The sequence below is a fragment of the Alkalibacterium sp. MB6 genome, assembly GCF_009935905.1.
In the GTDB taxonomy this organism is placed as follows: domain Bacteria; phylum Bacillota; class Bacilli; order Lactobacillales; family Carnobacteriaceae_A; genus Alkalibacterium.
In genome coordinates this window covers 1-57,671 of record NZ_PREX01000006.1, presented here as the reverse complement: position 1 = coordinate 57,671, position 57,671 = coordinate 1, and the positions used below count along the sequence as shown (strand labels likewise).

The following is a 57,671-nucleotide window of genomic DNA, read 5'->3' as shown; positions in this document are numbered from 1 at the left end:
TTGAGAACGGCCAGCTTGACTGGAAGCGACCAATCCTGTTTCTTTGTGAGTAATACGGACAGCTGAGTCTGTTTTGTTGACATGCTGACCTCCCGCTCCACTGGCACGGTAGGTATCGACTCTAATCTCATCAGGGTTAATCTCAATATTAATAGCGTCAGTCATCTCTGGAGTCACATCAATGGATACAAAGGATGTATGTCGTCTACCACTGGAGTCAAAAGGTGAAATACGTACCAATCGATGGACCCCTTTTTCAGCTTTCAATAAGCCGTACGCATTTGTACCTTTGACAAGTAAGGTGACACTTTTTATTCCGGCTTCATCGCCGCTTTGATAATCTAGCACTTCGTAAGAAAAGCCTCTTTTATCAATCCACCTCGTATACATGCGATAAAGCATGTCTCCCCAATCTTGGGATTCAGTACCTCCTGCTCCAGGATGAAGTTCAATAATCGCATTGTTTTTGTCATACGGATCACTTAAAAGCATGTCCAACTCAAACTGGTCACTGGCTGTTTCTAGTTCCGTTAAAGTCGTTTCCATCTCTTTTTTTATGTCTTCATCTTCGTCATCTTTGTACATTTCAAGTAGTAATTCAATCTCTTCTACAGTGTTTTCAAGAAACTTGAATGACTGATAGGTGCTTTTAATATCATTGGATTCTTTGATGACCTTTTGAGCTTCTTCTTGATTATCCCAAAAAGTAGGGTTTGCCATCTTATGATCAAACTCCGCAATGTCTGCTTCCAAGGCCTCTAAGTCAAAGAGACCCCCTATAATCTTCGACTTTTTGTTTCAATTGACTCAATTTATTCGTTATTTCACTGATTTCCATATTTATCCTCCTAGAGTAGTAAAAGAGAAAAGGAACAGATAAAATTATCCGCTCCTCGCTTCTTTTATTTCTTTAATTAACCCATACGCGTGTGTGTTTCGTCATCATGTGAGAAGGTTGGTTTATCTGGTCGACGAACCGGTTTTCTTCCCCCACTTGGAGCTGCTTGTTCTCTTTGTAGGTTCTGTCTAATTTGAGATTTCATCAGCAGTCTCGTAATGTCATGCTCCATCTCACCAATCATTTCCTCAAACAAAGTGAATCCTTCTTGCTGGTATTCGGTTAGTGGATTGAACTGACCATAAGAACGCAGGCCAATCCCTTGTCTTAGTTGATCCATTTGATCAATATGATCTGTCCATTTTCTATCGACTACACGCAAGATAACCACTTTTTCAAATTCAAGAACTTGCTCTTTTCCGTTAAGTTGAGCTGTCTTTTCTTCATAAGTTGAACGTGCTAAATCAACCAATAGGTTCTCAATTTCTTTAGCGGATTTCCCTTGGATATCTTCTAAAGTCAGTTGCTCAGGTGCTACTAAAGTCGTGTGAGCAAAGTCAACGATACGATCTAATTTCCAATTAGACTTGTCTTCACTTTGAGTATAAAGTTGGACATGTCGTTCAATCGTTTTTCTAATCATCGGGATAGTTACGTAACTTAAAGATTCTTCTTCCATAATCACTTCTTGGCGCTGAGAATAAATGACTTCTCTTTGCTCTCTCATGACATCGTCATATTTTAATACGTTACGTCTAGTATCGTAGTTATTTCCTTCTACTCGTTTTTGAGCAGACTCAACTTGACGACTAATCATTTTACTTTGAATAACAGCATCGTCTTCTGCAATTTTCAACTGCTCTAGAACCATGCGGATACGGTCAGATCCAAATCGTTTCATCAAATCATCTTCAAGAGACAGGTAAAATTGAGAAACCCCAGGGTCTCCTTGACGACCAGAACGTCCTCTTAACTGATTATCGATACGTCTTGACTCATGACGTTCTGTACCAATAACAGCCAGGCCGCCTAGCTCTTTTACACCAGGTCCCAATTTAATATCTGTACCACGTCCGGCCATGTTGGTCGCAATAGTTACTGCACCCATTTGCCCTGCGTTTACAACAATTTCCGCCTCACGGAAGTGGTTTTTGGCATTCAATACCTCATGAGGAATGCCTGCTTTTTTCAATAGACTACTAATCAATTCAGAAGTCTCAACTGCCACTGTACCGACAAGAATAGGCTGGCCTTTTTCATGGCGTTCTCTAATGTCTTCTACAACTGCATTGAATTTGCTCTCCAATGTTGGGTAAAGCAAATCGTCACGGTCGTCACGAATAAGCGGACGGTTAGTAGGGATAGCGATAACGTTCATGTTATAAATTTCTCTAAACTCTTCTTCCTCTGTTTTAGCTGTACCAGTCATCCCAGATAACTTTTGGTACATACGGAAGTAGTTTTGGAAGGTAATAGTAGCCATTGTTTTGGATTCTTTTTGAATCTCAACATTTTCTTTTGCTTCAATCGCTTGATGTAAGCCATCAGAGTAACGACGGCCTTCCATGATACGCCCAGTAAACTGGTCAACAATTTTAACAGCACCGTCATCTACAACGTAATCCACATCTAAGATCATGATGTAATTGGCTCGTAAGGATTGGTCCAAGTGATGCACGAGCGCTTGGTTCTCAATGTCATATAGATTATTAACATGGAAGGTTTTTTCTGCTCTTTCGATACCCTCTTCAGTTAAAGAAACAGACTTAGACTGTAAATCAATTGTGTAATCAACATCTTCTTTTAAGCCTTTAATAAAGAAGTCACAGCGGGTATAAAACGAAGTCGAACGGTTCGCTTGACCTGAAATAATTAAAGGTGTTCTCGCTTCGTCAATTAAAATTGAGTCAACTTCATCTAGAATAGCAAAGTTGAGTGGACGCTGAACCATTTGTTCTTTGTAAACCACCATATTGTCTCTTAAATAGTCAAAACCGAGCTCATTATTAGTTGAATAGGTTATATCGCAGTTGTAAGCATCGCGTTTTTCAGTTGACGTTTTTGAATTGAGGTTAAGTCCAACCGATAAGCCCATCCATCTATATAACTCACCCATCTCTTCTGCGTCACGAGTAGCCAAGTAATCATTGACTGTTACGACGTGTACGCCTTTTCCAGCAATCGCATTTAAATAAACAGGCAGTGTTGCTGTTAACGTTTTACCTTCACCGGTTCTCATTTCAGAGATGTTACCTTCATGTAGCGCAATGCCACCCATTAATTGAACACGGAATGGGAATAAACCAAGAACGCGTTTAGCCGCTTCTCTAATAGCAGCGAATGCTTCAACAAGTAAATCATCCAAGGTTTCTCCTGCTTCATAACGCTTTTTAAATTCTTCTGTTTTAGCAATTAACGCTTCGTCTGATAAAGCCGCCATATCATCAGATAACGCTTCAATTTGGTCAGCGATTTTGCCGTACTGACGCAAGGCCTTTTTATCATTTTCAAATATCCTTTTTAGTAAGTGAGCCATGGATACAAATCTCCTCTATTGTTTCATTCTTTTATTTATCTAGTCTTCTTAAATCATGCCATCTGCTTGATTTTTAATTGATACACTTCTGGATTTTTTCATACTGTTCTATCATACCACTATTGGCTTTTAAAAAAAAGTCCTCTACTCATATCCATTCTCAACTGTTTAATTTTGTTCATAAAAAGAGGACGGGCATTCTGCCCGTCCTTCCAGTAGTAATTAATCTGTTTCAATTAAACCATATTTACCGTCTTTGCGTTTGTAAACAATGCTAGAACCATTAGTTTCTGCGTCTTCAAATATAAAGAAGTTGTGACCAAGCATATCCATTTGCAATACTGCTTCTTCTGCATCCATTGGTTTCAAGCTTAGTCGTTTTGTACGAACGATAGATGAGCCTAACTCTTCTGTATCATCTAAATTGTCTTCGTCATTTTCAACCCATAAATCAGGATTGACAGGTTTTACACCTTGGGAACGACGATTTTTTCTATTAATTTTGGTTTTGTATTTTCTCATTTGGCGTTCTAATTTGTCAACAACAAGATCGACACTTCCGTATAAATCTGGGGAAGTTTCTTCGGCACGCAATACCACATAGGGGAGTGGAATAGTAACCTCAACTTTAGCTGTTTTATCGGAATAAGTTTTTAGATTGACATGTGCACTTGCTTCCGGTGCATCATTGAAGTACTTCTCAATCTTCCCTACTTTCTTCTCTACGTATTCCCTAATAGCCTGGGTCACTTCGATATTTTCTCCTCGAATATTGTATTTCAGCATATTACTTCACCCTTCCAAATCTAGTATAGTTTCTATTCTAACAAATATAGAAGCTATCTATAAGCAAAACGATTATTTGCTTAATTCAATTATAACTGATAGCGGTTTCTTTCTCAACAGAATTAATCTTTAGTGCTTATCTAAATAAAGTGATTGTTTTAATACTGGTGGGGCCACATTGACTTACCGCATCTGCTGCATGAAATAGGGTTCTACCCGTTGTATACACATCGTCTACAATAACTACTTTCTTTTGCTTTAGTAGCCCGACTTCGCTGTCGATGACGTGAAAGGGTTGGGGGGATAACATGCGGTTTCTCCTGTCTTTTTTTGATTGATTTTCCGGATTATCTATATGTTCAAGACAATTCTGATAGATTATTCCGGCCTGCTTCAACACTATCTCTGTTTGATTAAATCCCCTAATCTCTTTGCTTCTTTGGCTAATGGGTATGGGAACAATGACTGTATGTTTATCTTCCTTTTGTAGCATAGCCTTTACTTCTTTGGAGAATACCTGTCCTAGTTCAGCATCTCCATTAAATTTAAAGGCTTCCATAAACTCTTTTGCAAACACATTATAAGCAAACAGTGATTGATTAGAAAACGAATAATTGGGATATAGCTTTTGCCACTTGATGCAATCTTGACAGTAAGTGTCTTCATGACGTCTTCCACACCCTCTGCACAGGGGACATTCTCTAAGGAGTATGAACTCGGATTGACATGCTCCACATAACCTTTCTTTTTTTAACGGTCTAAATAATAATTCTGTAAACGAATAAGTAGAATCAAAATGAGTGCCACACCACATACACCCGTTCATACTAGATAACCACTTCTAGCAGCAACTGCATTCATGTTTTTGATTTGCTTTATGGCATTTTTCATAGCACGTGTCCAGACTTCATGATAATATGTTACCTCTCCACTGGGGTAATCTGGAGCCCTCCCTACACGTCCTGCGATTTGAACTAAGGCTGCTTCCGTAAAGACTCTATGGTCAGCATTCATAACGATCACGTCTATATTAGGAAAGGTTACTCCACGTTCTAATATTGTGGTGGTCATTAAAAACTGAAGGCCACCTTCTCTCATCTTTTTAACTTTTTCTTTACGATGTGGATCCTGTGAATGAACCCATTCAAAAGTTGACTGCTTAAAACTATGCTCAAAAATAGGCATCAACTGTTCCATTAAAGAGATAGTCGGTATGAAGAGTAAAAATTGTTTTCCTTCTTCAATCAGTCGTTTCATGTGGCGAATAATGATGTGAGTGTCATTTTGCTTTGTTTTAAGAATACTTTTCTTTACCCATATCCCTACTGGTACAGGAAGTGGCCTACCATGGTACCTAGCAGGTAAGATGGATGCCTCAATCTCTCTTCTTTTTATCCGTTTTTGCATACTCTTATCTGGTGTGGCCGTAAGGTAGATAACAGAAGACACTATCTTTCTTGCTTTTTCAGATGCAAAATACAAAGCATCATTTAAATAGTATGGAAAAGCATCAACTTCATCTATAATCAATACATCAAAAGCCTCTTTAAATCGATAAAGCTGATGTGTAGTGGAAATAACAAGTTGAGTATACTGATAAGGAACCTCAGTCCCACCATATAAAACAGCGAGCGAGACCTCAGGGAAAGCTTTTATAAGACGAGGGGCCAGTTCAAGAGCCACATCGACTCGTGGAGTAGCTAGACAGACTCTCTTTCCTTCTTCAAGCGCCTGACCAACACCTTCAAACAGCATTTCTGTTTTACCTGCTCCCGCTACAGCCCAAATCATTCGATCACTGTTATGATCTATTGATTCTCGTATATCTTTTGAAGCTTGAGCTTGCTGCTTCGACAAAGTTCCCGTCCACTTCAAATAAGGATACGCATACTTTGGAAACTGATTGGGCTCCTCTAAAGAATACAAGTGACTGCATTCTGTTATTTTACCAAGCTTTATGCATTGCCGGCAATATTTACAACGGTTCTGACAAACACAAGGGTAAGATACCGTCATCGTGCAAAGAGTGCCACACCTATTACATGTTAATTGGCTATTTTCTTTATTAAATCCTTCCGTGACAATCAAACGCATCGCTTCTTCTTCTTCGTCCCACTCTCCTGTATATTCAGATCGTAACAGGTGCCGCCCATAAAATATTGTCTCGTCCATTTTCTCACTCCTATAAAAAAGTCACTACTATATATATATTGTCTTTTTGTTACCGAAAAGAACTTTTTTCCTAGGAATTAGTTGGCATTATTTAATTTTAAGGACAACATAAGCGTATATGGAAGAAGGATGTGCTATTTTGTTTTAGTCTGTTTTTATATAAAGTTGACCTCTTATCTTATAGGTTGCTATTGAATACTGTTAGTATGTGATAGTATTTATATAGTGGTCAAACAATTAAAAACACCTACACAGGCTCCCTCTCATCACATATACTGTAGGAGGATAATCTATGTAGGTGTTCTTATAATGGTGTATTGTTATATATGATCAGTATCTTTTGTCCAAGATAAACCGACGGCTCCTTTACCGGTGTGGACACCGACCACTGGACCGACATGGCTAATTCCAAAAGGTATATCAGGAAATGCTTCTTCCAGTTGTTCTTTAAAAATCAACGCTTCGTTCTCGCAATAAGCATGAAGCACAGTCGCCTTGATAGGGTAATTTGCTTCTTTAATCGCTTGTTTTAACAGTAATGCTATTTTTTTCAATGCTTTTTTTTTCGTTCTTATTTTATCATAAGCTATGATTTCTCCAGCTTGAAGTGTCAAAACCGGCTTGATACTCAGTAATGTAGCGACTCCTCCAGCTGCTTTTGATAACCGTCCACCTTTAATTAAGTTTGTGACGTCATCGACGACGAAAAATAACCGAGTCACTTTTTTCAGTTCTTCCAACTGTTCTAAAATCTCAGAGACCGATTTATTCTCTTCTGCCATCTTTGAAGCACTGCGGACTAAAAAGGCTTGTCCTGCAGCTGTTAATTCTGAGTCAAACGGATGAACAGAGATACCCTCAATCGACTGAGCGACGTTAAAAGCATTTTGAAATGTTCCAGAGATTCGGCTCGATAGATGGATACTAATGATGGCATCATAATCTTCCCTCAAGGATTCGTACAAGCCTGTAAAGTCTCCAATCGTAGGTTGTGAGCTTGTTGGCAATTGAGGTGATTGTTCTACTTTTTCAAAAAATTCTTTAGTAGTAATATCGACTTCTTCTTTAAACGCTTCATTTTTAAATATACAGGATAAGGGCACAAAATATATATTGCTATTTTCATAGTCTTCTTTATTCAAGTAAGCTGTACTGTCAGTTACAATTGCTATACGCATAATTTCACCTCACTGTCTCATTAAGTTAATCTGATAAGCAGTATTGTAAATAAACCCAATTAAGTCTATAGACAACCTATTTTCTATTATACAACACCATACCCTAGGTTAACACTAAAACTTAAATAGAAGGGATCCATATATGAAAAATTATCGCACAATTAAACAAGATGGGCAACTGGAAATAAACATAAAAAAATCTCGTTTTATTTGTTATTTAAAACGTACAGAGACAGAAGAACAAGCTCAACTCTTTATTGACTCATTGAAAAAAGAACATTGGAAAGCGAATCATAATTGTTCAGCTTACGTCATCGGTGAGAATAATGAGATTCAGCGCATGTCAGATGATGGCGAACCTTCTGGTACTGCCGGCTTGCCTATGTTGGATGTTTTAAAAAAGAAGGATTTAAGGAACGTGACAGCTGTAGTAACGCGTTACTTTGGAGGTGTCAAGCTCGGTGCGAGCGGTCTTATTCGTGCTTACGGTAACACGACCAAAGAGGCTATTGATTCGGTTGAAGTCGTGGAGAGGCAACTGCAGCAATATATTGATTTAAACGTCTCTTACCCAATGAGCGGTAAAATTCAAAATCAGTTGTATCAAACCTCATACAGATTGGAAGACACTCTCTACACTGACACGGTTACCTTTAAGTGCTTGGTTCCAGTTGAACACGTTCCATTGTTTTACGAAGAGACTACGGAATGGACGAGCGGTCAAGGTAAGTATTCAAAAGGTCCTCAAGCATGGATAGAAGTCGATGTTGCTGACTAAATAAAACTAAGTGTTTTTACCTGCTGACAAATGAACAAATGTTGACGTTTAAATGATTTTAAAAGATACTTCTGTTATTTATATTGACACACTGTCTAAATCAGACAATAATAGAACACAGATGATTTTTTAAAGATGCCATTAGAAACCTAACCAATGGTAAATGAAGGAGACACCCATTTTGTCTAAACACTACACACAATCACGCTTACAACAGAAAAACCGAAAGAAAAAAAGAAAACAAACCTTGCTATTAAGCATCCTTATTCCTTTATTTACTGTTATTTTAATTGGTACAGTCTACTTTGCTCGTTTACTTGCTACCGTTGAAAATGAGATTGATTCCTCTTTTGTTGAAATTGATCGACCTGAACCTGTCAAAGCAGTTAATCCAATAGAAGAACCTGTTTCATTTTTAATTCTTGGCATCGACAGTGATGAGACGAGACAACTCGATTCCACTCGTGCCGATTCAATTATATACGCTACTTTAAATCCACTAACGCATGAAATGAATATGGTCTCTATTCCCCGAGACACTTATGTGCCTATCATGAGAAATGGATCTGTCGTCAGATGGGACCGTATCAATGCAGCTTACGCTGTAGGCGAAGAAAGTGTCATGGTTCAAACAGTCGAAGAATGGCTAGATGTTCCCATTCATTACTATGCGACGTTTAACTTTACAGCCTTTATAGATATTATCGATGAGCTTGGTGGTATTGAAATGGAAGTACCTGTTACTATTCGTGAAATGGATTCAAATGATCAAATGGGGTCCATTTATTTAGAAGAAGGCTTCCAGACGTTAGATGGCCAACAAGCTTTGGCTTTAGCTCGTACTCGTAAAATCGATGATGATGTAGCGAGAGGTCATCGCCAACAACTGATTATTCAAGCTATTATCAGTAAGGCATTGAACTTTCAATCCATAAGCAAGTACAGCTCAATAGCCGAGACAGTCGGAAGCAACATGCGTACCAATATGCGTATGAATGATATGACTGCGATAGCTCAGACCGGTTTAAATCAATCATTCACGATGCACTCTCATGTGTTTGAATGGTCCAGCTTCACGGAAAGACAAATGGATCTTGTGCGCATTGAACCAAATAGTTTTACAAGGATACAGCAAGAATTACAAGACTCACTGATACGAACAACGAAAACAGAAGATTCTTCCATTACAGAGGATGAAAACAATACAGATACAAGCACCTCTTCTAAGACAGATGATCAGTCATTCGCTAACTAACTAATCATAGAGAACATAAACCCCCGCAACCCATCTACATAACTGATGAGGTAACGGGGTTTTTTATAGTTTTTTTATCCGCCATTTAACTTTCTTCCGAAGGCTTGTACTAACTTGAGTAGAGGGCGTTTTGTTTCACTGACCAACCCTATAATTTCTACAAAGAGTTCCACTCCAATAAGGACAAATATAGTAAGTAATATGGAGCCAATCAAAGTAGAAAACGTGTATAATAAAGCTATTACTGAAAAAATAGCAGAAACACAATAGATAGCCAGAACTGTTTGCCTATGTGACAGTCCTAAACTCATTAAACGGTGGTGGATATGGTTCTTATCAGCTGTCGATATCGATTGCTTTCTTAGTTTACGCCTAATCATAGCAAATAACGTGTCTGTAACAGGGATGCCTAAAATAACGATAGGCAAGATTAAGGAGATTAACGTAGCGTTTTTTAGACCTTGAAGTGAGAAGACGCCTATCATAAAGCCTAAAAACAAAGCGCCTGTATCCCCCAAAAAAATACTGGCCGGTTGGAAGTTATAGGGCCAAAAACCTGCAATCGCTGAAACTAATACAAAAATCATAATTGACGTGGATACTTCTGATATAGTTAAAAAGAAAAATCCTATAATACCCATAGTGGTCAGTGCAATCATCGAAACCCCACTAGCTAAGCCATCCAGACCATCGATCAAGTTGATAGCATTGGTTAAACCGACAATCCACAAAATAGTAAAAGGCATTTCCCATACTCCAAAATTAATCGTTCCAAAATAAGGAATAGTCATCGTCTCAAGGGAGACATTACCCATAGCGTATATAACGACTGCTCCGATAATAATACCCGTTAATTTGACAAGCGGTTTTAAATTATATAGATCATCTATTATTCCAGTTACTACAACGATAATCGATCCCAAAAATAAGGGGAGTATTTGACTAAGTGGGATTGGAAGCAATAAAAAGGAAGAGAGATAGAAAGATATGACTATCGTAATGCCTCCCATTGTCGGCATTTCTTTTTCATGCACTCTTCTAGCTTCTGGCTTATCAGTAATATTCACTTTTTTTGCTAGCCATTTAAATAATGGTGTGAGTACTAGCGTGGTAATCATGGTAAATATACAAACCAATAGCACGACAAACATATTATACATATCTAATCTCATTTCTACTTTAAGTATTGAAATCATTATAGCATCGTTTTCAGACAAAACACAATTGCAATTAAAGGGTAACTGGATTAAACTATTTAAAAGAGTTCCTTCATACTCCTTTAAGAAAAGAGGCCACCATGCGATCCGATAAACACGTGAAACAACATAAGAGAAACAGAACAATTAAAAGAGTCGCATTAGGTGTTGGTCTTTTACTGGCCATTATCATTGGCACGATTGTTGGGTATTATGGCAATCAAATCAGTGAGTTCCTTGCCGATGTCAGTAATGAGACACCTGATGATATGCAAAGTACTGATGAACAAGAAGAAATACTAAGAGATTTGCATCCTATATCTATTTTACTTTTGGGAATCGATGCAACGGAAGAGCCTCGTCGATCGGATACCATGATCGTTGCTACAATTAATCCTGAAGATGAATCAGTTAAATTGGTGTCCATTCCAAGAGATACGTTAATTACCCTTCCTGATTCTGATCGATTGGAAAAAGTGAACGCCGTTTACCCTATTTATGGTATTTCTGGTGTCGTTGATTTTGTATCAGAGTACTTGCAAATTCCTATTTCTTTTTATGCCACATTAAATTTTCAAGGCTTGGTTGATTTAGTCGATGCTGTTGGAGGTATCTCTGTCGATTCTCCATTGTCATTTACCGTACAAGACAGCGAAGAAAACTCTGAAGCTATCGTTATTGAGGAAGGGGTTCAACAATTGGACGGTGAACATGCACTTGGTTATGCCCGAATGAGAAAACAAGATCCTCGTGGCGATTTCGGTCGTCAGGAAAGACAACGTGAAGTGATTCAATCTTTAGCGAATGAGCTGTTATCATTTAGTTCTCTAACTAATGTCACTCCCATATTGAATGCCATTCGTCCAAATTTACAAACCAATATGACCCCTCAACAAATCTTGTTCGTCAGCTCTAACTATAGCTCCTCTGCCAGGAATATCGAATCTCTTGAAATGGCGGGCCAAGCTGATTACGTTTATGTTCCTAGTTACGGCCAAGAGTTATATGTCTGGCTTCCTTATGAAAATACACTTCGTGACATTCAAGAATCCTTGCAAGAGCATATGGAGCTTGATGAGATAATGACAGACGATAGTGTAGACTATCACACCATTGAAGGCGGACCAGACGAGGAAGAAGAAAATGTTATGCCCACAGAAGAAGATGAAGTTATTCAATAACAATCCCTTGACGCACGTTAAAGAACGCCTCGCCACAAGCATAGCTGCTTATAGAGAGGCGTTCTTTTTATTGTATTAGTTTCATTAATTGACTGCATCGATTACGAATTCATATCGAGACCCGACATACTGGGCACGGACATATTCAATCGGTCGTCCGTCTTGAGTGTAACTGACTTGACGAACCCTTAATATAGGTGATTCCCGTTTTACATCCAGTAGATCAGCTGTTTTTTCTGATGCCCATGTGGCCGATATCGTCTGTTCGGCGCGAGCTATCTTATAACCTTTCTCTGATAAAGAACGGTACAAGTGGCGTGTCACATCTTCTTTACTCAATTCTTCGATGACAAAACCAGGTAAAGTTGCTACTTCATAGCAAATCGGCACATTATCAGCATAACGAATTCTTTCCATTACTAATACGGATTCAGTTCGGCCAATGTGTAACTTAGCAGCTTCACTCTCACTTGCTTGTTTCGTATAGAAAGACACCAACTTACTAGAAGGAGTCTTTCCATAACTCTCGATCGTTTCAGTAAAACTAGGTATACCACTTGATTTTTCTTGAACCTTATCGGCTGCAACAAAGGTCCCTGCTCCACGCCGTCTTTCCAATAACCCTTCTTCAACTAAGGAACTCACTGCTTGTCTGGCCGTCATTCGACTGACGTTGAAGGTTTCTGCCAAGGTGCGTTCAGAGGGGATCTTTTCATCTTTTTTCCATTCTTTAGAAAGGATAGCCTGTCTCATTTCATTATGCATTTGGATATAAACTGGAATTTTCTTGGTCATGACTTAAGCCTTTCTGAATCTTCATTTAAACAAAGTAAGGAAAAGATAGTGGGAATTATAGGTTGCTGGCCGCGGCTTCATCCACGATAACAATAACATCCGGATGATTCTGTAATACACTAGCTGGGACCTCTTCTGTTACCGGACCATTCACCGTGTTAGCAACTGCTTCTGCTTTGTTTTCCCCATACGCTAACAAAATGATTTTCTTAGCTCCCATGATGGAATCAATACCCATGGAATAAGCATGTTTAGGAACATCATCTTCCGAGTCAAAGAAACGCTTATTAGATTCAATGGTTTCTTGAGTTAGAAATACTTTTTGTGTTTTAGAATCAAACGAGGTACCTGGTTCGTTGAAGCCAATATGGGCATTCGTTCCGATACCTAAAATTTGAATATCAATGGGATTATCTTCAAGAACTTGATCGTAACGAGCAAGTTCTTCTTCGCCAGCCATTCCGTTTGGTATATGTGTTTCTTTAAAAGGTTTCTGATTAAACAGCTTGTCGTTCATAAAATAATGATAGCTTTGAGGGTGACTCTGCTCTAAACCAATATACTCATCCAGGTTAATAGCTATCTTGTCAGAAAAATCTAAATCACTTTCAGTTAATGCTTCATATAAGGTCTCCGGTGTGCTCCCTGTGGCTAAGCCAAATACTTTCGCCCCCTGCTCGAGACCTTCCTTAATAATGTCGAAAGCTTTTTGACCGCCTTCTACTTTATCCTTTACTTTAATTACCTTCATATTATTTTTTGAACTCATGTATCGTTCCTCCTGAAATAGTTTTTAAAATAGTATAGTCCTCATCCATCACAAGCATATCAGCATCGAAACTTGGATTTAAATGGCCTTTTTTAGACAAACCAAATTCTTTAGCCTGATTAACTGAACTCATCTTCACTGCGTCGGATACGCTACAACCAGTGAACTCTATCATATTTTTAAAGGCATCTACAAAGGTCAACACACTTCCAGCTAAGGACCCATTTTCTAAGCGAGCCTGTTTGTCTTTTACAATCACGGTCTGACCACCCAGTTCACTCTGGCCTTCTTCCATACCTTTTGCACGCATGGAATCTGTAATCAACACGATCCCATCGGAACCTTTAGCTTTATAAGCCAGTTTTACCATCTCTTTGGAAATGTGGAACCCGTCAACGATCATTTCCACCATCACATCGTCTTCCAGCAATCCGTAGCCTGTCACACCAATCTCTCGGTGATGCAAACCCCGTTGGCCATTGAACAAGTGAGTGATGTGAGTCGCTTTTGAAGCGAGTAACTCTTCATATGTGGCACCGGAATGTCCAGCTGATAAAATGATTCCTTGATCTCCACAGTACTCTTCAAAATCAGAGACATCTCCTGTTTCTGGAGCATACGTGATTAAACGAATGCGTTCACCACTTAACTCTTGCCATCTTTTTAGGGTTTCTTTTTGAGCGGGTCGAATATACTCTTCCGGTTGAGCACCTTTATATTCTTTTGCGATAAAAGGACCTTCAATGTGAATACCTTGAATCATCGGATTGGCCTCTGCTGCCTGTTTAATTCCATTCAAAGCTGCTTCTATTTGCTCATCTGACTGAGTCATCGTTGTTGGGAAATAAGACGTAATGCCTTCTTCAAGCATCCGACTAATCATCGTATTAATTTTATCGGCGTCTCCATCCATATTGTCAACACCGTAACCTCCATGGCTGTGAACATCAATAAATCCCGGAATAACTAGTTTGCCTTCAAGGTCTTTAACATCATCACCATCTTCTTCTTTAAAAGCTTCCATTTTTCCGACTCCCAGAATACTACTGGTGAAGCGGATATAACCTTCTTCGATCTCGCCTTCACCCGTGTAAATATGAGCATTCGTCAATACTGTCGCCACAAGCTTACCTCCTTTATATCCTTCACTCTCACTTCAATATGTATCTCCCTCCTATACGTTTAGTTATAAGAGGGAGGCAATGATTATTTTTTCCAAAAATCATCTAGTTGAGTAATTGGCAGATGACGCTTATGCTCTGACTTCAAAAAGTGCTCTTCAATTTTTTCGGCAGCTTCATCAGATACTTCTTTTCCTTCAAGATAGTCGTCTATTTGATTATATGTCACGCCTAATGCGTCCTCATCTGATTCACCTGGATTATCTTCTTCCAAATCAGCAGTTGGTGTTTTATTAATTAAATGATCAGGCGCACCCAATTCTCTTAATAACTCTTTTCCTTGTCTTTTATTCAAAGGGAAGAGAGGATTAATATCCGTTCCTCCATCTCCGTATTTGGTAAAGAAGCCTGTTACTGCTTCTGCCGGATGGTCGGTTCCAATCACCACTCCGTTGGTGTCTCCGGCAATAGCATAATGAGCAATCATTCGAGCACGAGCTTTGACGTTCCCTTTATTAAAATCAGTCAAAGAAAAACCATTGTGTTCTATACTCCCAACCATGGCATCGACCGATGGTTTTATATCGATTTTCATAACCTGATCCGCTCTTATCCAATCTATAGCGTCTTTAGCATCCTCTTCATCTTGTTGTTCGCCATAAGGAAGACGCAAAGCGATAAACTGATAACTATCGTCGCCTGTTTCTTCTCTTAATTCTTCAGCTGTCATCTGACACAATTTACCAAGCAATGTCGAATCCTGCCCTCCAGATATCCCCAAAACCATCGTCTTTAAAAAGGGATGGGCATGGAAATAACTTTTCACGAAATCAATTATTCGTCTAATTTCTTCTTTAGGCTCAATGGATTCTTTGACTTGCATTTGGTCAACTATTCTTTTTTGCAATTCTGAGATCATTAAGAATCGACTCCTCTTCATTTCTAGTCTAAATTCATTTTATCATATCGCTTCTAATTAGGTTAAAGAATAGCGTTATTCTCTTCAGTCGGGCTTTTCGCAATCTTTTTGAATAGTTTAATTGTTTCTACTTTCGCATCATACAACTTTTGTGAAAGGTCTACTGGATAAGGCTCAGGATTTAATAATCGCTTGTGTTCATCCCACTGCTCGGCTAACCGCTCCTGAGCGTACTCCTTAATATCTTCAAGTGGAGGCAAGTCGTAAATCAGTTCCCCATCAACAATAATATCTTCTAGTAATGGTCTTGCTGTAAAATCATTAAGTGTCTTATTAATATAAGTGTACTCTGGATGGAACATGAATAACTCATCCAATTGATCTGGTCTTTCATCATGCAGAGCAACATAATCCCCTTCTGGCTTGGTATTGTTATAAGAACGAATACGCCAGACTTGTTTTTTACCGGGTGTAGAAATTTTCGCAACGTTTCCGGTCAACTTCAGGGTATGATGCATCTCTTTGTTATTCCCTTCAACTGAAACAATTTTATAGACGCCTCCTAGTGCGGGTTGATCAAAGGCTGTGATCATTTTAGTTCCGACTCCCCAAACGTCTATTTTTGCACCTTGCATTTTTAAGTTTAAAATAGTTTCAGCATCCAAGTCGTTGGAAACATAAATTTTTGCATCAGGGTAACCTGCTTCATTCAACTGCTGTCTCACTCGCTTGGAAAGATAAGATAAATCTCCAGAATCCAGTCTAACTCCCAAGAAGTTAATCTTATCTCCCATCTCTTTCGCTACTCTAATAGCATTTGGAACACCCGAATCAATTGTATGATACGTGTCTACTAAAAACACACAGTCTTTGTGTGTCTCAGCGTATGCTTTGAATGCTTCATATTCATCGCGGTAAGCTTGTACCAATGCGTGAGCATGTGTTCCTGATGCAGGCATGCCGAATACTTTAGCCGCTCGGGTATTGCTGGTAGCATCACATCCACCGATATAAGTAGCTCTAGCTCCCCACAAAGCAGCATCAAATTCTTGAGCACGTCTTGCACCAAATTCCAAAACAGGATCGTTGCCAGCAGCTGTCTTAATTTGAGACGCTTTCGTTGCAATTAACGTCTGAAAGTTAACTATATTTAGTAATGCCGTTTCAATCAGTTGACAATCCGCTAAAGGGCCTTCCACTTGAATCAATGGCTCGTTAGCAAAGGCAACTTCTCCCTCTTTAAATGAACGAATCGTTCCTTTAAATCTCCAATTCGCTAGGTAATCAAGAAAATCGTCAGGAAAATTCTTTTCCTCTCTTAAATAATCGATATCTGATTCCTTAAACGAAAGGTTGGTTATGAAGTGGACCACTCGTTCTAATCCAGCGAAAATCGTGTACCCCATGCCGAATGGATTGCTACGGTAATACATTTCAAATACCGCTTTTTTTTCATGGTTTCCTTTTTTCCAATGAGTGTAAATCATATTTAACTCGTATAAATCTGTGTGTAGAGCCAGACTGTCATCTGGGTAACTTTGATACATTCCATTTCCTCCTATGCCGAGAATAATCTCTGTTAGCAAGTATACCACACTCTCCCTCATTCAGGGAATTCTCTGTTTACTAATCCGTCCTATAAAACATGTAAGAATTCGGTTCAATCAGTGTATTTATAAGGATTGACAATCAAAAAACCAGAAAGCATATGCATCAGCTAACTGGTTTAATTGATTAGTTTACTATAAAAAGACAGGACATGTGTGGCTTGTTTATCTAATGTAAACTGCTTGGCCCACTTATTCAATTCTTGTCCTTTTTGATTTAATTGACACTGTTGCCATAATAAATAGGCTTCATCAAGTGCTTGAACAAGTTCTTTGGAACTATTCGGAGAGATGAGCCAGCCCTTTGAATCATCTGTTACTATTTTGTCGACGTCCCCAACGCGGGTAGCAATGACCGGCACCTGTTGTTCGGCTGCTTCTAAGAGAACTATGGGGAAACTTTCACTTAAGGACGGATGAACGAGGATGGTTGTTAAACTCAGCCACTGCCTGACCTCTTTTTCTGATGTCCACCCTTTAAACTCAACTTTGTGATCCAAGGACAGCTGGCGGCTCAACAGTTTTAACGTCTCTTCTTCTTCACCATCACCTAAAACAATCCATTGCCAGTTCGCTTGCTTCCATTCACCAAGAGTCTTCATCATTAGGTTATAGCCTTTGATGGGATGAAGTCTTCCAATCGTTAAGATAGTAAACACTGAAGGAGGTCGTTTGACAAGTTCCTCCTTTGGAAATGCGATGCCATTGAATATGACTTCAATTTTAGTAGATTCTATACCCATATGTTCTAGAACAGTTTTAATTTCATTAGATACTGCAATAATCCCGTCTGCTTTAAATAAAGCATGTTTATTAACCTTTTCAAAAACCTTTCCCTTCAAGCCATTTGCTTCAAAATCCAGCAAGGGATTGCTGTGGACAGTAGTTACCCACTTGGCCTTAAGTCTTGTGTGCAACACCGCCATTACTGCATTAGCTCGGGGGCCATGAGAATGAATAAGGTCATAATCTTTACTTTCAATAAATGTTTTTAATTTTTTCAACACACTTAAATCATATCGAGACGTTTGTTGAAAGACAAAAACTTTTATACCGGCTTGTCGAGCTGCTCTTGCAACCGGACCTTCTTCCAGCACGAGTAAATCTACCGTTTCATCTTTTAATGTTTTTAACAATGATACGATGTGAACCAAGCCCCCACCATACTCATTACCTGCATTTATATGTGCAACTTTCATAAGTCCTTTACCTTTTTTCTTTGTTTACGAATTTCTTTTAAAAATAATGGCAAGACAGACATGCGTTTGTACCGAGAGGGTTCTTTCATCAGTCGATACAGCCATTCAACATGAAAACGTTGAACAATGGAAGGCGCTCGCTTGACTTTACCGGAGAGAACATCAAAGCTACCTCCAACTCCTACAGCAATACCATAAGAGGCCTCATTTAAATACCTTTGAATCCATTTTTCTTGTCTTGGAAAACCAAAAGCGACCAAGACAATATCTGGTTTAGTGGCCTTTACTTGTTCAATTATTGCAGGGTCATTGTGATCAAAATAGCCATGATGCGAACCAGCTATACGAATTGACGGCCATTCTTTTTTTACATTTTCTACAGCCAAACCAATAATGTCTTCTTTTGCTCCGATGAAGTAAACTCGTTTCTGATGTAAATTGGCTAACTCTAACAAACCTATCATTAATTCAAATCCAGGTACCCGTTCTTTAATCGGTGTATTTAACGCTTTTGATGCTCTGACAATACCTATGCCATCTGGAGCTATGAAATCAGCCTGTAGTAACAAATCAAAATAGTCTTTGTTATCCTTAGCAAACATAACAATTTCCGGATTGGCTGTAACGAGGAAGGTTTTTTGTTTATCTTCCATCCGTTGGTAAAGGGCTTTTAGAAATTCTTTTCTTGTCATATTATCAAATGGAATACCCAGAATAGTTATTTTGTTCTGCATACATTATTCACCCATTCTAACTCCCATAAACTATCTTCTTTAGTATGTATTTTGCTTTTAATCAGCTATTATTGTATTTTTTCCTTGCTCTTTAGCTTTGCTTAACAAACGATCTGCACGGTTGAATAATTGGCTGACTGTATCATTAATCGTGAATTCAGTGACTCCTACACTACATGTTACTTCAGCCGGTTCAGAAAACTGTTTTTCCTGTAAAGTTGTTTTTATAGTTTTTGCTATATGGGTCGCTTCTTTTTTAGAATGATTAGGCAGCACAACCATAAATTTTCCGCCTTCAAACACGCCTCCATAACCAATTTCACTAATGGACTCATTGATAGCCTCGCCCGTTTTTAGAATGATTTCATCACCAAACAAGGGCCCAAACAAGGTATTTTGATGGTATAAATTATCCAAATCAATTAAAACCATTGAAACAGTTTGGCTTTTTTTGGACTTCACTTCTGCAATAGCTTGTCCTAATTTCACTAAGATATTTGAGCGATTATAAAGGTCAGTCATCGTATCCTTTTTAACTTGTTTCTCCCAGTCACTGTTTTCTTTTAGCAATTCTTCACGCTCAGTTTCATATTCAGATATATCAAACACAATACCTGATAAAAAGAGAGGAGAACCGTCTTCTTCCCTTTGGGTCACTCTTCCTCTATCATAGTAGGTTTTATAGTCACCATTTTTTGTTTCAATACGGTATTTCACTTCCCATACAGGCGATTTTCCAGATAGATGATCTCTCATCGCATCCATTACCCGATCATAATCGTCGGGATGCAACCGATCAGTGAAAAATTGAAAGGTAACATACTCTGGTAATTCCTCTTTAGCATAGCCTAAAGCGGTCGCTTTCAATGGATTAAATCTAACTTGATTCTCTTTAAAATCCCAAAACCAATGCCCTAGATTGCCTGACCAAGCAAACTCAAGCGAGTCCTGCTTTTCTTGCATAGTCAAGAGCTCTTTATTCATCCTTTTTAATGCATTTACTTCATTTTGTAATTCCTGTAAACGAGTCGCGTCTTCTTTCACCAACACCCATCACACTCCTTTGTTAATGCTTCTTTAATAGAATTTGATCAATATAATGATCCGTTGTTTTATGAATAATCATATTTGCTCTAAAACGAGTCGGCATAATGTATTCTTCCAAGTTTTTTAAGTTGATGGTTCGCCATACATTCTTAGCCATGTTAAACGCTTCTTTTCGATCCCCTATCGCATAAGAATAGTAATAGTTAGTGGGATCTTTGAAAGCCGTTTGTAACAGCAATCCAAAGCGCTCCAAATACCACTTCTCAATACGGTAGGGTTCAGCATCGACATAAAAACTGAAATCAAAGAAGTCACTGACAAATATCTTTTCACTCGTAGGTAGTTGCAAGACATTTATCCCTTCCACAATCAATATATCTGGCTGATCGATAACCTCATATTGGTCAGGTATGATGTTATATAATTTATGTGAATACAAAGGAACCTTAATATTACGGCGCCCACTTTTCACATCCCCCATAAAACTAATTAAGCGATGCATGTCATAACTTTCCGGGAAGCCTTTGCGATTTAGTATCCCTCGATCGATTAACACTTCGTTTGGATGCAAAAACCCATCAGTTGTAATCAAACTGACTTTTTGATCTGGATAAGCGCGGGACATCATGGTTCTAAGAAAACGAGCCAATGTGCTTTTGCCAACAGCCACACTTCCTGCGATTCCTATAATATAGGGATTTTTCTTTTCCGGTCTCTCTAAAAGCTGTCTTATTTCGGTTTGCCTCTCATGGTAGTGCTTAATATACTTATGCAAGACTTGTAGAATTGGCAAGTAAATATCTTTAACATCTTGTGTTGATACTTGATCATTTAAAGACCGTAACGAATCCACTTCTTGATCGGTCAAATTGATTTCTTTATATTTATTTAGTTTTTTCCATTCATCTCTGTCAATTATATAAAAAGAATCCGATTCTTTCATGCGGTCTTCCTCCATTATAGTCCTAAATATGCTTTATCTGTATCAGTTTAACAGATATTTGCTCACATATATACTATATAAGCGACTATTTCCCTAGGTTTTGTGAATTTAATTAAAACTTTACCGTTTTTTAAACTAATAATGGTAACATAAATTAGAGTTTATTTATGAAATAAGTTATGATTATAACGATTAACTAATGAGAGAATACAGGAGTTGAACAGATGAAAACTCTCTATAAGCAAGCAGTGGGAACAGCCCACGGTAAAATCATTCTAATAGGTGAGCATGCAGTCGTTTACAACGAGCCTGCCATCGCTCTCCCTTTTCTTGCAACTCCGGTTGAAGTGACTATCGAGCCGACTTTAGGTAGTAGCCAGTTGAATTCTAGCTATTATCAAGGAGATGTGTCAACTATCCCTGATTCATTGTTGAACTTAAAATCAGTTATCGAATCGATTTGTACAGATTTGGAACAGCCCCTTGATTATATGTCTATTTCAATATCCAGTCTCATCCCACCAGAACGAGGAATGGGGTCAAGTGCTGCTGTTACAACAGCCTTGGTTCGGGCTCTTTATTCTTATTTCGATGAGCCATTGGATTACGATACATTACTCGAGTATGTCAATATAGGAGAAAAAATAGCTCATGGTAATCCAAGCGGTTTGGATGCTCGAGTGACCAGTAGCGAGCAACCTGTCTTTTTTAAAAAAGATAGTCATTTCACTCCTTTTCCTTTACGGCTGTCTGGCTACTTAATTGCTGCCGATACAGGTTTGAAGGGGCAGACTAGACAAGCTGTAGAAGATGTAGCTGAGCAGGTGAAAACGTCTTATAACAAAACCAAAGGCATTATTGAAGCGATCGGTCGGTTAACCGAACAAGCTAGAATTGCGATTGAAGAAAATAATCCGGAAGAACTAGGGTGTTTAATGTCTAAGACTCATGAGCATTTAAAAAAACTCAATGTCAGTAATGACGCTTTGGATAAATTAGTCGATACAGCGATGGCTTACAAAGCGCTTGGAGCAAAATTGACAGGCGGCGGACGTGGCGGATGCATGATTGCGTTGGCCAAAACGTCTAAACAAGCCAAAAGAATCGCTTATAAATTAATGGAGCATGGAGCTGTTGAAACATGGATTCATGCTCTTGGGGAGGAAACAGATGAGTAGTTGGGTACGGGCACATACAAATATTGCCCTGATTAAGTACTGGGGTAAAGAAAATGAAGAGTTGATTATTCCGATGAATCATTCCCTTTCTCTTACTTTAGATGCTTTTTATACGGATACAAAGGTTTTGTTCGATGATTCTTTAAATCAAGATGAGTTGGTACTAGATGGCGTATTACAGGGTCATGAGTCATTAAAAAAAGTCCAAGTCGTTTTAAACCGTGTACGTGAAATGGCTGGGATCTCATCACATGCACGAGTGGAAAGTATCAATCACGTGCCAACAGCAGCTGGATTAGCTTCCTCAGCATCCGGTCTTGCTGCCTTAGCGGGTGCGGCTAGTCACGCTGCTGGGTTATCATTGTCTGAAAAAGACTTATCCAGATTGGCTAGAATAGGATCAGGTTCAGCTTCTCGCAGTATTTACGGTGGGTTTGCTGAATGGATCAAAGGTTACGATGATAAAACGTCTTTTGCTGTTCCCGTTGACGATGCTGATTGGGATATTGGTATGCTTTTTATTGTCGTGAATGATGCAAAAAAAGATGTATCCAGCCGCGAAGGTATGCGCCGCACAGTTGAAACCTCTCCTTTTTACGACGGTTGGTTACAAACTGTTGATGGTGACTTAACTAATATGAAAGAAGCTATTTCTAAACGCGATGTTTATACAGTTGGTGAGATTGCTGAACGTAGTGCTTTGAAAATGCACGCAACGACACTAGGAGCCATACCTCCATTTACCTACTGGTCAGCTGAAAGCATGAAAGCAATGGATGCTGTTAGACAATTGCGCAAAAAAGGTTATGCCGTCCATTTCACCATGGATGCAGGACCAAATGTCAAATTAATTTGTAAAGCATCCGAATTAGCTGAATTAAAACGATTATTAAGTGAACACTTTGATACCAGTCGATTAATTGAAGCCCGTCCTGGACCTGGCCTTCATGTGTTAACAAGGTGATGCTATGAGAGACTCACGATCTAAAGCACCAGGGAAATTGTATGTTGCTGGCGAGTATGCAGTGACCGAACCAGGGAACCCTGCCATTGTTGTTGCAGTCGACCGGTTCATTACGGTTTCTCTTACTCCCAGCGAACAATCGTCGGGTACGATTGTATCTCCCGCTCTTTTTGAAGAGCCGGTAGAATGGCAACGGTCTGATGATGGTCCACTTTTGATGACAAAGCAGTCAAAAGCTGATATCTTAATGGCTACAATAGCTGTGACAGAAGCTTTTATAAATGAGCACGACACACTGTTACCTTATTATACCCTCACCATTGAAAGTGAGCTAACCGATGACTCTGGTACTAAATATGGCCTAGGTTCGAGTGGCGCAGTAACCGTTGCAACTATTAAAGCCATATTAAAGTCCGTCTCATTGACTGTGACAGACGAAATCATTTATAAGCTAGCTGCTCTATCACACTTATCTCTCGGCAGTCGGGGATCTTTTGGAGATTTAGCAGCGGCAGCATTTACCGGCTGGCTCCTTTATTCAAGCTTTGATAAACAATGGGTCCTGTCTCATTCTAAGACACTCTCTTTACGCGAGTTAGTCTTTAAACCATGGCCGTTATTAAAGATAGAAGCCATTGAGCCCCCAAAGGCAATTGATTTACTCATCGGTTGGACTGCATCACCTGCATCTACAGAAAACCTTGTTCTAAGCATGAAAGATTCAAGTAAAGACGATCATCATACATCTGTCTATTCATACGAGCAATTTCTTTTAGAGAGTAAACAGTGTGTTGAGCAATTAATTGAAGGTATTCGGTCTAATCATACCTCAATCATATACGAGCAGATACTCTTAAATCGACAATTATTACTGAACATGAGCCAAATGAGAAGTTTGGTATTAGAAACACCTAAGTTACAGCGTTTAATTGAAACAGCCGAGCGGTTTGGTGCTGCAGCCAAAACGTCCGGAGCTGGCGGTGGAGATTGTGGTATTGCCTTAGCAGATCGATTTGTTGACCAACACGCACTCGTTAACGAGTGGCAGGCTAACGGTATTCATCACCTTCCCCTTACTGTTTTTACTAAATAATTATTATTGGAGTGTCATTTATGTCTAAGCCTAACAACCGTAAAAATGAACACGTCTCTTTATCCGAAAAATTTTATGATCATGGTGTCTCCTCTTTTTCAGATGTGCACTTTGTTCATCATTCGTTTCCACAAATGGATGTAACAGATGTTAATTTATCCGTCCATTTAGCTGGACTCGATTTTTCAGTTCCCTTCTTCATTAATGCAATGACGGGTGGCAGCCCTTGGACAGGCCGAGTAAATGAAAAACTAGCTATTATTGCCAGAGAAACTGGACTAGCCATGGCAACCGGTTCTGTCAGCGCAGCTGTTAAAGATCCCAGCTTGAAAGATACTTTTGAAATTGTTCGAGAGGTCAATCCTAATGGGTTGGTTTTTGCAAATTTGGGTGCAGGTCACGGCTTGGAAAATGCGAAAAGAGTCGTCGATTTACTAAAAGCAGATGCCATGCAAATCCACGTAAATGCTCCTCAAGAGGTAGTTATGCCCGAAGGCGACAGAGAATTTTCCAATTGGATTGAAAATATTCAATCCATCGTTAACGGCCTTGATGTTCCTGTGATTGTCAAAGAAGTTGGGTTTGGAATGAGTAAAGAAACGATCACTTTATTGGAATCTCTTGGGGTAAAATTCATTGATATTAGTGGAAAAGGTGGAACCAACTTTGCCCAAATCGAAAATTATAGACGAAAAGATTATAAGTTGGATGATTTAGAATCTTGGGGACAAACAACAGTCGTCTCTCTTTTAGAAGCTTTCGAAACAGAGACAACTGCCAATATTATAGCTTCTGGTGGCATCCGTCGTCCGCTGGAAATTGTTAAAGCTCTTGCTCTTGGAGCTTCTTTAACAGGCTTATCCAGTTGGTTTATGCATATGGCTTTAGATGACGTCGATAAGACCATTGAAACAGTGTCGTCATGGAAAATGGAATTGAGTCGCATTATGACACTTTTAGGAGCACGTACAGTCGATGAACTAAAACAAACTGATTTAGTTATCACTGGTGACTCAGCTGAATGGAGTTACGCTCGCAATATCGATATCAAACGCTACGCTTCCCGTTCTTAATGGGAAGCTTTTTTCCTACTCATTTAATGTATAATCAATTATCACGTCACTTTAAAGGATGAAGAGAATGATTCACAAAAAGCACTCGGTTATATGGACCTTCTTTTATTATATCGTTTATATCACCGCTCAACTCACTTGGGGCTGTATTCAAAGCTTGGTGGGCTTTGTCTTTTTCTTGATTTTTTATAAGCAACCCCATGATTGGTATCATGGATCCATTCGGACTAAATGGAAAACGATGAACGGCATATCGCTTGGCTTATTTATTTTTGTCCCAGATGAAAATGAACCCAACTTATTGAGGGCTTCACCTACTCAGCCTTCTATACTAAAAGAGCGGTGTGACCGAATCTCCGTCCATGAATACGGGCATACCATCCAATCTTTAATTCTTGGACCACTGTACCTCTTTACTGTTGGCTTTGTTTCATTAGCATGGTCCCGGTTGAACCGCTACAAGCAGCTCAGAAAACAATACGGCGTACCTTATTCTTTTTGCTGGCCTGAACAATGGGCGGATTACCTTGGGGAAACTCTTTTGAAACGACCTGCTTTACGTTAAACATTCATTTACTATCTACAACCAGTTATAACACGTACCATAGCACTGTCATACTGACGATCCCAGTCAGCATAGACCACAATAAACTTCTCGTTTTCATTGCTACTACTAATACCAGTAATGTAGGAATGAGTTTCAAGTTGACGGCTGGATAAAGATTAAAGTCGTTTTCCCAAAAAAAGACATCTGAGGCGACCAGTGATGCGAATATAGATACTGGTATGTATGACATCCACTTACTAAAAGACGGTGATATTTCCTTTTTACTCAACAGAAGCATGGGTAGAAATCGAGGAAAGTAAGTCACTACTGCCATGCCTATTATTAATCCATAATAATTACCCATTGGTTCGACTCCCTTTCTTATTAATATCAGTGTAACTCTCCAAAAAATAGCCTATGAAAGAAGCAATAATGGTCGCAAAGACAAGCGCGATATTGTGTTGAAGCACAAGCCTTAATACAACAGTCGCTATGACCGCCGCCACTCCTGCTAAGAGGTGCGCTTTTGAAACAAACTGCTGCACCATCATACATAAAAACATGGCAATCAAGGCATAATTCATAATGACTGTATTGATTGGAAACTGACTACCTATCGCTCCACCAATCACTGTACTGATTACCCACGTTGAGTAATTCGATACACTTGTCACCAATGCTTCGTCTGCAGTCCAACTCCCATCCCTAAAACGGGAATAATTGATACCAAAAGACTCATCAGACATCAAATGACTAAATAGTCCGATAAAGCCGAATGATTTATCTTTAACGTAGCTAGATAAACTGGCTGACATGAGTACATGCCTTAAATTTAAAAAGAACACCATCAAAATGATGGACGGGAAGCTAGCACCTAGAGTAACCATACTGGCTGCTAGAAACTGAGCTGCTCCAGCATAAATAAGTAAACTCATCCAGAAAATAGCTGCTAAACTAAACCCTGCATCGAACAGCACAATGCCACATGCAATACCCAAAGCGATATAGCTTACCATAATGGGCAGACTGGCTTTCATTCCATTCATTATTGTATTTTTTTGCATATTACCCCTCTTATCTTTGTTTTCTGACAATTTTCTATCCAGTATACCACGGAATAACTGTTTTTTTAATATTAAAAAGAAGCCTGTCGCTTGCAGTAAATCCTGCTTCGAACGGGCTTCTAGTGTACGGTTACCTTTATTTTATAATGGTATAAATTAATGTTGGTTCTTCAGCATGCTCTGATATACGAATATTATTCAATACTTTTTCTTTGATTGATTCACTTATTTCTTTGTTTGAATAGGCAGTGACCAAGGTTTCTCCTGCTTCTACTTTGTCGCCCACCTTTTTATGCAAGTACAACCCTGCCGTCATATCTAGAACACTGTCTTTTGTTTCTCTTCCGGCTCCAAGCATCATTGCTGCAATACCGATTTGATCAGCACCGATTTCTGAGACGACTCCAGATTCTTGAGCTTTAATGTCTTGCTCATACTTAGCTTGCTCCATGACTTCATCAGGATTATCGGCAACTGATGCATCGCCGCCTTGAGAAGCAATAAAGGTTTTAAAGGTTTCAAGCGCCTTGCCATTTTTCAAGTTCTCTTCTAGTCTTTCACGCGCTTCTTCGAGCGTGGAACCGACTCCACCCAAGTAAGCCATTTGACTTCCTAAAACCAGACACAGCTCAGTCAAATCTTTTGGTCCTTCACCTTTTAGTGTATCGATCGCTTCTTTAATTTCTAAACTATTTCCAATGGCATTTCCTAGAGGCTGACTCATATCTGATATGACTGCCATTGTTTGTCTGCCGACAGACTGTCCGATACTGACCATTGTTTCAGCCAATTCTCTAGCTTGTTCTTCATTTTTCATGAAAGCTCCAGCACCGATTTTAACATCTAAAACGATAGCGTCTGCTCCAGCTGCGATTTTTTTACTCATAATTGAGCTTGCGATCAAAGGTATCGACTCTACGGTACCCGTTACATCTCGCAAAGCATAAATCTTTTTATCGGCTGGTGTTAAGTTCCCTGATTGACCTACAACAGCTACTTTATTCTTATTTACTAAGTCAATAAATTCTTCTTGAGATAATTCAACGTGGAAACCTGGAACGGCTTCCAATTTATCGATGGTTCCACCTGTATGCCCAAGTCCACGACCACTCATTTTAGCAACGGGTACACCGACACTGGCAACTAATGGAGCCAATACTAAAGTTGTTGTGTCACCTACTCCACCTGTAGAGTGCTTGTCTACTTTAATGCCTTCAATAGCCGACAAATCAATTTGATCCCCCGATTCAACCATTGCCATGGTCATCGCACTGCGTTCAGTTTGATCCATACCATTAAAATAAATTGCCATAGCCATTGCACTCATTTGGTAGTCAGGGATGGTATCGGATGTATAGTTCTCAATCATCCATTTAATTTCTTCTTCAGTTAATGCTTCTTTGTGTTGCTTTTTCTCAATTAAATCAATCATTCGCATAATGGTGTACTCTCCTATCATTATCTCATTATATTGCCCATTTTAGCACATTTCTCTAAGAAGACATTGAAAATCTATCGAATAAGAATGAGAATATTCCCATAAAAGCCATACTGACTACACCATTTTTCAAAAGAATGGTAAACTTGTTAAGGATGAAAAAATAAATGCTAGGAGAGATACCATGACCAGCCAAAAACTGAATTCATTTTTAGAATCGAATTTACAAGAGCTGAAAGATAATGGACTATATAACGAAATCGATACGATACAAGGTCCCAACGGAGCAGAAATTACAGTTAATGGGAAAAGATTAATCAATATGTCTTCCAATAATTATTTGGGCTTCTCTAACGATGAGCGCTTAAAAGCAAAAGCCAATGAAGCCACCGACATTTATGGTGTAGGAGCCGGAGCTGTTCGTACGATTAATGGCACACAGACCATTCACGATGAACTAGAAGATAAAATTGCGGCGTTCAAACAAACGGAAGCGGCAGTTGCTTTCCAGTCTGGTTTCAACTGTAACATGGGGGCGATTTCTGCTGTCATGAACAAACATGATGCTATTTTATCCGATGAATTAAACCATGCATCGATTATCGATGGGTGCCGTTTATCTGGCGCTAAAGTGATTCGTGTCAAACACCAAGACATGGACGACTTAAGAGCTAAGGCAAAAGAAGCCGTTGAAAGTGGTTTATACGAGAAGATTATGTATATAACTGACGGTGTGTTTTCAATGGATGGAGACGTAGCCAAACTGCCAGAAATCGTTGAAATTGCTGAAGAGTTCGACTTAATCACCTATGTGGATGATGCTCACGGATCTGGCGTGATGGGTAAAGGCGCTGGAACAGTTAAGCACTTCGGTTTACAAGATAAAATAGATTTCCAAATGGGCACTCTATCAAAAGCTGTTGGCGTAGTCGGTGGTTATGTTGCTGGAACGCAAAACTTAATTGATTGGTTAAAAGTGCGTGCGCGCCCCTTCCTATTCTCTACCTCTTTAACACCTGGAGCTGCGGCAGCTTGTATGGAAGCCATTGATATCATGACAAACTCAACGGACGAACATGACCGCCTATGGGACAATGGCCGTTACCTTAAAGAAGGCCTTAAGAACTTAGGTTTTGAGATTGGAAATTCTGAGACACCGATTACACCTTGTATTATTGGTGAAGAGAAAAAAGCTCAGGCCTTCTCTAAACGTTTAACTGAAGAAGGTGTTTATGCGAAGTCAATCGTCTTCCCAACCGTCCCTCGTGGAACAGGTCGAGTCAGAAACATGCCTACAGCCGCTCATACGAAAGAGCAGTTAGACAAAGTATTAGCCATCTATGAAAAGGTCGGAAAAGAATTGAACGTTATTAGCTAATGCAATTTAAAAGCCAAAATAAGGAGAGTTCTTCTCCTTATTGGCTACATAAGTTATGAAACCGAATGTGTTGGAGGAATTACATTGAAAAAAATACTCATTACTGGTGCATTAGGCCAACTCGGATCTGAATTGACTGTGGCATTGCGCAAAAAATATGGCGTGGACAATGTTATCGCTACAGATATTCAACAACCAGAAGATTCTCCTGTCGTTACTGACGGTCTCTTTGAAATCTTGGATGTCACCAATATTGTGCGCATGAAAGAATTGATCGAACACTATTCTGTCGATACCATTATTCATTTAGCCGCATTGCTTTCTGCAGTGGCAGAAGCTAAACCGATATTGGCATGGAATTTAAACATGGGCGGTTTAATAAACGCTTTAGAGATGGCTAGAGAATATGATTTATCTTTCTTTACTCCAAGCTCTATTGGCGCCTTTGGACCCAATACGCCTAAAGATCAAACACCACAAGTAACCATTCAGCGTCCAAGCACCATGTATGGCGTGACTAAAGTTAGTGGTGAATTACTTGGCGATTATTACCATCAAAAATTTGAAGTGGATACTCGTAGTGTCCGCTTCCCAGGTCTAATATCCTATGATACCCTTCCAGGTGGTGGGACGACTGACTATGCTGTGGATATCTACTATGAAGCTTTGAGAAAACAAGGCTATGCTTCCTTTATCGATAAGGGAACGTATATGGATATGATGTATATGCCTGATGCAGTAGACGCCATTATTCAACTAATGGAAGCAAATAGTGAGCAACTTGTTCACCGAAATGCCTACAATGTGAGTGCCATGAGTGTGGCGCCTGAAGATTTCGAACGAGCGATAAAAGCTCATATTCCAGAGTTCAATCTGACTTTCGATGTGGATCCCATTAGACAAAGCATTGCAGAGTCTTGGCCCAATGCTATTGACACAACCGTAGCATCTAAAGAATGGGGTTTCTCTCCAAGATTTAACTTAGAGAAAATGACCGAAGATATGCTTATTCAACTGAAGAAAAAAGGCATATAATAATCAATAATTGATTTGACAATAAAAAACAGACCACTATATCCAAGTCTAGATGGGTTAGTGGTCTGTTTTGTTTTTTATCGTTTAACATCTTTTACGACTGGACCGTCTTCTTTTCCAATAATGACTTTAGTCACTGTATCGAGGAATAACCCATGTTCGACAACGCCTGTTAAACTATCCAACCACTGGGCTAATTCATGCGGTTTATCAATGACTGACAGGTGTAAATCTATAACATAATTCCCAGAATCTGTTAACACTTTCTCGCCTTCATCCGTTTGGCGGAAAACAGGATTCAGACCTTTTTCTTCAAATAAACGATACACTTGGCCACTTCCAAATTGAACCACTTCAACTGGTAAGGGAAATGCTCCCAACTCTTTAACCATCTTACTTTCATCAACAATCCAGATGACTTCTTTTGAAAGCTGAGCAACTACTTTTTCAAATAAATGAGCAGCTCCGCCACCTTTAATTCCTTGAAAATCGTCAGAAATTTCATCGGCGCCATCAATAGTGACGTCAATGTAATCAACCTCATCCACATCTTTTAATGGGATACCAAGTTCCCTAGCTTGCTCTGTTGTCCGACGAGACGTCGTGACCCCAGTAATCGTTAAACCTTCTTCTTTAACTCGCTTACCTAATGCTTCTACCATATAATAAGCAGTAGATCCGGTTCCCAGACCTACTGTCATACCTTCTTTGATAAATTCTGCTGCTTTATACCCTACCATTTGTTTAAGATTCATCTATCAGCCCACCCTTTATAATCATTGTCATTATTATAACATAGAAAAAAGAAGCAGAATCCGAAAAAATCAGTCTGCTTCTTTTTTGACTATTACTTAATCATCTTAAACTCTAAGAACATTTCATTATAAATACCTGTATATTCTGGACCTAAGTCTTCATAGACTTCCAGCTGATTAATCATCTCTTGACTTGGATAAAACTGTTCATCTTCAATAGTCTCTTCTGGCAGATAACTCATGGCTGATTCATTCGGTGTACTATAGCCAACATAATCTGCGTTTTGAGCAGCAACTTCCGGGTCCAGCATGAAGTTGATAAAGGCATAAGCAGCATCCTCATTTTGTACGGTACGAGGAATTACCATATTATCGAACCATAAATTCGAGCCTTCTGCTGGCAAAACGTAAACAATTGATTCATTCTCCCACATCATATCTGCTGCTTCACCTGAATAGGTGACGGCAACAGCTGCTTCTTCCTGGATCATATACATTTTGATTTCATCAGCAACTAAAGCTTTAATGTTAGGGGCTAAATCAACTAGTGTATTGGCAGCTTCTTCTAGCTCCTTCTCATTCTTCGAGTTAAGGGAATAGCCATTGCTTTGAAGGCCAATACCAATAACTTCTCTCGCCCCATCAATCATTAAAATACTGTTCTCCAAAGCAGGATCGAATAAGCTTTCCCACGAGGATAGTTCTAGATTGCTTATGAGATCTTCATTGTAAGCAATACCTAGCGTCCCCCAAAAATAAGGAATGGAATACTGATTTCCGGGGTCAAAAGATAGATCCAAAAAATCATCATTAATATGATTCAATCCTTCTATACGCGAATGATCGAGCGGAACAAGGAGATCTTCATCAATCATCCGTTCAATCATATATTCGCTCGGGATTGTGAGATCATAACTCGTCCCACCCTGATCCACTTTTGTATACATCGCTTCATTGGAGTCAAACGTTTCATAAACGACACGGTATCCTGTTTCTTCTTCAAATTGAGTCAGCAAATCTGGGTCGATATAATCTCCCCAATTGTATAAATGAAAAACATCTGATCCGCTCGTTCCCTGTGCCCGTTCAATCATTTGACTGGCAAAATAAATGATACCCGTAAATGCTATAACAAGTAATGAAATGAAGGTCAGTTTTTTCACTATGGAGTCACCGCTTTCTCATGGTTGGTTGGATCTATTTGTGCCGTTTTCTTTCTTTGTCTTTGTTGTTTTTGGATGAAGTAATAACCGACGACTATTCCCATAGCAACGAGGAATAACAAGGTACTTAATGCGTTAATTTCTAAGCTCACCCCTTGACGGGCACGGGAATAAATTTCAACAGACAATGTCGCAAATCCGTTTCCTGTAACAAAGAATGTGACGGCAAAATCATCAATTGAATAAGTGAAAGCCATAAAGAATCCGGCTAAGATCCCGGGAGTGATGCTTGGCAAGATGATTTCTTTCAGTACTTGCAATTGGCTAGCACCCAAGTCTCTGGCTGCAGTCAACATATTAGTGTTCATTTCTTCTAGTCTTGGCAGTACCATTAAGACGACAATGGGAATACTGAAAGCAATATGTGACAGCAAAACGGAATAGAAGCCTAAACGAAAACCGACTAGGGTAAACAATAATAAGAAGCTTGCTCCTATAATAACATCTGGAGATGCCAGTAAGATATTATTTAAACTCAATAAAATAGTCTGTGTGCGTCTTAATTTAGCATAATAGATTCCAATTGCGCCAAGTGTTCCAATAATCGTTGCGGCTAAAGCTGATAACAAAGCCACTCGTAATGTATCCAACGCAATCGTTATTAAACGTGTATCGCTGGCTAACGATTGATAATGTTCCCATGTGAAACCAGTAAACTGATTCATCGTCCCCCCTGCATTGAAGGAGTAATAAATTAAATAAGCGATAGGAGCATATAGTAGGATAAATACGATAAGCAAATACATGGTTGATGCTTTATTATTTTTTATCATCCTCTTTGTCCCCCTTTACGTCTTTTACCCGTCAGAAACATAACAACGAACATAATTATAATTAATACAATACCCATTGTTGATCCCATGCCCCAATTTTGAGTTACAAGGAAGTGTTGTTCAATAGCTGTTCCTAATGTCACGACTCGGTTTCCGGCAATCAGACGCGTTAACATGAACAAGGATAACGACGGAATGAAAACAGCTTGAACACCACTTCTGACACCTGACATAGACATAGGGAAAATAACTGATCTAAAGGTATCCCACTCATTAGCTCCTAAATCTCGACTAGCAAAGACCATGGAGTCATCAATTTCATCTATAGCATTAAATATTGGCAGCAACATAAAAGGTATCTCGATATACGTTGCTACAATAATAAAGCCTAAACGAGTAAATAGTAAGGGTTGAGTACCCAGACCAATAAATTCAAAGAACTGATTGACTGCTCCAGTCTGACTTAAAATACCAATAAAGGCATACGTTTTTAATAGAATATTAATCCATGTTGGTAATATTAATACCAACAGCCATAGCTGCTTGTTTTTTGCGCGTGTCAAAAAGTAGGCAGCCGGATAACTAATTAATAAGGCGACTACAGTAATAACAAAGGCATATAAAAAAGACTGCAGTGTCATAGTCAAATAGACTGTAGACGTGAAATAAGTCTGTATATTCGCTAAGGAAAATGACCCATCTATGTTTTGAAAAGACTGATACAAAAGAAGGAATACGGGAGCAATAACAAAGAGAGCGATCCATAAATAATATGGCACAGACAGTGCTTTACGCTGTTTAAGCATTGACATCGACTCCTTCACTTTCTTCATTACTATCAAAACCTGTCGAGAATTGTTCAATACGCTCGTCAAATGCCTCTTCGGTTTCATTTAATCTCATGATATGAATATCTTCTGGTTCAAATTGCAGACCGACTTGTTTACCCGGCTCTGTTTTTCTAGTCGAATGGACCATCCACTCATTACCTTCGCTGTCGTAGCCAATAATTTCATAGTGAACACCACGGAAGAGTTGAGAGTCAACAGTGACTTGAATGGCACCTTCTTCGGAATCGGTTAACACAAGGTCTTCCGGACGAATAACGATGTCTACTTTCTCATTAGGATTCATTCCGCCGTCTACACATGCGAATTGTTTTCCAGCAAAGGCAACGACATAGTCTTCTACCATTCGGGCTTCTACTATATTACTTTCTCCAATAAAGTCAGCAACATAACGGTTAATAGGCTCGTCATAAATATCCATCGGTGTGCCCGTTTGAATAATTTCGCCTTCTTTCATAACCATTATTTCATCACTCATGGCTAATGCTTCTTCTTGATCGTGAGTAACAAATAAGAAAGTAATTCCTAATCGTTGTTGCAATTCACGTAACTCATATTGCATATCTGTACGCAATTTTAAATCCAAAGCAGACAGAGGTTCATCCAGTAGTAAAACATCTGGTTCATTGACCAGTGCACGAGCGATAGCGACACGCTGTCTTTGTCCACCTGACATCTCGGCTACTTCACGTTCTTCAAAACCGTCTAAACGGACTAATTGTAAAGCAGCCATTACTTTTTCTTTAATCACATTTTTTTTCATTTTCTTCATTTTAAGACCAAATGCCACATTATCAAGTACATTCATATGCGGGAATAAGGCATAGTCTTGGAAAACTGTGTTTACTTTACGTTTATTAGGAGGGGTATCTTTTGCTTCCACTCCATTTAAGTAAATACTCCCTTCAGAAGGTAATGTAAAACCTGCTATCAAATTCAAAATAGTTGATTTTCCACATCCTGATGGACCTAACAAGGTATAAAATTTACCCTTTTCTAGTTCAAACGAAATATTTTTTAGTACTTTTTCATCGTCGAACCTTTTTTCAACTTGCTGGAAGGAAACAATAATCTCTTCTGTCAACAAAAACACCCCTTTAATACCGTTTAGTTTTATTTTAACTTAGATAATTATAGCTAGTGGTAAATATTTTGCAATATAATATTAGTTTTTAGATGAATAAATACCCTTAATTGTGTTCAAAAATTGACACCCCTTCTCTTTTCAAAGACAGGGAACTATTTTAAGCTATACATAACGTAACCCTTTTGTTTCTCAAGAGTTTAATACTCATATAAAAGCGACGGTTCTGTATAAAAAACCGCCGCTCTAAGGATAAATATGCCATCTTTCTACAATTAACTCTTTGATTTCCCTCTGATAAAATGATGACAACTGCCATGTTATCTCATTAAAAATAAGTCGTTTTTTCTTCTCTCACTAAACGTTGTTAAATGGTTTGTTGGTTTTCATAGGTCTGTATAATCGATTCACATACTTCGTGACTAGCTAATGCAGATTCAAGTGATACAGGGTTATCTACGTTTCCTTCTAGTGAAGAGATAAACACTTGAAGTATAGGTAGAAAGCCTCTTTTCTCCAATGTTGTATCCCAGTCACCTGCTCTACGAAGAAGGGTATCTGTTCCTTTAAATTCTGCCCAATCGATTAAGTTATCAAGGACAACTGTTTTTTCTGGGCTTTGCAACTCATAGGTCTCTTTTCGTGCTCCAGACTGATTGTTAATAGAGACAAAGACTTGAGTGTTAGCATTTTCAAGCATCACAGTCGCTTGGATGAAGTTTTCTTTATTAGCGACGACTTTTGAATGGACGACTTGGAGTGATTCTCCTGCTAGATATAAAGCAGTGTCGATCGGGTGGATCATCATATCATATAAGCGGTACCTGACAGAAAAATCCGTTCGATTCTCTTGGTTTTTCTGCAAATGAAGCTGATTAATGCCTTCAATCTCTTTCATTTTCTGTACCATTGGAGCAAAACGGCGATTAAAACCGGTTGTTAACTGGATGCCTGTTTCTTTAGACAGTGCTATTAATTCCCTAGTCTCATCCAACTGATCACTAATTGGTTTGTCTACGAATACAGCGACACCTTTTGTCAAGAAATAACTAATGAGATTACCATGTGTGTGTGTAGGGGTATGTATAAAGACAGCGTCTACTTTTTCAGCTAACTCTTTCCAATCTGTAAACAATTGATTCTCAGGTACGCCATAGCGTTCTTTGACCTGTTCTAACACTGCTTTATCCCGCGTTGAAAAAAACCATTCATGCTGTGGGAACTCTGTTGTGTAAATGGGAAGATACGCTTTTTGAGCAATCGTTCCTAATCCAATAACACCAAACTTCATTTTCATTCCTCCGATATATTATTTACTGGATCTAGTGTACCTTATTTATCTCTTTATCCAAACAAAAAACAGCACAAACAGATGGCAAAGAAAAAATCTTAGTCTGTTCGTGCTGCTTAATTAGTTTGTTCGTTTTCAGTTGAATGTGCTATTAGTTTTCGTCCATCACAGGCATAATAGTATCGATCGGTAAACTGGCCTGTAGTGTAGACTGTGGCCGTTTAAAGAATGACGCCCCTGTTTTCACTTCTTTGATTGGGTCTTCCCCAATGATTTTCACTTCTGTTTCAAGTTTCACGCCATTTTCTTCATAAATAACGGATTGGATGTGTTCGATTAATTCAATGTAATCTGTAGCCGTTGCTTTATTTATATTGACGATGAAACCTGCATGTTTAGTCGAAATCTGCGCGCCTCCCCAAGTCAATCCTTGGAGTCCAGCATCTTGTATAAGTTTACCCGTAAAGTAACCTGTCGGACGCTTAAAGACTGAACCGCAGGATGGAAATTCTAATGGTTGCTTCGATGTACGCAAATACGTCAATTCATCCATTTTTTCTTTAATTTCACTAGGTTCGCCTACTTTTAACTCAAAAGTAACTTTAACTGCAATGTCATCAGTGTCTTGTAATTTACTATAGCGATAGGAAAAGTCCATATCTTGATTACTCACTTCTTTTAATTCTCCCGTGCGGGTCAGTATAGTGACTGATTTGATCACTTCTTTAACCTCTCCGCCATAAGCACCTGCATTCATGTATACAGCTCCGCCAATACTTCCAGGAATACCACAAGCAAATTCAAGACCGGTCAAGTCATGTTGGTAGGCCCGTTTACTTACCTCAATAAGGGCTGCTCCTGTTAAGGCTGTGATGCTATTGTCTTCAACAGTAATCTGGTTCATCTTGGTCAAAATAATGGTCGCACCTCTAATGCCCCCATCTTTGACAATTAAATTGCTCGCATTACCTAGTATCGTTACAGGCCATTTTTCTTTATGAAGCCATGATACTAGTGCTTGCACTTCTTCAATCTTTCTGGGAAAAATTAAAGCATCAGCTGGTCCACCCGTTTTAGTATAAGTATATAAAGATAAGGGTTCATTTCCTTTTATTATCGTATCTGGAAACTCTCGTTTTAGTTTTGTAATAGTCATTAGCTTATTTGTTCCTCTCTAAAAGGGATCCATTCATGGTCTCTTCTCGCCACAGTAATCGTGACTTTATTCATTTAATTGAGAAAAGAATTATCTTTGTCTATGGTAATTAACCGATTTGTTTTATCCTCATTGGGATCTATCACTCTGACCAAATATCAACCATATTCGCTCATCTTTGTAAACAAATCATTCACATTTTAACATTTTTCCATCGTTATGTGTAGGTTAAAACTAATTTGTCACTTAATCGTCAACACTTGGTACTTAATTAGTTACATTATACAGTTTTTAAGTCATGTTAATACACCTTATTGTTTTAACAATCTTAATAATTATAAGCGCCTATTAGGAGAGATAATCCTTGCTTTTATTAGTGGAGTTATTTATAATTAACCTATCATTTAAATAACATGTGCGGGAGTAACTGGCTGATTTGATCTGTTACAGTACCACCAATCGCAGAGTTGCTTCTGCTGGTGCTGTATTAAATTGTGAGACGCATACGGATACTAAGCGGTGTCCGTATGCGTCTTTTTATATATTTTTATCACATAAGTTACTTCACCAGCGCATGTAAAACACCAAAGAAAGGAATAAATCAATGAAACATTATCAAGAATCAACAGAAACTGTCTTGGAGTCTTTAAAGACCTCTTCAAGTGGATTAAGTATGGACGAGGTTGCTCGTCGGCGAGAGGAACAAGGCTATAACGAGATTGCCCGTAAAGATAAACAGTCCACTTTATCTATGTTTATTGACACGTTTAAGGATCCAATGGTCATTGTGTTATTAATCGTCGCTATCATCCAAATTTTATTAGGAGAAGCTATTGAGTCGCTCATTATTTTTGCTGTACTTATTTTAAACTCTATTTTGAGCGTCGTTCAAACGAAAAAAGCAGAAGACTCACTGGAATCCTTACGTAAGATGTCCACTCCATCTACTACCGTTATCCGTGATGGACGAACAGCAAATATTGAATCCCGAGAATTATTAGTTGGTGATGTTGTTGTATTGGAGGCTGGTAACAATATTCCCGCTGATGGACGTTTAATTGAAGCAGAATCTCTTCAAGTCGTTGAAGGATCCTTAACGGGTGAATCCGTTCCGTCCGAAAAATCTATTGAGGCTTTAAATGAAGATACACCTCTAGCTGATCGTATCAATATGGTATTTAGTGGCACGCTGGTTACTTATGGCCGTGCTAAAATGGCCGTCACTGAGATTGGTGAAGACACTGAAATGGGGAAAGTCGCTCAGCTCATTCAAAGTGCATCAGCCAAACAAACGCCTTTACAACTTAAATTAGAAGCTTTTAGTAAGAAACTAGGCCTTGGCATTTTAATTTTATCTATTCTCATCTTTGCCGTTCAAGCTGTTCGTATCTTCTTAGGTAACCCAGATGATATTTATGTCCCACTGCTTAATGCGTTTATGTTTGCTATCGCTGTAGCCGTTGCTGCTATACCTGAAGCCTTACAGTCAATTGTTACGATTGTTTTATCTGTAGGGACAAACAAAATGGCTAAACAACATGCTATCATTCGCCAACTTCCTGCTGTCGAAACATTAGGATCCACAGGAGTTATTTGTACTGATAAAACCGGTACCTTAACGCAAAATAAAATGACAGTTGTCGATGAGTTTATTCCTAATGGTGAATCGAGCTTATTTTCAAATAAACCAGAAACGTGGTCTGAATCTGAACGTTTATTAATACAAATAGCCGTTCTAGCCAATGACTCCACGATTACTGAAAAGGGAGAAACCAGTGGTGACCCTACAGAAGCTGCTTTAATTTACTACAGTAATAAACAAGGAGTTCCTTATGAAAGTTTAAGAGAAAAATACCCTCGTTTAGCTGAACTGCCTTTTGACTCTAGTAGAAAACGTATGTCTACTGTTCATAATATAAATGACGAGACCCTTTTATTAACTAAAGGTGGTCCAGACGTCATTATCTCATTATGTTCTCGTATAAAAATGAACGGTGAAGTCGTTGACATGACTGAAGAGCATGTTGATATGCTTCTCCAAAAAAATGAAGAATTCTCAAACCAAGCGTTTCGTGTATTGGCCTTCGCTTATAAACCGGTGGATTCAGAAGCCGTTGCAATTGAAGATGAGAGTGATTTGATATTCGTTGGCTTGTTGGCTATGATTGACCCTCCTCGTGAAGAAGTCTATCACGCTGTTGAAGATGCTGCTAAAGCAGGTATCAAAACTGTTATGATTACAGGTGATCACAAAACAACAGCACGAGCGATTGCTCGAGACTTAAATATCTTTAAAGAAGGCGATTTGTCCTATACTGGTCAGGAATTGGATCAAATTTCTGATGAGGATTTGCTAGCAAATCTTGAAAAAATTAGTGTGTACGCTCGTGTCACACCGGAAAATAAAATTAGAATTGTTGATGCATGGCAAAAGAAAAATCAAATTACGGCTATGACAGGTGATGGCGTCAATGATGCACCCGCCTTGAAACAAGCTGATATCGGTATTGCTATGGGAAGCGGAACAGATGTCGCAAAAGATGCTTCTGCTATGATCTTAACGGATGACAACTTTGTTTCCATCGTTCGTGCTGTATCAGTTGGTCGAACGATTTATAGTAATATTAAAAAGGCGACAGCCTACCTTTTCTCCGGAAACTTGGGTGCTGTTATTGCGATTCTTGTCGCTTTATTTATGAACTGGGTTAGCCCGTTCACAACCTTACAATTATTATTCATTAACTTAGTTAACGACTCCTTACCTGCAATCGCCTTAGGACTTGAGCCTGGCGAACCAACTGTAATGGATGAGAAGCCACGTGATCCCAATGAGTCTATTTTTGCTGGTGGGACGTTAAAAACGGTTGTTTTCCGTGGAACAGTTATTGGTATCGCGGTTATTATATCTCAATTTATCGGCTTGCAGTATTCTAATGAAATGAGTATTGCCATGGCATTTACCACATTGATTTTATCTAGATCATTGCAAGTATTCCCAGCTCGTTCAACTACTCAAACAAGCATTCAAGCTGGCTTCTCAAAGAATAAATTTGTCATTCTTGCCTTTATTGCTTGTGCAGGTTTGTATGGTATTACACTGCTTCCTTTTGTTAGAGAGTTTTTCTCTATTCCAACGGACTTTGGTTTAACTGAATGGGCCATCGCTGCCGGGTTAGCTTTAGCTACGACAATCATTATGGAATTGAAGAAAATTGTGTTACCAAGTAAAGCTGTTTAACACGTCTAATTAGGTAGTAGTCCTACAGCTTTGAGCCCCATAAAGACTAGTTGGTTTATAGATAAACCTGTCTTTATGGGGCTCATGTTGGTTAAGGAAGTCTTGATTCATTAAAGGCTCTTTCCTTACCGCTTTAAATTTGCTATACTTTCGTAACTAACTGTTAAATAGATTATAAGATAAAGAGGGTTATAAATGAATTTTACTGCTATTGACTTTGAAACAGCCAATCGCCAAACACACAGTGCCTGTTCTGTTGCTCTTGCCATAGTTCGGGATAATGAGATAGTTGATGAATTTTATTCGTTGATCCAACCAGAAACGTGGTTTGATCGAATGAATATATCTATTCACGGCATTCAGGAATCAGATGTTCAAGACGCTCCAAAGTTTCCTGAAGTCTGGACACAGATGCAAGACTACTTTACCCCAGATCAGCTTGTTGTTGCGCATAATATGCCATTTGATAAACGAATCTTGCAAGGCACACTGAACTATTATAATATTGCTCAACCTTCATTTCAGACACTCTGTACCGTTCAATCGTCACGCCAATTGCTTAAACTATTACCGAATCATAAATTAAATACAGTCGCTGCTCATTATGGCATTTTATTTAATCACCACCATGCGATGGATGATGCTAGAGCTGCTGCTACTATTTTATTGAATCAAGAAAAAGAATATGGCTTTGCGTCACTTAAACGGTTCATTAAATCGACATAATAAAAAATGACTAATAAGCATCCGGTTAAGGAGGGCCCCCTCTTAAACCGGATGCTTATTTTTTATACTAACAAACTCATTTGAATAACCTTTACGTACTCATCGTTAATTCTTAACCCTCTGTCGATAACGGCTTCTTCTTGAAATGCCATCTTCTTATAAAGAGCAACTGCCCGAGCATTTTTTTCGTGGACTCTTAACTCCAGCCGTTTAATAACTGCAGACGTTTTAGACCAATCAATTAGCTCATAAACCATTAACGTGCCCAGACCCATTCCCCAAAATTCTTTATCAATGACAATACCTACTTCACCGATATGCTTCACTTTGGGTTTATTGGAAGCACTCACTGTAGCTATTCCAATCATCCTGTCGTCAGCAAGGGCAAGGAGGACACTATTGTTTTCTGATTCATAAATATTAGCCAGATGATGGTGCTCTTCTTCTACCGTGACTCCGATGCCCTCTTCACCTTGGGTTAAGAAGTCGGTTTGAGAAGACGTTCGTTTTAAGAAGTCAATTAGGACTTCAGCATCATCAGGTACGGCTTCTCTTATCACAACGTCAAAAGAATGCGAATCACCACTCATTAGACACTCTCCTCACTAAATCCTCGTATGCATTACCGACCGCTTCAATGTTAATTATGCGAGTTTCTGTTTCAGCATCAACGTTTATCGTTATCTTGAGGTGCTCTTTTGGAAGATATTCCTGCATAAACGATCCCCATTCGACAATAGCGACTCCTTCACCATAGAAGTATTCGTCAAGACCTAACTCTTCATCTTCTGCATCTTCCATTCGGTATAAATCCATATGATATAAAGGAAGTCGACCATCTGTATACTCTCTTATTAATGTGTAAGTTGGGCTTTTTATGACTCTTTTTATGCCTAGTGCCTCAGCTATCCCTTTTGTAAAGGTTGTTTTTCCGGCACCCAATTGCCCTTCTAATAATATTGTCATATTCGGTTTTAAATGCTTGGCTATCAAAGAAGCCAGTGCTTTCGTTTCATTTTCATTATGTGATTGTTTATTCATCATTAACCCTTCTTATCTACTGTGATCTGCTTTCTCATTCGCTCCTTATCTTATCATACACGTTTACCGTTTTGTAGACTCAGTGATCAATGTCTGTTCTACCCTTTCCATCACCTTCTTAAGAAAGCTTTTTTCGACAGATTTAGCAATATCCGTTATACTTTAATAGATATGATTTAAGGGGGATTTTTTATGTATCAAGTCAAACAACTAGTCACAGGTTTAATCGAAGAAAATTGTTACATTATCTATAGAGGACAAGACGCTCTAATCATCGATCCTGGTGATGAAACGAGTAAAATAAAAAATGAAATGGAAGCACTAGGCGTTGTTCCGATTGCGATATTACTAACGCACACCCATTATGATCATATTGGCTCTTTAGAAGATCTTCGCGTGGATTATGATATTCCCGTTTACGTGAGCCCAGAAGAACAAGAGTGGCTCTCTGACCCAACGCTTAATTTATCTATCTATAGTCCCAACCAAATCAGTGCGAAGCCAGCTGAATACACATTGGAAGCAAATCAATCCGTTAACATCGGTCCATTCACTTTTGATGTTGCTGAAACTCCCGGTCATTCACCTGGAAGCTTGAGTTTTGTGTTTGATGATAGTCGTTTTGTTGTTTCAGGTGATGCCTTGTTCCGTGGAAGTGTGGGTAGAAGTGACTTGCCTGGAAGCGAACCGGAAGTGTTACTTCCTTCCATAATTAATGAACTGTTTTCTTTGCCGGATGACTACATTGTTTATCCAGGTCATGGTAGGGATACCACTATTGGTTATGAAAAGCAAACCAATCCATTTTTTAATGATTGGAGAGGACGTCAATAGTGAAACGCATACTGCTTATTCATACTGGTGGAACCATATCTATGAGCACAGATCAACGAACGGGTGCAGTGAAACCTACCGATGAACACCCCCTGCATCAATACGGGCATTTATTTGAAGAAAATTTAGAGATAATTGAAGAAGATATTTTCCAACTCCCATCGCCTCACGTTACACCAGCAGAGATGCTACTTATTCAAAAGCGATTAATGACGGCAGGAGAAGAAGGTATATACGACGGAGCTGTTTTAACACACGGAACTGATACATTAGAAGAAACGGCTTATTTCTTGGATTTAACCACAGAAGCACCCTTTCCAATTGTCTTGACCGGTGCCATGCGAACAGTCGATGAAATCGGTTCTGATGGGGTTAGAAACTTGCAAAATGCAATTTGGACGGCCTTGTCAGAAGACGCTTTTGACAAGGGTGTATTAGTTGTGATGAATGAAGAAATTCATACAGCAAGGTACGTCACGAAGACTCACACAACAAATGTAGCCACTTTCCGTACCCCAACCTTTGGACCAATAGGTATCGTATCCAAACATGAAGTGCGTTTCTTCCAAAAATTAGTCTTCACTGAAACCTATCCAGTCGATAAGCTAACAAAAAAAGTAACCCTTTTAAAAGCTTATGCTGGAATGGATAGTACGCTATTTGATGCATTGGCTGACTCATCTGTCGACGGTGTAGTCATTGAAGCTTTAGGAGCAGGTAATTTACCTCCTCAAACCTTGCCTGGTTTAAAAAGACTTCTTGAAGCCGATATTCCTATTGTCATCGTTTCTCGAGCCTTTAACGGGATAGCTCAAGACATTTATGCTTATACAGGCGGAGGTAAACATCTAAAAGAATTGGGCGTTCTATTTGCCCCAGGCTTAAGCGGCCCCAAAGCACGGTTAAAATTGCTTATTTTACTCGAACACAACTTAACACACAAAGAGATTCAAGATAAATTTTTGAAATAGAGTTAAAAAGGACAAAGGCTACTATCGCCTTTGTCCTTTTTTAAATCGTTTATTTCTTTAATTCCCAATAAGATAGTGCCAAATCGGTCTGCCCTTCAATTAAAATATTCTCTTTTAACTGTTTCGGGTAAACGCGAGACGTGATGACATAATCCCCATCATTTAAGAATATCTCTAGTGATGACGTGTCTGCAAACACATGAATTCTCTCCAGGTTACCTACCTCTACTGATCGAACAGATCGACCGTAACCAGACACCCCATGGTTTAAACTAAAGATGTTCCCGTCGAACGTGAGAACCGTGTCTTCTTTTAAATGAATCGATAAATCTCCGTCTAGTTTTTCCACGTCAACCAGCAATTCAAATGTCTCTTGTTGAGGAACTGTCAGCTCATATTGACCATCGATACTTTCCTTCAGAGCCATTTCCTTTTGACGAAGGGTTTGGTATTCCACTAATGGGCGTTGCTTGAGTAAGCCGTTTTCTACAGTCAATTCTCTTGGCATGGTTAAGGCATGTTGCCAACCGCGTGGAACAGTCGGATTAGAATATTCTGGAACCGTATCACCTATCCCCATCCATGCAAACAACAGTCGTCTGCCTGACTCATCTAAAAACGTTTGTGGGGCATAAAAATCAAAGCCACGGTCCAATTCTTTAAATTCACTCTCAGGAATAAATTGGTGAGTTTTCCAGTCCGTTCGACCTAGATAATAACCAGCCTGATGAGGATTTTCAAATTCATACTCCGTTGCTTTCAACCCTTGTGGGGATAAAATGAGTATATCTGATTGAGGGAGCTCGAAAAAGTCTGGGCATTCCCACATGTAGCCCATTTCTTTTTCACCCTCAAGAAAAATGCCATGGTATGTCCACGTATATAAATCGTCTGACTTATACAAAAGAATTTTACCACGGTGGTTGAGCGCTCTGGCACCTAAGACCATATAATACATCCCATCTTTTTCAAATACTTTCGGATCCCTTATATGATCTGTGAAACCTTCCGGATAGTCTTCATGGGGTATACAGACTTCTCTGTAATCCACCGTAAAGCCATCTTTGCTAACAACGTGTACCGTATTTTGTTCTCTACCACTAAAGGTATAATCATGTTCCCCCGGATGTTTCACATTTCCTGTATAAAAGAAATGGATTTCGTCATCTTTTACAAAGGCGCTTCCTGAATAGACACCATCTTTATCATATGTCTGATCGGGAGAGAGAAAAATCTCTTCTTCAGTAAAATGAACCAAATCTTTTGACGTTTTATGACCCCAATGGACTAGTCCACCATCAGGATTATCCGGCACATACTGATGGTAAACATGGTAGGTGCCATTAAATTGAACCAAGCCATTGGGATCATTCATCCATCCAGTCTCAGGCATTAAATGGTAGTCTAATCGCCAATTATCTTTTTCAATTTTTTCTTTTAATTCAATTTGAGTCTTAGCAAGCTGTTCCCAGTAGTCACTAGTTAAGTTGCTCATTATAATCTTCCTTCTCCAGATGTTGCATTTATTTCTTCTCTAATCGGTTTACTTTGAACTCTAACTAATAAGAAGCCGACTGCGAAAGCGACGACAATAACAATAATATATTGAAGCATAGCTGCCGGGCTGTAGGTATAAAGCAAGATACCAGGAATAAAGGTAATACCAAAGCCAGAAGCTGCCAAGCCAAAGATGTAAACCATAAATCCGCCAGCTGCTCCACCAATCATACCTGATGCAAAAACACGTAAGGATCTTAAGTTAACCCCGAATAATAGAGGTTCCGTTATACCGAACAATGTCGATACTGTTGAAGACATCGCGTTTGCACGTTTGACTTTGTTTTTCATTAATAATGCAGCTCCAATTGCCGCACCGAACTGACCAGCCATAGAAGCTGTTCCCAAAGCATTCAAGACGTTTCCACCTGTATCTGAAAGTAAACCTAATTCAATAATACTTAATGAGTGGTGTAACCCAGTAATAACAATTAATTGTTGGAAAGCTGAGTAAATAATGTAGCCTATACCAAGTGGTGCTTCAACTAACCATACAATACCGTTTAAGACACCAGATTCAATCGTTTGCAAAATCGGTCCTAATACAAGTAGCATCACGAAAATTGTCACAGATAAAGAGATAAAAGGAGTCACAATTAAATCTAATACATCAGGCACAAACTTACGTAGCCCTTTTTCGATTTTTGATACTAAATACCCAGCCACAATAGCTGGAATAATAGAACCTTGGTATCCGACGACATCAATACCTAACAAGGTTAATGGTTCGGCATTACCCCCGGCAACAGCCCACGCGTTCGGTAACTGAGGTGCAACCATCATTAATCCGACTACAATACCAATACTAACATTCCCACCAAATTTACGTGTGGCACTATAGGCAATGAGAACTGGCAAGAAAGCAAAGGCTGTATCTGTCAACATTTCAAACATGGTTAACCAGTTTGCATCCATTTGAACCCCAAGTTCAAGTAAGAGGCCTCTGACACCCATTAATAGTCCGGTTGTGACAAGTGCTGGAATAAGAGGTACTAAAATATCTGCAAGAATTCGGACTAATTTTTGGGCTGGATTCAAGTTGGCATACACATCATCTTTGAAGTTCCCACTACTCTCTCCTGTCGATCCACCCAAGACTTGTTCAAAGTCACTGTGAACCGCATTCACTTTTCCAGTGCCGAAAATGAATTGATGTTGACCAGTGTTAAAGAAATAGCCTCTGGATTCTGGGACTTCCTCTGCTTTCTTCTTATCAACTTTGCTGTCATCTTTCAAGATAATGCGCATGCGCGTCGCACAATGCTCAAAATTCTTGATATTTTCTTTTCCCCCGACTGCATCTACAATCGCGGCGACCGTTTCTTCATACTTCATGTTTGTCATCCTTTCCTTTTATAGGATTTGTTCGGCCTGCTATTAACAGAACCGGTTCCAAGTTAAATATAGCAAGAAAGGCTTCCCAAATCAAGTAAAAAGAAAGCCTTTTCTATTTTTTTTAAATTCTCTTGTGGATTGTTTAATTAAAAGGCTATTAGACAATTCAGACAACATCGGTACAGCTTCTTTAGTAATTAATTTGTGCATTTTCAGTACCGCTTCTTCTCCTAAATTACGGTACGGGTATCCGACTGTTGTTATGGTGGGAGTCACATAACTAGTAGCATCATATCCCCCGAAGCCTGACAACGAAAAGTCGCCTGGTATAGAATATCCTAATTCATTCGTTGCTTTCAAAACTGCAACGGCAATATTATCGGTCGCACAGGCAATATAGGTTGCTTTTGTTTTAGGCAAGCTTTGTTTCGCTTTCTCATAAGAGATGGACCGTGAAAATTCGGTTTCCAATATATCCACTCTCGTCCCCTCATGCTGACTGACTGCATCCAAAAACCCTTTCTTTCTCTCTACACCGACTGCCTTGTCATACTCTGGAACGCCTACATATAAAAAGTGGCGGTGGCCCAGTTCTACCGCATATTGACCAATTTTGTAACCAGCTTCGTAGTCTTGATGAATGATGCTGTGAATACCTTCCGTCCTTTGACCAATTAATAAAAATGGAATGTTGGTATTTTTGATTAGTTCTTCATGCTCATTTGTTATTTCTCTAGCTAACATAATAATACCTTCTACTTTTTGCTTAGCTAATGTCTGAATATTGGCCAACTCTCTCTCTTTACTTTGATCGGAATTGGTGATCAGTATATGGTAGCCAAGCTCTCTTGCAGCTGCGTCCACACCTTCAAGCACTTCATTGGTAGAAGCAGAACTTAATCTGGGTATTATCATGCCCAACATATTTGTTCGCTGAGCTTTCAGGCTTCTTGCAAAAGTGTTAGGCATATAGCCTGTTTCTTCAATAACTGCTTCAATAATCTTTTTCGTTTCCGAACTGATTGAACCATTATTCAAATAACGGGATACTGTACTTTTAGCTACGCCTGCTTTTTTAGCAATATCATTAATTGTTACCATAAATGCCTCCTTTCTTAGGCTGTGTACCAGTGAAAGCTTGCCGTTGCATGGATGGTTCCGTCAACTGTAATCTGATGATCCGTTATACTATTATTTGCCACTCGTCTGCTTGATGAACTGGTGACCGTATCTTCTTCATTCACTTCCTTGTCAAAGGTAATGATACCGTGTTTCACTGTATGAGTCGCTAAAAAGGTTCCATCCATACTATCAAGTAACCAATTAATATATTGTGAGTTATTTACATGATTATTGCTGTCGATATCAAAATAACGGACACTGTATACTTTCTGACTAGCACGTTCATTATCAACAGGCTGTGGTTTTGTGTTTCGTCTAATACGTTTTGAAAAGGTTGCTTGATAAGGAGCGATAATCTCTTCTGGAAGTCGCGCCATCTTTCGTTTCTCTAAGTCCATTAATGCAAAGGTGGTTTTAACCTTTATGATATCGTTATTGTCTTTATCCCTAACAATAAAATCACGGTAAGTAAATAGCTTATTGTATTCAGTGGCTATCGTTTCTATTTCAACTCTTTCATTAACCTTTGGTATCTTCTCGATTTGAAATTCGTAATGAAGAATAATCCAATTATATCCCATACCTTTAACGACTTCTTCGCCTGTTCCTAAATAAGCGGAATGCTTCTCCGATATGTCCATTAATATATTTACCAGCATAGATAAGGTCAATCGGTTGGTTCGGTCACACATGAAATATGTAATTTCTTTTTCTTGTTTAAACGGTTGGTTCACTTTAACATCTCCTAATTAAAAATGGTTACTATGGTTTTATCGCACTTTATGTGATAAAAAATGTCATTCAATCTTTCTTAAATGATTATACCAGTTATATCAATCTTATTTCACATATTATATATTAACAAATTTTCGATTCTAGTTGAAACTTTATAGCGGTTTGTATTAAAATAAGAGCGTTGCTTAATAAAAACGAGATGAGCAGATTCTTATTTTAATTAGTTATATATTAAAATCTGTCTTTTCGTTTTTTAACATATTTACTAAAAACAGGAGGGAAAATATGAATACAAAAGAAGAACACCCAAATAAAGGTTTTTTGGGTATGATAGAAAGGGTAGGGAATAAACTACCTCACCCCGTCATTTTATTTTTAATTTTAGCACTTGCTATTATTATTATTTCTGAAATCGTTGCACGTTTAGGAGTGAGTGTCACCTATTTCGATGCCAATGCTGGAGAAGATGCCACTATTGGTGCTGTTTCATTGATGACGTCAGACGGCTTATCCTACATTTTCAACAGTGCTGTCTCTAACTTCACAGGCTTTGCACCTTTAGGAACCGTACTTGTTGCTATGTTAGGTGTAGGTGTAGCTGAATGGACAGGGTTAATTGGAACAAGTTTGAAAAAATTACTTACCAATGTTCCTACAAGTTTACTGACTGCATCTGTTGTCTTTGCAGGTATTATTTCTAATATTGCATCCGATGCTGGATACGTTGTGGTTATTCCTCTTGGAGCGATCATGTTTGCTGTAGCAGGACGTCACCCCATTGCTGGTTTGGCCGCAGCCTTTGCCGGAGTGTCCGGTGGATTCTCTGCTAACTTAATGATTGGACCAACTGACGCTTTACTTGTCGGGATTACAAATGAAGCGTTAACTTCAGCAGGTATTGATTACGAAGTAGCTGTTACAGCTAACTGGTATTTCTTAATTGCATCTACCTTCGTATTAACTGCTGTTGGCGCCTTCGTGACTGAAAGAATAGTCGAACCGAGACTCGGTGAGTATACGGGAGATTATCGTCCGAATGATGAGCCTATTACAGATATTCAAAATAAAGGCTTACGTCATGCTTTAATTGCCTTACTTGTATTCTTAGGTATTATGGCTTTACTAATGGTTCCAGAAAATGCACCATTAAGAGCATTAAATGAAGATTCAGGGTTAATGACATTGGATGCTTTCTTATCTAGAGGGTTAATCTTTATGATCTTTTTACTGTTCGCCATTCCTGGTTACTTCTATGGACGCACAACTGGGAAAATCAAGACCTCCCACGATTTTGTCCAAGGTATGGCTGAAGCTATGAGTTCAATGGGTGGCTACTTAGTACTAGCTTTCTTCGCCGCTCAATTCATTAACTATTTCTCTTATACTAATTTAGGTACGATTTTATCTGTAGGTGGAGCTAACCTTCTTGAGGCCATTGGCTTCGTAGGGTTACCGTTAATTCTAGGCTTCATTATTGTTACTGCTTTTATCAACTTATTTGTTGGTTCAGCTTCTGCTAAATGGGCTATTATGGCACCGATTTTTGCACCTATGCTATTTGAACTAAATATAGCACCCGAAATGACTTTGATGGCTTACCGTATTGCCGATTCATCCACTAACATCATTTCACCTTTAATGAGTTATTTTGCAATGATTCTTGTCTTTGCTCAACGTTATGACAAGAAGAGTGGAATTGGAACATTGATATCTACCATGTTGTCTTATTCAATTGCCTTCTTACTCTTCTGGACAGTCTTATTGGTTATCTGGTACTTTACTGGATTACCACTTGGACCTGGGGCACCAGCTTTATTGAACTAATATGTAAGTTAAAAGACATGTCTCTCGACTTGAGGACATGTCTTTTTTTCCTTATTTCTTTTGTAAGGATCTCTTTTTTTCTAATAGTCTTTGGAATTGCTTATCTTTTTCTTCAGACGGACTCAATGATAATTCACTCAGTATTTTAACGATATCATTTTCAAGTCTCATTAGTTCTTCTTCTGAATTTGTCATAGAGGCTTTAATCTCTCGTTGCTCCCATTCAGAATATGAACCTGTGAACTCTAGTAACTCTTCGTTTTCCAAAATCCATAACTTTTCGACTATAGCCGATACAAATGAGCGATCATGTGAAATTAGAATAATAGTTCCATCGTATTGCTTCAATAGAGTTTCTAAAGCTTCCACAGCTTGAATATCTAGAAAGTTCGTTGGTTCATCTAATATTAAGGTGTTATAATTTCCTGCCAACAGTTTGGCTAAGGAAACTTTTACACGCTCTCCTCCACTCAAGACAGACACTTTTTTATAGACATCATTGCCTTTAAACTTTAATTGTCCTAATATAATTCGAATCAATGTTTCTGTTTGAACAGAAGCTTCTGACACATTTTCTAATACTGTCTTTTCAGTATCTAACACACTTAAATCTTGTGAAAAGTAGCCTATTTTCATCGCTGGTGAAAGTGTAAATGTCTCGTTTTCGTTTATTATTTTACGAATTAATGTAGTCTTACCACTTCCATTTGGACCAATGAGGCCTATTTTTTCTCCACCTTTAACTGTTATCGTTGCCGGTTTCCATAACAATTTATTAGGTACTTCGCCTTCAATATTAAAGCCTCTAATAATAAATTGCTTATGAATTCTGTCCATATTAGGCAAACTCATTTTTACCTGTTCTATTTCTTTTGGCTTATCTACTTTTTCTAAGCGCTCTAAACGACTTTCCATAGACTTTTGTACTCTATGCAACTTTTTAGCCTTAGCTTGATAAAAATCACTGGAACTTTCAGTATAGACAACTTTGCCACCTTGAATATGCTTAACTTTCAGCATGTCTTCTGCTTGTTTTGCTTTCTTTTCTTTCGCTTCAACTAGTTGTTTAGACTTTTTGATATACTTTTCATATTCTGTTTGCTGATGCTGTTTTTCCTTTTCTTTTTCTTGTTTATAGGTTGTGTAATTGCCGCTATAAGGGACTATTTTTTTATCGTCTAATTCCCATATCGTTTGACACACTCTATCTAAGAAGTTCCGATCGTGAGAAATCACTACAAAACTTCCCTGAAACTGTTGGAACGCTTTTTCTACCCATTCAATGTGACTCATATCTAAGTGTGTTGTGGGTTCATCTGCCAACAGTAACTCGGTTGTTTGATTAAGGGAATCTATAATATAGTCCGCTGTAACTTCCCCACCACTTTTGTTTTCACTTGTCTGCTTCAATTGTGGTAAAACACTCACGGAGGTCTCTTTATATACACTTCCATGGTCTGGATCAAGATCTCCTGCCAGTATACGAAGGAGTGTTGTTTTTCCACTCCCGTTACTTCCAACTAAACCTATTCGATCCCCTTTATGAATGGCTAAATGGTCAATATCAAGCAAGACTTGATCACCATAACTCTTTTTCATATCATGCAAAGAAATTAAAGGCATACTATTCATTCCTTTCATTACGTTAGGGGTCAATTATTGAATGAATATCAACAAAAAACCTCCTATTCCATCATTAAGATAGGATAGGAGGTTACAAAATTAGTTGTCTTGGCAAAAAAATAGAGAGACTCCCTCTAGCATTGGCCTAACTAACTATCTCCCATTCTATCTAAAAAACCACAGTCTAAATAGACGTCCTATTTGGACTGGCGACTGTTTATTCTAGAAAATGAGATTAGTTACGCATTGGCCTAATAGATTCTCCTCTACTTATAAGATACATTAAGCATACTGAATGATTTCTTTATTGTCAACTACTCGATTCGCAAGTGAATTGAGGCTTGTTGATTTAACTGATGAAACATTAGCATGAACTAACCTTTTAACGATGTGCTACAATAATGAAAACAATTAAGGGAGGAATTATCATGCCCGAAAAGAGAAAACGCCGCTTATTTCAATTAGCTGGTTTTCTAATCGGATTAGCTTTTGGTTGGATAAGGCCTTTGCAAATGCAGTCGATGTTGCCTATATTAGGGATTGGTGTTGGAGTCGGTTATTTTATTTTTTCTCAAACTGCAACAGATAATGAGCGACCGATTTCTGAAATTTCCTGGTTTATTCCTCTTCAAATGGTCATGTATTTTATCATAGGGGGCGCAATTACGTCTTCTTTGTATCTTGTCATCGAACTTTACACTAACGGCATGATCGGTTTAGGGTAAAGTAATCTCAAGACAATTAAACAAGTTTAACCTTTTGAGGCTCTTATGATACAATAGGGGCAAATTAATTGTGAGGAGGGATAGAATGACAGATAACACGCAGCGGTATTTACTTCAATCGTTTGGTTTTATTGTTGGCTTGTTTTACGGTTATCTTCGGCCTATCCAAATGATGCCTATGTTTCTTATACTCGGCTTCCTCACTGGTTTTGCCTACTTCCTTATATGGATTCAATTAGATGGAAGTAATAAGAAGGTGAAAGATTTTTATCTGTTTGTGCCTACACAGATGACCTTCTATTTTATCTTGGGAAGCTCCCTCAGCTTGGCATATCAATTGTCATCAGCTGAGTATTTTTAATTTTTTGAGAAATAGGTCGCATCACCATTCGAATGACGAAGGTGATACGACCTGTTCTCGTTCTTAATTGACTATTAATTTTGTGGGGCGAAAATAACTCCACCAATCATTCGCTCACCTGAATCACCTGATGGATCTGTCTCGTAATCATCTGCTTCTGTGTGAATAATCAGTGAGGTCCCCTCTTCGGTTGCTAACGTATAGTCTACATCAGGCAACAAGGAGACCTTTTCAACTTCAATGACTTCATTGACTATCCCGTTCTCTGGAACAACTAAATTAGGTAAGTCACCTAAATGGTGCCCCGCTTCATTATCAAAACCATGTTCGGCATCAGTCGGATTAAAATGGCTTCCGGCATCTTCAAAAGTTGGTGGCGTAGCCATACCGACTTCATGAATGTGCATACCGTATTCTCCGGCTGGTATGTCTTCTAAAGTAAGAATGATGGTCACGCCATTTTCTCCTTCATCAAAGATAGCTCGACCCACGCGTTCAGCTTCTGTGTTATACATTTCAACTGTAATAGAGGCCACTTCCTCGTCTGTTCCGGCATTTTCTAAATCAAGGTCTTCAGTCTCATCTGACGTTTCATCAGTTGCCGCATCTTCTTGTCCTGACTCTTCTATTTGAGTTACTCCATCTTCTTGTGATCCATTTGTTTCGTCTGTTGTATCGTTAGTTGTACAGGCTGCCAGCATAAGCACTGCCCCGCTTAGCATAACAAATCTCCCGTTTTTCAACATAACTGCTCCTCCTTCATAACCCTTACATTTTTCTATATGTCACAAATCAATCATACCAATTCACGAAAAAAATCACGAAGATTTAGCATTCAAGTGAGAATATATTCCACATTTCATGTTAAACTAAGCAGTGTAAAGGAGATGATTCAGGTGAATTACGGTAGTTATCGTTACACACGGGCTGAAATAGATTTAAATAAATTATCTTATAATGTTAATAAATTGAAGGAAAAACTTTCTTCCCATACTAAATTTATGGCTGTGATAAAAGCAGATGCCTATGGTCATGGTGCGGTAGAAATTGGGAAGCACCTTGAACAGCTAAATGTAGACTATTTAGCTGTAGCGGTATTGGATGAGGCTATGGAGCTTCGTGAGGCAGGTATTACCAGTCCCATTCTTTTACTAAGCCCCATCGAACCGGATACCATTCCAGTAGCTATTGAACATGATATCGCTGTAACTGTCTATTCAAAAGACATTGCGTCAGCTGTCTATCATCACGCAGAGCGAATGCAAAAGAACGTAATTGTCCATTTAAAAATTGACTCTGGTATGGGCCGCATAGGCGTTAGAAATAAAGAAGATGCCTTAATGTTATGTCAGACATTGAAATCAGACTTTATTCACATTGAGGGGATATACACGCATTTTGCAGAAGCAGAAAATTTAGAAGACCCTACGTATACAAAAAAACAATATGAACGCTTCATCGCTATAGTGGAAGATTTAAAACATCGCGGTCTAGATTTTGATATCACCCACTGCTGTAATACAGCTGCCGCTTTGGCTTACCCTGAGTATCATCTGGATATGATTCGAACTGGCATCTCCCTGTTTGGATACCATCCTGATGAAACAATGACTAAGACTATCGACCTTAAGCCTATTATGACAATCGTTACTCATGCTGCTTTTATCAAAGACGTTGAAGCAGGCGAAAGCATTGGCTATGGCAGATCGTTTATCACTTCAAAACCAAGTAAAATAGCGACTATTTTGCTTGGTTATGCAGACGGTATCCCTCGAGAATTATCTAATCGTTGGTATTTGAATAGAAAGAATGAAAAAGCACCTATTATTGGGCGTATATGTATGGATCAACTGATGGTTGATGTCACAGATATCGAAGGATTCAGTAAAGACAATGAACTTGTTTACATTGGAGATCCGGCTGAAGGGTATCCATCAATTTATACGATGGCAGATATGAGTGATAGCTTTCATTACGAAATTTTGTGTGGCATTGGTAAACGCATTCCCCGAGTGTATATTAAGAATGATACTGTTGAAGTTAAGCAGAACTATCTACTCGATTAATGCTGTCCATTTTAAAAGGGGGATGGGAAAAAAGTCACCTTTTAGTAACAATTTATAAATCTGAGTAATTAAAAACACCGTCAAATCAAGGATCATTTTTCCTAGATTTGACGGTGTCTTCTAATTCAGCTAGTTATTTCCCAGCCCCCTTATTTATATTAAATGTGTTCGCTAATAATTAATTGTCTGAGTCAGAATCATCTAAATCCATATCTGTTTCTGATTCTAAACCGTCATCCGTTGCCGGATCACCATTCGTATCAAATGGATCAACTTCTAGTCCATCTTCAACGGCAGGGTCCTCCATATCGTTCGCAGCATCTCCACAAGCTGCCAGTAACATCCCAGCTGTCAATGTTGCTGCTAACAATTTTTATACGCGTTTCATGATCAATTACTCTCTCCTTTATTTAAATAGTAACTCTACTCTCAATCAATTATTCCTTACCCGTCTGTGTCTGTATCAGTGTCTGTATCAGTGTCTGTATCAGTGTCTGTATCGTCCATGCCATTATCTACATCATCTTCCAAGCCTTCTTCAACGTTCGGATCCGCAACAGGCTCGTCTGTGTTGTTAGCATCTCCACACGCCGCAAGTAACATCCCAGCTGTCATTGTTAATGCCAGCAACTTGGATAGTTTTTTCATGGGTTGATTCCCTCCTTTGTTAATTAAGACTTATTCTTAGCCGTTGGTGTCAGTGTCAGTGTCGGTGTCCAAACCGTCATCTATTCCGTCATCAGCTGGTTCTTCCAATCCTGGAAACTCCTCATCTACTTCCTCAGGATCAACTTGACATGCAGAAAGCAACATACCTGCCGTTAAACTCAAACTTAAAAGTCTGGCAAGCTTCTTCATTGTGACTCTCTCCTTTATCCTTTAATCTTTAATGCAATCTTTTTATAATAAGACTTATCCGTCTACATCGTCTCCGGCATCATTATCCAATTCATCATCATCACTTTCGTCAATTGCTCCATCTTCCATCTCATCTTCTGGATCCATATCTTCAGTAGCTGGATCATCTACACCTGGAAAATCTGTGTTCATGTCGTCATCAGTTGTGTCTCCACACGCTGCCAATAACATGCCAGCTGTCATAGACAAAGCAAATAGCTTAGTCAATCTCTTCATCTGATTCACTCCTTTTTATACATAATTTCTATCTATCAAGACTCTACCAAATATTTTGTTTTTTGGAAAGTGAAAGGCCTTTTGCTTTTGTTTTCTTCATTCTCAATTCCATTAAAACAGATTAAACTGTTACACTTTGACTATATTGATAGGAATAGTGGTTAAAATAATTTAATTTACGATGAAAGTATTAATATCATTACACTTCTTCATAGACACGTTTGTAAAACACGACTACACTTTTATTTGTTTTTCAAAGTGAATTTATTCTTTTTCGTGAATAATGTGTTTTGCAAGATAAATGTGGTTCTTTCCAATGTTAGTTGACTGAATGGAATCTCTCCAACAATAAGACTTTATTTCTTAAAAGAGCGAAGGAACAACGACCATACATGATGCGCTTGATCACTTTCAGTTTATTGATC

Annotated in this window: 56 protein-coding genes (1 of these 56 running past the window's edge); 18 read left to right on the top strand and 38 right to left on the bottom strand. The window is 38.8% G+C overall.

Features of this window, described 5'->3' with window-relative positions:
* The 6 genes from prfB to C3945_RS03785 all read right to left on the bottom strand — a co-directional run.
* Positions 1-838, bottom strand: a protein-coding gene (prfB, locus tag C3945_RS03810; RefSeq protein ID WP_161878363.1) for a peptide chain release factor 2 whose coding sequence is annotated in 2 segments (ribosomal slippage) — positions 1-780 and positions 782-838 — 1,110 coding nt in all; it reaches 273 nt to the left of the window's first position. Because the reading frame shifts where the segments join, the coding sequence is not laid out codon by codon here.
* A gap of 76 nt (positions 839-914) precedes the next feature.
* A complete protein-coding gene (gene secA / locus C3945_RS03805) occupies positions 915-3,374 on the bottom strand; it encodes a preprotein translocase subunit SecA (protein WP_161878362.1) in 2,460 nt (819 codons plus the stop codon).
* Between the two features lie 222 nt (positions 3,375-3,596).
* Positions 3,597-4,160, bottom strand: a complete 564-nt coding sequence (hpf, locus tag C3945_RS03800; RefSeq protein ID WP_161878361.1) for a ribosome hibernation-promoting factor, HPF/YfiA family — start codon at positions 4,158-4,160, stop codon at positions 3,597-3,599.
* A 136-nt stretch (positions 4,161-4,296) separates the two neighbouring features.
* Positions 4,297-4,719: a ComF family protein gene (locus C3945_RS03795; protein WP_161878360.1), complete on the bottom strand. Its 423-nt coding sequence runs from the start codon at positions 4,717-4,719 to the stop codon at positions 4,297-4,299.
* 263 nt (positions 4,720-4,982) lie between these two features.
* Entirely contained in the window at positions 4,983-6,332 is a 1,350-nt protein-coding gene (locus tag C3945_RS03790) for a DEAD/DEAH box helicase (RefSeq protein WP_161878359.1), read from the bottom strand.
* Between the two features lie 320 nt (positions 6,333-6,652).
* A complete protein-coding gene (locus C3945_RS03785) occupies positions 6,653-7,510 on the bottom strand; it encodes a DegV family protein (RefSeq protein ID WP_161878358.1) in 858 nt (285 codons plus the stop codon).
* A gap of 142 nt (positions 7,511-7,652) precedes the next feature.
* Between C3945_RS03785 and C3945_RS03780 the strand changes: the two genes are divergently transcribed.
* Together C3945_RS03780 and C3945_RS03775 are read left to right on the top strand one after the other, a co-directional pair.
* A complete protein-coding gene (locus C3945_RS03780) occupies positions 7,653-8,288 on the top strand; it encodes a YigZ family protein (RefSeq protein WP_161878357.1) in 636 nt (211 codons plus the stop codon).
* 181 nt (positions 8,289-8,469) lie between these two features.
* Positions 8,470-9,543, top strand: a complete 1,074-nt coding sequence (locus C3945_RS03775; protein WP_161878356.1) for an LCP family protein — start codon at positions 8,470-8,472, stop codon at positions 9,541-9,543.
* 74 nt (positions 9,544-9,617) lie between these two features.
* Here C3945_RS03775 and C3945_RS03770 read toward each other — a convergent pair whose 3' ends face one another.
* A complete protein-coding gene (locus C3945_RS03770) occupies positions 9,618-10,694 on the bottom strand; it encodes an MraY family glycosyltransferase (RefSeq protein WP_161878394.1) in 1,077 nt (358 codons plus the stop codon).
* 146 nt (positions 10,695-10,840) lie between these two features.
* Here C3945_RS03770 and C3945_RS03765 point away from each other — a divergent pair, with 146 nt between their 5' ends.
* On the top strand, positions 10,841-11,920 hold the full coding sequence (locus C3945_RS03765; protein ID WP_161878355.1) for an LCP family protein: 1,080 nt from the start codon (positions 10,841-10,843) through the stop codon (positions 11,918-11,920).
* 84 nt (positions 11,921-12,004) lie between these two features.
* Here the strand turns inward: C3945_RS03765 and C3945_RS03760 are convergent, their stop codons facing one another.
* The 9 genes from C3945_RS03760 to coaA all read right to left on the bottom strand — a co-directional run bounded on the left by C3945_RS03760 (position 12,005) and on the right by coaA (position 21,054).
* Positions 12,005-12,715, bottom strand: a complete 711-nt coding sequence (locus C3945_RS03760) for a GntR family transcriptional regulator (RefSeq protein WP_161878354.1) — start codon at positions 12,713-12,715, stop codon at positions 12,005-12,007.
* A 55-nt stretch (positions 12,716-12,770) separates the two neighbouring features.
* Positions 12,771-13,466 (bottom strand): glucosamine-6-phosphate deaminase, encoded by a 696-nt coding sequence (locus C3945_RS03755; RefSeq protein WP_161878393.1) that lies wholly within the window; start codon positions 13,464-13,466, stop codon positions 12,771-12,773.
* A 1-nt stretch (position 13,467) separates the two neighbouring features.
* Complete coding sequence (gene nagA, locus C3945_RS03750; RefSeq protein WP_161878353.1) at positions 13,468-14,607, bottom strand: N-acetylglucosamine-6-phosphate deacetylase; 1,140 nt, start codon at positions 14,605-14,607, stop codon at positions 13,468-13,470.
* A gap of 83 nt (positions 14,608-14,690) precedes the next feature.
* Complete coding sequence (gene nadE / locus C3945_RS03745; RefSeq protein ID WP_161878392.1) at positions 14,691-15,521, bottom strand: ammonia-dependent NAD(+) synthetase; 831 nt, start codon at positions 15,519-15,521, stop codon at positions 14,691-14,693.
* Positions 15,522-15,586: 65 nt separating this feature from the next.
* The gene (locus C3945_RS03740; protein ID WP_161878352.1) at positions 15,587-17,071 is read right to left on the bottom strand and encodes a nicotinate phosphoribosyltransferase; all 1,485 of its coding nucleotides are present in this window, start codon (positions 17,069-17,071) and stop codon (positions 15,587-15,589) included.
* Between the two features lie 179 nt (positions 17,072-17,250).
* Entirely contained in the window at positions 17,251-18,330 is a 1,080-nt protein-coding gene (locus tag C3945_RS03735; RefSeq protein ID WP_161878351.1) for a glycosyltransferase family 4 protein, read from the bottom strand.
* Positions 18,327-19,064: a WecB/TagA/CpsF family glycosyltransferase gene (locus tag C3945_RS03730; RefSeq protein ID WP_161878350.1), complete on the bottom strand. Its 738-nt coding sequence runs from the start codon at positions 19,062-19,064 to the stop codon at positions 18,327-18,329. Before C3945_RS03730 ends, C3945_RS03735 begins: the two co-directional genes overlap by 4 nt.
* 57 nt (positions 19,065-19,121) lie before the next feature.
* Positions 19,122-20,114 carry a sensor domain-containing diguanylate cyclase gene (locus C3945_RS03725; RefSeq protein ID WP_161878349.1) on the bottom strand — a complete coding sequence of 331 codons (993 nt, stop codon included), beginning with the start codon at positions 20,112-20,114 and terminating at the stop codon, positions 19,122-19,124.
* A 16-nt stretch (positions 20,115-20,130) separates the two neighbouring features.
* Positions 20,131-21,054, bottom strand: a complete 924-nt coding sequence (coaA, locus tag C3945_RS03720) for a type I pantothenate kinase (RefSeq protein WP_161878348.1) — start codon at positions 21,052-21,054, stop codon at positions 20,131-20,133.
* 224 nt (positions 21,055-21,278) lie between these two features.
* On the opposite strand from coaA, the gene mvk reads away from it, so the two are divergent.
* The 5 genes from mvk (at position 21,279) to C3945_RS03695 (ending at position 25,927) form a co-directional block, all read left to right on the top strand.
* A complete protein-coding gene (mvk, locus tag C3945_RS03715; protein ID WP_161878347.1) occupies positions 21,279-22,232 on the top strand; it encodes a mevalonate kinase in 954 nt (317 codons plus the stop codon).
* Positions 22,225-23,196 (top strand): diphosphomevalonate decarboxylase, encoded by a 972-nt coding sequence (mvaD, locus tag C3945_RS03710; protein ID WP_161878346.1) that lies wholly within the window; start codon positions 22,225-22,227, stop codon positions 23,194-23,196. Before mvk ends, mvaD begins: the two co-directional genes overlap by 8 nt.
* A gap of 4 nt (positions 23,197-23,200) precedes the next feature.
* Complete coding sequence (locus C3945_RS03705) at positions 23,201-24,289, top strand: phosphomevalonate kinase (protein ID WP_161878345.1); 1,089 nt, start codon at positions 23,201-23,203, stop codon at positions 24,287-24,289.
* Positions 24,290-24,309: 20 nt separating this feature from the next.
* Positions 24,310-25,362, top strand: a complete 1,053-nt coding sequence (gene fni, locus C3945_RS03700) for a type 2 isopentenyl-diphosphate Delta-isomerase (protein WP_161878344.1) — start codon at positions 24,310-24,312, stop codon at positions 25,360-25,362.
* Between the two features lie 67 nt (positions 25,363-25,429).
* The gene (locus C3945_RS03695; RefSeq protein ID WP_161878343.1) at positions 25,430-25,927 is read left to right on the top strand and encodes a hypothetical protein; all 498 of its coding nucleotides are present in this window, start codon (positions 25,430-25,432) and stop codon (positions 25,925-25,927) included.
* 25 nt (positions 25,928-25,952) lie between these two features.
* Here C3945_RS03695 and C3945_RS03690 read toward each other — a convergent pair whose 3' ends face one another.
* The 3 genes from C3945_RS03690 to C3945_RS03680 form a co-directional block, all read right to left on the bottom strand.
* Positions 25,953-26,273: an AzlD domain-containing protein gene (locus tag C3945_RS03690; protein WP_161878342.1), complete on the bottom strand. Its 321-nt coding sequence runs from the start codon at positions 26,271-26,273 to the stop codon at positions 25,953-25,955.
* Positions 26,266-26,973, bottom strand: coding sequence for an AzlC family ABC transporter permease (locus C3945_RS03685; protein WP_161878341.1), 708 nt, complete (start codon positions 26,971-26,973; stop codon positions 26,266-26,268). Before C3945_RS03685 ends, C3945_RS03690 begins: the two co-directional genes overlap by 8 nt.
* Positions 26,974-27,109: 136 nt before the next feature.
* The gene (locus tag C3945_RS03680; RefSeq protein WP_161878340.1) at positions 27,110-28,411 is read right to left on the bottom strand and encodes a pyrimidine-nucleoside phosphorylase; all 1,302 of its coding nucleotides are present in this window, start codon (positions 28,409-28,411) and stop codon (positions 27,110-27,112) included.
* 184 nt (positions 28,412-28,595) lie between these two features.
* Here C3945_RS03680 and C3945_RS03675 point away from each other — a divergent pair, with 184 nt between their 5' ends.
* Positions 28,596-29,789, top strand: a complete 1,194-nt coding sequence (locus tag C3945_RS03675) for a glycine C-acetyltransferase (RefSeq protein ID WP_161878339.1) — start codon at positions 28,596-28,598, stop codon at positions 29,787-29,789.
* Between the two features lie 84 nt (positions 29,790-29,873).
* A complete protein-coding gene (locus C3945_RS03670; protein ID WP_161878338.1) occupies positions 29,874-30,824 on the top strand; it encodes an L-threonine 3-dehydrogenase in 951 nt (316 codons plus the stop codon).
* A gap of 77 nt (positions 30,825-30,901) precedes the next feature.
* Here the strand turns inward: C3945_RS03670 and rpiA are convergent, their stop codons facing one another.
* The 7 genes from rpiA to murB form a co-directional block, all read right to left on the bottom strand.
* Positions 30,902-31,579, bottom strand: a complete 678-nt coding sequence (rpiA, locus tag C3945_RS03665) for a ribose-5-phosphate isomerase RpiA (RefSeq protein ID WP_161878337.1) — start codon at positions 31,577-31,579, stop codon at positions 30,902-30,904.
* A 92-nt stretch (positions 31,580-31,671) separates the two neighbouring features.
* Positions 31,672-32,742 carry an ABC transporter substrate-binding protein gene (locus tag C3945_RS03660; protein WP_161878336.1) on the bottom strand — a complete coding sequence of 357 codons (1,071 nt, stop codon included), beginning with the start codon at positions 32,740-32,742 and terminating at the stop codon, positions 31,672-31,674.
* Positions 32,742-33,572: an ABC transporter permease gene (locus C3945_RS03655; protein WP_161878391.1), complete on the bottom strand. Its 831-nt coding sequence runs from the start codon at positions 33,570-33,572 to the stop codon at positions 32,742-32,744. The genes C3945_RS03660 and C3945_RS03655 overlap by 1 nt, the downstream gene beginning before the upstream one ends.
* Positions 33,572-34,381 (bottom strand): ABC transporter permease, encoded by an 810-nt coding sequence (locus C3945_RS03650; protein WP_161878335.1) that lies wholly within the window; start codon positions 34,379-34,381, stop codon positions 33,572-33,574. Before C3945_RS03650 ends, C3945_RS03655 begins: the two co-directional genes overlap by 1 nt.
* Positions 34,374-35,507 (bottom strand): ABC transporter ATP-binding protein, encoded by a 1,134-nt coding sequence (locus C3945_RS03645; protein WP_161878334.1) that lies wholly within the window; start codon positions 35,505-35,507, stop codon positions 34,374-34,376. Before C3945_RS03645 ends, C3945_RS03650 begins: the two co-directional genes overlap by 8 nt.
* A gap of 367 nt (positions 35,508-35,874) precedes the next feature.
* Positions 35,875-36,798, bottom strand: a complete 924-nt coding sequence (locus C3945_RS03640) for a Gfo/Idh/MocA family protein (RefSeq protein WP_161878333.1) — start codon at positions 36,796-36,798, stop codon at positions 35,875-35,877.
* A 151-nt stretch (positions 36,799-36,949) separates the two neighbouring features.
* Positions 36,950-37,954, bottom strand: a complete 1,005-nt coding sequence (gene murB, locus C3945_RS03635; protein WP_161878332.1) for a UDP-N-acetylmuramate dehydrogenase — start codon at positions 37,952-37,954, stop codon at positions 36,950-36,952.
* A gap of 604 nt (positions 37,955-38,558) precedes the next feature.
* Between murB and C3945_RS03630 the strand changes: the two genes are divergently transcribed.
* Together C3945_RS03630 and C3945_RS03625 are read left to right on the top strand one after the other, a co-directional pair.
* On the top strand, positions 38,559-41,192 hold the full coding sequence (locus C3945_RS03630) for a cation-translocating P-type ATPase (protein ID WP_161878331.1): 2,634 nt from the start codon (positions 38,559-38,561) through the stop codon (positions 41,190-41,192).
* Positions 41,193-41,387: 195 nt separating this feature from the next.
* Positions 41,388-41,918, top strand: a complete 531-nt coding sequence (locus C3945_RS03625) for a 3'-5' exonuclease (RefSeq protein ID WP_161878330.1) — start codon at positions 41,388-41,390, stop codon at positions 41,916-41,918.
* A 62-nt stretch (positions 41,919-41,980) separates the two neighbouring features.
* Here the strand turns inward: C3945_RS03625 and C3945_RS03620 are convergent, their stop codons facing one another.
* Both C3945_RS03620 and tsaE read right to left on the bottom strand, forming a co-directional pair.
* Positions 41,981-42,508 carry a GNAT family N-acetyltransferase gene (locus tag C3945_RS03620; protein ID WP_161878329.1) on the bottom strand — a complete coding sequence of 176 codons (528 nt, stop codon included), beginning with the start codon at positions 42,506-42,508 and terminating at the stop codon, positions 41,981-41,983.
* Positions 42,498-42,959 (bottom strand): tRNA (adenosine(37)-N6)-threonylcarbamoyltransferase complex ATPase subunit type 1 TsaE, encoded by a 462-nt coding sequence (gene tsaE / locus C3945_RS03615; RefSeq protein WP_161878328.1) that lies wholly within the window; start codon positions 42,957-42,959, stop codon positions 42,498-42,500. The genes C3945_RS03620 and tsaE overlap by 11 nt, the downstream gene beginning before the upstream one ends.
* 192 nt (positions 42,960-43,151) lie before the next feature.
* On the opposite strand from tsaE, the gene C3945_RS03610 reads away from it, so the two are divergent.
* Both C3945_RS03610 and C3945_RS03605 read left to right on the top strand, forming a co-directional pair.
* Complete coding sequence (locus C3945_RS03610) at positions 43,152-43,793, top strand: MBL fold metallo-hydrolase (protein ID WP_161878327.1); 642 nt, start codon at positions 43,152-43,154, stop codon at positions 43,791-43,793.
* Complete coding sequence (locus C3945_RS03605; RefSeq protein ID WP_161878326.1) at positions 43,793-44,764, top strand: asparaginase; 972 nt, start codon at positions 43,793-43,795, stop codon at positions 44,762-44,764. The genes C3945_RS03610 and C3945_RS03605 overlap by 1 nt, the downstream gene beginning before the upstream one ends.
* A 49-nt stretch (positions 44,765-44,813) precedes the next feature.
* Here C3945_RS03605 and C3945_RS03600 read toward each other — a convergent pair whose 3' ends face one another.
* The 4 genes from C3945_RS03600 to C3945_RS03585 form a co-directional block, all read right to left on the bottom strand.
* A complete protein-coding gene (locus C3945_RS03600) occupies positions 44,814-46,259 on the bottom strand; it encodes a glycoside hydrolase family 32 protein (RefSeq protein WP_161878325.1) in 1,446 nt (481 codons plus the stop codon).
* Positions 46,259-47,656, bottom strand: a complete 1,398-nt coding sequence (locus tag C3945_RS03595) for a PTS transporter subunit EIIC (protein WP_161878324.1) — start codon at positions 47,654-47,656, stop codon at positions 46,259-46,261. The genes C3945_RS03600 and C3945_RS03595 overlap by 1 nt, the downstream gene beginning before the upstream one ends.
* A gap of 90 nt (positions 47,657-47,746) precedes the next feature.
* A complete protein-coding gene (locus C3945_RS03590; RefSeq protein ID WP_161878323.1) occupies positions 47,747-48,757 on the bottom strand; it encodes a LacI family DNA-binding transcriptional regulator in 1,011 nt (336 codons plus the stop codon).
* A gap of 14 nt (positions 48,758-48,771) precedes the next feature.
* Positions 48,772-49,512 carry an acyl-[acyl-carrier-protein] thioesterase gene (locus C3945_RS03585; protein ID WP_161878322.1) on the bottom strand — a complete coding sequence of 247 codons (741 nt, stop codon included), beginning with the start codon at positions 49,510-49,512 and terminating at the stop codon, positions 48,772-48,774.
* A gap of 286 nt (positions 49,513-49,798) precedes the next feature.
* On the opposite strand from C3945_RS03585, the gene C3945_RS03580 reads away from it, so the two are divergent.
* Positions 49,799-51,337 (top strand): AbgT family transporter, encoded by a 1,539-nt coding sequence (locus C3945_RS03580; RefSeq protein ID WP_161878321.1) that lies wholly within the window; start codon positions 49,799-49,801, stop codon positions 51,335-51,337.
* Positions 51,338-51,388: 51 nt separating this feature from the next.
* Here C3945_RS03580 and abc-f read toward each other — a convergent pair whose 3' ends face one another.
* Complete coding sequence (gene abc-f / locus C3945_RS03575) at positions 51,389-52,960, bottom strand: ribosomal protection-like ABC-F family protein (protein WP_161878320.1); 1,572 nt, start codon at positions 52,958-52,960, stop codon at positions 51,389-51,391.
* 428 nt (positions 52,961-53,388) lie between these two features.
* On the opposite strand from abc-f, the gene C3945_RS03570 reads away from it, so the two are divergent.
* Positions 53,389-53,685 carry a hypothetical protein gene (locus C3945_RS03570; protein WP_161878319.1) on the top strand — a complete coding sequence of 99 codons (297 nt, stop codon included), beginning with the start codon at positions 53,389-53,391 and terminating at the stop codon, positions 53,683-53,685.
* Between the two features lie 85 nt (positions 53,686-53,770).
* Positions 53,771-54,046, top strand: a complete 276-nt coding sequence (locus C3945_RS03565) for a hypothetical protein (RefSeq protein ID WP_161878318.1) — start codon at positions 53,771-53,773, stop codon at positions 54,044-54,046.
* Between the two features lie 74 nt (positions 54,047-54,120).
* On the opposite strand, the gene C3945_RS03560 is transcribed toward C3945_RS03565, so the two are convergent.
* Positions 54,121-54,792 carry a superoxide dismutase family protein gene (locus tag C3945_RS03560; protein WP_161878317.1) on the bottom strand — a complete coding sequence of 224 codons (672 nt, stop codon included), beginning with the start codon at positions 54,790-54,792 and terminating at the stop codon, positions 54,121-54,123.
* Between the two features lie 150 nt (positions 54,793-54,942).
* Here C3945_RS03560 and alr point away from each other — a divergent pair, with 150 nt between their 5' ends.
* On the top strand, positions 54,943-56,112 hold the full coding sequence (alr, locus tag C3945_RS03555; RefSeq protein ID WP_161878316.1) for an alanine racemase: 1,170 nt from the start codon (positions 54,943-54,945) through the stop codon (positions 56,110-56,112).
* Between the two features lie 178 nt (positions 56,113-56,290).
* Here alr and C3945_RS03550 read toward each other — a convergent pair whose 3' ends face one another.
* From C3945_RS03550 to C3945_RS03535, 4 genes are all read right to left on the bottom strand, one after another.
* Positions 56,291-56,467, bottom strand: coding sequence for a hypothetical protein (locus C3945_RS03550; RefSeq protein ID WP_161878315.1), 177 nt, complete (start codon positions 56,465-56,467; stop codon positions 56,291-56,293).
* Positions 56,468-56,556: 89 nt separating this feature from the next.
* Positions 56,557-56,760: a hypothetical protein gene (locus C3945_RS03545; protein ID WP_161878314.1), complete on the bottom strand. Its 204-nt coding sequence runs from the start codon at positions 56,758-56,760 to the stop codon at positions 56,557-56,559.
* 36 nt (positions 56,761-56,796) lie between these two features.
* A complete protein-coding gene (locus C3945_RS03540; protein ID WP_161878313.1) occupies positions 56,797-56,970 on the bottom strand; it encodes a hypothetical protein in 174 nt (57 codons plus the stop codon).
* 54 nt (positions 56,971-57,024) lie between these two features.
* Positions 57,025-57,246, bottom strand: a complete 222-nt coding sequence (locus tag C3945_RS03535) for a hypothetical protein (protein WP_202623282.1) — start codon at positions 57,244-57,246, stop codon at positions 57,025-57,027.
* Positions 57,247-57,671 lie beyond the last annotated feature (425 nt).

Excerpts from the sequence above, each read along its gene's own strand:
- secA (WP_161878362.1), bottom strand. The coding sequence starts at position 3,374 with ATGGCTCACTTACTAAAAAGGATATTTGAAAATGATAAAAAGGCCTTG.
- hpf (WP_161878361.1), bottom strand. The coding sequence starts at position 4,160 with ATGCTGAAATACAATATTCGAGGAGAAAATATCGAAGTGACCCAGGCT.
- C3945_RS03795 (WP_161878360.1), bottom strand. The coding sequence starts at position 4,719 with ATGGAAGCCTTTAAATTTAATGGAGATGCTGAACTAGGACAGGTATTC.
- C3945_RS03790 (WP_161878359.1), bottom strand. The coding sequence starts at position 6,332 with ATGGACGAGACAATATTTTATGGGCGGCACCTGTTACGATCTGAATAT.
- C3945_RS03785 (WP_161878358.1), bottom strand. The coding sequence starts at position 7,510 with ATGCGTATAGCAATTGTAACTGACAGTACAGCTTACTTGAATAAAGAA.
- C3945_RS03780 (WP_161878357.1), top strand. The coding sequence starts at position 7,653 with ATGAAAAATTATCGCACAATTAAACAAGATGGGCAACTGGAAATAAAC.
- C3945_RS03770 (WP_161878394.1), bottom strand. The coding sequence starts at position 10,694 with ATGTTTGTCGTGCTATTGGTTTGTATATTTACCATGATTACCACGCTA.
- C3945_RS03765 (WP_161878355.1), top strand. The coding sequence starts at position 10,841 with ATGCGATCCGATAAACACGTGAAACAACATAAGAGAAACAGAACAATT.
- C3945_RS03760 (WP_161878354.1), bottom strand. The coding sequence starts at position 12,715 with ATGACCAAGAAAATTCCAGTTTATATCCAAATGCATAATGAAATGAGA.
- C3945_RS03755 (WP_161878393.1), bottom strand. The coding sequence starts at position 13,466 with ATGAAGGTAATTAAAGTAAAGGATAAAGTAGAAGGCGGTCAAAAAGCT.
- C3945_RS03740 (WP_161878352.1), bottom strand. The coding sequence starts at position 17,071 with ATGTATCAAAGTTACCCAGATGACAGTCTGGCTCTACACACAGATTTA.
- C3945_RS03735 (WP_161878351.1), bottom strand. The coding sequence starts at position 18,330 with ATGAAAGTTGCACATATAAATGCAGGTAATGAGTATGGTGGGGGCTTG.
- C3945_RS03730 (WP_161878350.1), bottom strand. The coding sequence starts at position 19,064 with ATGCAGAACAAAATAACTATTCTGGGTATTCCATTTGATAATATGACA.
- coaA (WP_161878348.1), bottom strand. The coding sequence starts at position 21,054 with ATGAAAGAATCGGATTCTTTTTATATAATTGACAGAGATGAATGGAAA.
- mvk (WP_161878347.1), top strand. The coding sequence starts at position 21,279 with ATGAAAACTCTCTATAAGCAAGCAGTGGGAACAGCCCACGGTAAAATC.
- mvaD (WP_161878346.1), top strand. The coding sequence starts at position 22,225 with ATGAGTAGTTGGGTACGGGCACATACAAATATTGCCCTGATTAAGTAC.
- C3945_RS03705 (WP_161878345.1), top strand. The coding sequence starts at position 23,201 with ATGAGAGACTCACGATCTAAAGCACCAGGGAAATTGTATGTTGCTGGC.
- fni (WP_161878344.1), top strand. The coding sequence starts at position 24,310 with ATGTCTAAGCCTAACAACCGTAAAAATGAACACGTCTCTTTATCCGAA.
- C3945_RS03695 (WP_161878343.1), top strand. The coding sequence starts at position 25,430 with ATGATTCACAAAAAGCACTCGGTTATATGGACCTTCTTTTATTATATC.
- C3945_RS03690 (WP_161878342.1), bottom strand. The coding sequence starts at position 26,273 with ATGGGTAATTATTATGGATTAATAATAGGCATGGCAGTAGTGACTTAC.
- C3945_RS03685 (WP_161878341.1), bottom strand. The coding sequence starts at position 26,973 with ATGCAAAAAAATACAATAATGAATGGAATGAAAGCCAGTCTGCCCATT.
- C3945_RS03680 (WP_161878340.1), bottom strand. The coding sequence starts at position 28,411 with ATGCGAATGATTGATTTAATTGAGAAAAAGCAACACAAAGAAGCATTA.
- C3945_RS03675 (WP_161878339.1), top strand. The coding sequence starts at position 28,596 with ATGACCAGCCAAAAACTGAATTCATTTTTAGAATCGAATTTACAAGAG.
- rpiA (WP_161878337.1), bottom strand. The coding sequence starts at position 31,579 with ATGAATCTTAAACAAATGGTAGGGTATAAAGCAGCAGAATTTATCAAA.
- C3945_RS03650 (WP_161878335.1), bottom strand. The coding sequence starts at position 34,381 with ATGCTTAAACAGCGTAAAGCACTGTCTGTGCCATATTATTTATGGATC.
- C3945_RS03640 (WP_161878333.1), bottom strand. The coding sequence starts at position 36,798 with ATGAAGTTTGGTGTTATTGGATTAGGAACGATTGCTCAAAAAGCGTAT.
- murB (WP_161878332.1), bottom strand. The coding sequence starts at position 37,954 with ATGACTATTACAAAACTAAAACGAGAGTTTCCAGATACGATAATAAAA.
- C3945_RS03630 (WP_161878331.1), top strand. The coding sequence starts at position 38,559 with ATGAAACATTATCAAGAATCAACAGAAACTGTCTTGGAGTCTTTAAAG.
- C3945_RS03625 (WP_161878330.1), top strand. The coding sequence starts at position 41,388 with ATGAATTTTACTGCTATTGACTTTGAAACAGCCAATCGCCAAACACAC.
- C3945_RS03620 (WP_161878329.1), bottom strand. The coding sequence starts at position 42,508 with ATGAGTGGTGATTCGCATTCTTTTGACGTTGTGATAAGAGAAGCCGTA.
- tsaE (WP_161878328.1), bottom strand. The coding sequence starts at position 42,959 with ATGAATAAACAATCACATAATGAAAATGAAACGAAAGCACTGGCTTCT.
- C3945_RS03610 (WP_161878327.1), top strand. The coding sequence starts at position 43,152 with ATGTATCAAGTCAAACAACTAGTCACAGGTTTAATCGAAGAAAATTGT.
- C3945_RS03600 (WP_161878325.1), bottom strand. The coding sequence starts at position 46,259 with ATGAGCAACTTAACTAGTGACTACTGGGAACAGCTTGCTAAGACTCAA.
- C3945_RS03595 (WP_161878324.1), bottom strand. The coding sequence starts at position 47,656 with ATGAAGTATGAAGAAACGGTCGCCGCGATTGTAGATGCAGTCGGGGGA.
- C3945_RS03590 (WP_161878323.1), bottom strand. The coding sequence starts at position 48,757 with ATGGTAACAATTAATGATATTGCTAAAAAAGCAGGCGTAGCTAAAAGT.
- C3945_RS03580 (WP_161878321.1), top strand. The coding sequence starts at position 49,799 with ATGAATACAAAAGAAGAACACCCAAATAAAGGTTTTTTGGGTATGATA.
- abc-f (WP_161878320.1), bottom strand. The coding sequence starts at position 52,960 with ATGCCTTTAATTTCTTTGCATGATATGAAAAAGAGTTATGGTGATCAA.
- C3945_RS03570 (WP_161878319.1), top strand. The coding sequence starts at position 53,389 with ATGCCCGAAAAGAGAAAACGCCGCTTATTTCAATTAGCTGGTTTTCTA.
- C3945_RS03565 (WP_161878318.1), top strand. The coding sequence starts at position 53,771 with ATGACAGATAACACGCAGCGGTATTTACTTCAATCGTTTGGTTTTATT.
- C3945_RS03560 (WP_161878317.1), bottom strand. The coding sequence starts at position 54,792 with ATGTTGAAAAACGGGAGATTTGTTATGCTAAGCGGGGCAGTGCTTATG.
- C3945_RS03545 (WP_161878314.1), bottom strand. The coding sequence starts at position 56,760 with ATGAAAAAACTATCCAAGTTGCTGGCATTAACAATGACAGCTGGGATG.
- C3945_RS03540 (WP_161878313.1), bottom strand. The coding sequence starts at position 56,970 with ATGAAGAAGCTTGCCAGACTTTTAAGTTTGAGTTTAACGGCAGGTATG.
- C3945_RS03535 (WP_202623282.1), bottom strand. The coding sequence starts at position 57,246 with ATGAAGAGATTGACTAAGCTATTTGCTTTGTCTATGACAGCTGGCATG.